Here is a 57,671-nt window from a genome sequence, read left to right on the forward strand (position 1 = left end):
TAAGTTAAGCAAACGGCCGCAAAAGTCCCCCTTAATAAAGAGGGAAAAAGGGGGGTTATTTTTAATAAAATAATTCTTAACACCTTAGTTATTTGAAAAATCCAAGGGGATGTAAAAAACAATGTAGCCCCTTTAGGGGTGGTCTGTTTGTAGCGTAATAAAATTCAACAGGTAAATAGCTCCGTAGGAGCTAATATCTGTTATGGTCTCCTATCTACAAACAGGTTGCTCCTACGGAGCTTATCGGTAATACGTTTTTTTAAAAAACCAAAGTGTTACAATAATTCTTAACTTAATGACATTGGGTTGCAAACCTGAACCCGCCGGGAGTCGTGTAATGTTTATGCTGAATAGATACAACAAATTACTGATAAGGCACTGATGATTACTGCATCAGTGCTTGTGTCCCTCACCTTCACCATGTTGATGCGGTTCCACAACGGTATATGAAGCAGGGTCTTTTTTAAATTTTTCTTTACAGTATTTTGAGCAAAAATAGTAAACCTCCCCTTTATACTCTTCTGAAGATGCCTTTTTTATATCGATGATATCCATACCGCATACAGGGTCTTTTCCCGCTACGACTTTTTCACCCTTTGTTTCTGCCTTAGTTTGAACCGCATATCCCCCTGCTTCATGGCTGCTATGTTCACTGCCTCCACATGCCCCGCCACATGCCCACAGGGCATTACTCACATAAATACTGCTTAAACTAACGACAAAGGTAAATACTAAAGCTTTAGACAAAATGCGACCCATGGTAAACTCCTTTCAAAAAATTTCTTAAGATTTTTCTTAAATTAGGTTGGGTTTTTAAAAGGCAAAAAACCCAACGGCATTCATTTTTACCCACCCCGAACCCCTCCCAAGAGGGAAATTTGATGTAAAGACGCATGGCCGTGAGTCTCTACAGAATAGGATTGAGGGGTGGGTTTGTTCATTGCTTACTGAAAATATTGAAATCCCTATACGTTAAAATATGATGGTTTCACATCTTTTTCCCTGCAAAGCGATGGTGTATAAACAACCTGCTTTTATGTTCCACGGAACAAATTCCTTCATGGTAAACACCATTGCATCATACTCTTCAATAAATGGTTTTATAAAATTCCAAATATCCATATTGGGACGAGATGTAGCCTTTTAACAACACAGTACAGGTCAATATTATTACAATTTTGTAACAGTTTAGACTTTTGATTATGAGACATTACCTAGTCTTTTTCCTGCCACTCATCCCAGCGTTCCACTCCATAATCTGTATCAGTTGAATGGCAGCCGGCACAGGAGTTTGTAATCACGGTACCGGAATCGTTTTGAATATCATTAGCCGTATTATTATCAGCCATCGCTTTGCTGGCATATGGTTTTATAATATCAAAGACATGAGAAGATATATCATTATTCACGGCGCTCTTTGCCGTTTTTGGCATATGACAACCAGTACAAAGGCTTCCACCAGGGTCGGAAGAACTGAATTCATGTTTTGCATGTCTGTTTTGTACTTCACCATCTTTCTCAATGGTCTCCGCAAAATCATCATGACATGTAATACAGATTTTATTATTGTCACTTGGCTTAAGTAGCTGGGGTGTTCCTGTATTGCCTTTACCGTGAGGTTCATGACACTGATAACATTTCTGTCCTGCATAGTTGTAATGATGGCTCTTAATGAAATCCTGATATTGTTGATGATGTTTTTTAGAGTGGTTATTCTCTGAGGCATTCTCACCCAAAGAACCTGCATCATTATCATCCCAATAGCCTGCCGTGGGGTTGTCATCGGCGTCTGTTTCTTCTATATAGTCCGCCAGAATCTTGCCTGGTATGAATGGTGTAATCTTATCGCCGTTGATGATAGAGGGATATTCTGTCACAAAATCGGCGCCATTTTCACCATCCTTGTTTTTTACACGGACGTGACATTGCCCGCAAACTTCATTGCCTCTGTCTGTGGCAAGGTATTTCGGATTTACGATATAGAGCGCCTTTCCACCTCCCTCAGATACGTGTAATCCGCCGGGACCGTGACAGCTTTCGCACGATATGCCAAGTTCCTTAGAATCAGAGACAAACTCTCCGTTGACATTCTGTGTGATATCCAGTCCCGTTACATGACAACCCTCACAGTTTTGTTCAAAAGATTTCGTTTTATCCGGAGGGGTATCTACGTCTGTTGTTATTAACGTGCCGTCGTCTTCATACCATGTACTCGCGTTGTATGAAACCCAGGCTGCATCGGGATTACTTTGATCAACATTTCGGTTATTATATTGGATGGGTAATATATAATGGCTATCTCCTATTTTAACGTGATACCTCTGTTTTCCTGCAATGGAAACGCCTCCATGGGTTCTGACTACAGAATATGTAACAAAAATATCCTCATTATTTAAATCGTAGAGGGTGACTTTATAATTGCTTCCATCGATAAATGCCTTAAAGGTGACTTTACCGTCATCAGTGGTTATAACGTCTCCGTTGAACGGGGCAACAATTGTATCCGATGCCGGCGTTTGTATTGTTTTTGCATGAGCCGTTTGCTGCCAATCCTTATTGTCAGGATGACAGCTCAGGCATACCGTACTCCCTACATATTCGGAATCGGGGTGAGACGAGGAAGAGAGTTTTATTTTAACACTCTTTTTCTTCCCTGATTTTACCTTTACACTAAATTTATCATTGGGTAAATAAAACTCATCAGACGAAGGGGTAGCCCTGACAATATATTTACCAGGCGCAATACCTGTAATCTTAAACTTTCCCTTTTTGTTTGTAGTAGCCACATCCTCAAAGGCTGACCCGTAAGTCGTTTCCTCAGTAAGTGATTGGATGCTAATAGTTATATCTGATAAGGGCGACCTGTCGGTATTAGTTACCTTGCCAACTATTTTTCCTGTTTCCTTAGACGTGCTTTTTTGTAGAAAAATGCTATTTGACCCTTTTGCCGGAGGGAGCACCGCCGGTATACGGGAACCGAAAGTGGACGCCCCCCATACCATTGGAAGAAATACAACGATTGCACTTAAAATACTTAATACTGAAAGATGTTTTCTTGTAAACATGATAACCCTCCTCTATTGTTTTTAGACAATGTAAAACCAATCTTTAAATAATATATTTAGTAATAGTTCACCGCAGATGGAGCGGAGAACGCAAAGATATAAAGAAAGAGGAAATTTTGCATAAATTTTTTATTCATCTTCTATCGCATCCTCTGCGATCGTTCGACTGAGCTCACGACGAAGTCCCGGCGTTCTCTGCGTTGGGCTGAACTGTCACTATATTTTTAAATAAATCAACGCGACAGTTGAACCCCCACTGCCCTTTCAAGATTCGCCAGGTTTGTTTCATAATCTACTACCGATTTATAATACTGAAGTTGTGAATTTAAAAGTACCCGCTGGCTATCAATCAATGAGAGAAAATCAATAGTATCGGTTTCATATCCGATATGCGCCGCTTTAAGGGATTGCTCCGCCTGGGGAATAACACCGGTTTTGAAAAGATTTACCGTGCTTTCGGACGATTGCAATTTGACATAATAATCTTTCACTTCAAACAGCGTCTTATTATTAATATACCTATACTCTGACCTGGAGGCAGATAGGTCCTCATTTGCTTCCTTAACCCTGGTGCGGTTTTTCGGCCACAACCATGGTATATTAATCGAAATGGCGGACGCCCACGTATCCGGGTTTCCGTCCTCCTGCATATATTCAACCATAGGTTCAAAGTCAGTAAAGTAATAGTCTTTTTTTGAAAGTTTTAGCTGCGCCTCATTCCTTTTGATTGCATGGTCATATCTTTTCAGCTCAGGCCTGTTTTTTGAAGCAAGGTTTTCCAACCCTTCTAACGTTACATCCAAATGTTGTATCTCAATAAGAGGAGGATCGCCTAATGGATGCTGCGGATGCCTGTCAAGTAAAACATTTATCATGGCAACAACCGACTCTTTCTCCTTGTTCAAAACAATAAGTTCATTCGTAAGCGTTGACAATTCTACCTGAGCGGAAAGCACATCCCTTTGTGGAGTCTTGCCAACGGCGTATTTTGTTTCCGCTATTTTTGCAAATTTACGAAGCAGCTCCCTGTTCTCTTCCGTAATTGCAATGGCGCGGTTTACGTAAAACAGATCATAAAAGGCGGTTTTTACCATGGCGGTAATTTCCTGCACCTTTGCCAACAGGTCTTCTTCTGTCATCTTAGATTCCTGAGTGGCTATTTTCCCTTTCATGTCAAGCTTGCCGGGAAAGGGAATTTTTTGAGACAGGGAATACCGCTGTTGCAGCATGCCGGTTTGGCCGTTGATGTTGAAGGGATGGTTTGACATATCAAAAGAACCTGCCCGGAACATGGGGTCGTCCAGTGATTTTGCCTGAGGAATTCTCAACCTTGAAGCGTTTAACCGCTGACGCATGGCAATAATCTCAGGATTATGTTCCATCGCCTCCTTAATTAACCACTGTATGTTTAACATACCGGCCGGCTTTTCTTCAGGTTTGTCAACGCCCACTTCTTCTTTTGTCTTTGCCGGGGAAGTATCGCAACTCCCGGTTCGTGAAATCAGGACAAATTGGGTGAAAAAAAGTAAAACAAGTATGAACACATTTTCGTATTTCATATTTAACATTTCGGATTTCACCATTAAATATTTTGATAAAAAATGTAATGAGATTACTGCTAAGATACTAAAATCACTCCTTACACATAACCATATGACAATTACCTTCTTTGCACTCAGCCTCGCTGGTTAACAGATGTGTATGAGAATAGACGGACAAAAAAAGTATCCCTGAGAAAAAAACCGATACGAGGCTTAGATAGCAGGGCATCGCAAATAATCCGCCTTTGCTGAATGATGATGCTTTTGGTTCTACCAAACGGCTTATACGCTCTTCAAATGCCTGCTGTTCATTCGAAAATGAAGATATTGCTATTTGAGTCATATGCTTTGTGTTGTATCCGGACATTTTGACAAGGGCGCTTGCCAATGCAAGCGGTTCATTCATTAGCCGCAAAGCAGCATCGTCAGCAGCCTTCTCAGAGTGCATTTTATAGAAACGCACAAGATAATTATTAACCGGCAGAAAAAAATTAAGTGCGCAGAAGATCTGCATTATCGCAAATCGTAAGGGGTCCCTGTGTTTTAGATGATGAAGTTCGTGAAGAACTACCGACTGCAGCTCTTTTGGGGTCAGATAAGAAAAAAGGCCGGCAGACAAACATATTTTGGGGCGAAATATGCCAAAGGTAAAGGCATTGAATATTTTCTGCCCGGATACAAATATCGGGGAGTTTTTACATGGTAGTGTATCAAATGTATCATCCCCAACCGGATACTCTTTTATATCTGTCAAACCAAGAGAACGAAACAGGCTGCGGTTTATAGTAAAGAGTAAAAACGCCTTATAAAGAACCTTGCCAACGCCAACGAAATAAATACCCATACAAAGAAAAGAAAACAACAGACACAGCGTATAAAAGCTGAAAAGGCAATTCAGACAAATACTTCCACAGCAAGTTACAGACTGGTACGTATTAAAAATCCCTTTTATATAACTGTTAACGCTCATCAGAATGCCGGCAACAAAAGCAGAGGCAATGATACTGTTTATCAACAAAAAAAGAGCAAAACATTTATCCGCATTCTTTTGCTGATTATTAGAAACGCCCTCTCCCCCTTTATTTTCCATTGAGTTGTTCTTTCTTAAGCAATTGTTTCCTGGATTCTATAAGTTGCGAAAAATATTCCATCTTGTCCGGATTTAACTGCGACATGCATTCAACAAAATGAACCATTGCAGCTTTAAGCGACAAATCTGAAATCCCCTCAACAACAGCCTTCGACACCACCTCATAAAACCCTTCCTTACTATATGAAGGTTTATACAGAAATGCCTTCTTTTCCTTTCTCCTGGTCAAAAGCCCCTTTTTCGTCATCCGGTTGGTAACAGTAATCACGGTCGAATAGGAGACACTCCTCTCCGGGGGAAATGATTCCATGATATCCTTCACGCTGCCCTCTCCCTTCATCCACAATGCATTCATAATATCTTCTTCCAGTTTCCCCAGCACCTGATTCAATCCTTTCCTGAAAGGATTAAAATTAAATTTCAACAGCTTCCCCCCTTTTGCATAAATAGTGTTATAGAATCTTAACTGCATTGACACAATAATACGCCCTTTTCGGCAAATCCTTGTCAACCAGAATTATTATATTCTACGCTATGTAAAAGATGCAATATTTTTTTTAGTTTTATGTAAAGATCGGAATAATAAGCGGCCGCGGCCTCAAAGATGTGCAGGATAAGGTGAAAACAGACTCCCTTGTCTATGCCGGAAGAGATGGTTTTGATATTGGAGAGTCTGAGGGATTGTACCTTACGGGTGGGAGCATTCCCGATTTTTTGTAACCCGTCATTTTAGTAGGATGAAAAGAGAATCAAGTTATTATAGAGTTTTCTTTACTCAAGCAAACAGTACAGTGTAAGTCCTGGTAGGTGTCTGTCCATGGGGTTGTGGTGGGTAGTTGATGATTATACCATTCTTCTCTTCGTTTTTTCCTTATCTTCGTACATCCGCTTATCTGCCTCTGCAATCACTTTATCAATGGAACACGGATTCTGTGAATCATGGCATGCAAAGCCTGCACTTACGGACAACGTATAGGGGTTGTTGCTCCGGCCATTATATAAATGTATATTATGTTTAAGCCGGTTGACCATTCCTTCTGCATTTTGATGATTGTTGTCTGTCGAAAGAGCCGCGTATTCATCTCCTCCCATTCGTGCAATGATATCAGATTCGCGGAATGTCTTTTTCAAGATATTTGCTGTTTCTTTTAATATGCGGTCGCCTTCGCTGTGCCCGCATTTATCATTTATCTTCTTAAAATTATCCAAATCAATAATAAACAGAAACACCTTTTCTTTATTTCTTTTTGCAATTCTGATTTGTTGTTCCAGAAGGATAAAAAAACCCCTTCTGTTATATAGATGAGTAAGCTCATCGGTAATTGACGTCATGTATAGTTCTTGTGTCTTTTTCGTCAATTTTTCTTTTATTTCTTCCAATTCCTCATTTACATTTCTTAATGCTCTGTTTTTTTGAATTGCGTTTTCATAGGTCGAAATCAAGAGGTCTATTATTTGAACACGTTCAGACGTAATAAAGTGTTTTTTCCCTGCAAAAAATATTTCAATCCCAAATTGAGCATTCCTGTTTTTCCGGATTGACTGATTGGCTAAAACATAGTTTATCCTGGACACAAGAAAACTCTCCTTGTACGGTTTCACTATAAAACTATCCGCCCCGCAAGAGAGCCCTTCTATTATATCCTTAGGATCTGAGAGCGAAGAACACAAAACAAACGGTATATCTTTTATATTTTCATGCTGCCTAACCCTTCGGCATAATTCATACCCGTTCATCTCAGACATGACGATATCACTGATAACCATCGATGGCTTTCGTGTTTCCATTAAGGCAACCGCCTCAAGACCATTCTTTGCAACCGATACGCCAAAACTGTTCTTTTCCATGAGATATTTCAGTTGTGCGGCTTGTGTAGGGCTGTCTTCAACAATTAATATTTCAATTTGCCGGTTGTCTCTCTGGTCCATTTTTCCCCCTTTTCTTTTCATACATTGCTTTATCCGCATTGTCCAGAAGTTCTTCGAGAGTGCTGTTTTCTTTAACTTCGCAGCATACCTTGCCAACGCTTGCCTGCAGTTTAAAGGAACAATCTGACTGGCTGTTAAAATTGTCAATAGTATCTTTTAACCGAAGTTCCAGGTCATTCGCATTTTTTTTGTCAGCCTCAATGGCAAACACAATAAATTCGTCCCCTCCCATACGTGCGATAATATCGGTTTCTCTAAACGTTTTTTTGAGAATAACCGCCAAAGCTTTCAGCATTTTATCGCCTTCTTTGTGGCCATAAGTATCATTAATATTTTTTAATTCGTCAACATCGATCATAATAAGCAATACTAATTGTCCCTTTCGTATCGCAATTTTCAACTGCTGCTCTGCCATTAAAAAAAATCCACGGCGATTGCGCAGTCCGGTAAGTTCGTCAAATAAAGAAATTTCATGGAGTTCTGCTATCTGTTTTGCAAGCAGTGCCTTAGCCTCTTCCAACTTCTTGTTTGCATCTTCAAGTTCAGCATTTTTCTGAACAACGCTTTCATAAACAGAAAAAAGTAAGTCAATTATCTGCAATTTTTCAGCAGTGAGAAAATACTTTTTCCCGGATAAAAACAATTCTATGCCAAATTGCGAAACAGATTGCCTTCGCAAAACATCGTTTGCAAGAATATACTCGACACGGCCAATGAGGAATTCTTCATGGAATGGTTTTTGTATAAAATGGCATGCGCCGGATTCCAGTCCCCTAAAGATATCCTCCGGACTGGAAAGAGAGGTAACGAGGATTACCGGGATATTTTTTGTTTTTAATTTTTTGCATAACTCATAACCGTCCATCCCTGGCATGACAACATCGCTAATAACCAGATTGGGCTGCACAGCATCTATCATATCTATCGCTTGCCTGCCGTCTTGTGCAAGAAAAACCTTGTAGTTTTGTTTTTCAAGAATATACCGTACCCGTTCAGCCTGCGTCGGACTGTCTTCTGCAACAAGTATTTTAACTTCCTTATAATTGTCGGTTTCCATATTAATTCCTAAGAAAAAGATTTATTATAATGCCGCTATGCACGTTTTTGAAACCAATTTCTCAAGGGCGGCAGCGATGCCGTTAAGTGGAAGTATATGCATTGCAGCCCCTAGTTTTTTTGCCTCCGCAGGCATGCCATAAACAATGGAAGTATCTCTATCCTGCGCAATTGTTATAGAGCCGCATTCTTTCATCAGCTTCAATTCCAGCGCCCCATCTTTCCCCATACCCGTCAAAAGAACTCCGATAGCCTTATCGCGGATATTTTCAGCGATAGAACGAAACAAAAATGATACCGATGGACGCAGGCCATTTTCCGGCGTACTGCTCCTGAGAAATATTTTAGAATTGCTGTCCACACCCATATGACAATCATCCGGAGCAAAATATACGTGTCCAGGCAAAGGCGTATCGCCATTTCCTGCTATATGCATTTTAAATGGCGTTGTCTTCGCAAGCCATTCCACCAACCCGTCAATGAATCCGGGGGCAATATGCTGAACAATTAAAAGAGGGACGGATATTTCCTTAGTAAGATTTTTCAGTATTCTCTGAATCGTCTGAGGGCCTCCTGTGGAGGCGCCAATTGCAATAAGTTTTACTTTTCCCTTCAACTCTCTGTTTTGTTCTATCGCTTCGATTTCACCATATTTTCCCTGTAATGTTTTACTTGTGCCAGGATGTACATATTCAGCCTTGGATAACGATTTCACCATGTTTACCAAATGCCGCGAAGTGTGCTCATACTTATGATGTCCTTGTCCTTGTGGTTTTTCAATAAATGCCACCGCTCCGGCATCCAGGGCAATAAATGTTTTCTCCTTCTCCTTTGGATCCCAAAATGCGCTCACCATAATAATAGGCAATGGGTTTGTTTCCATTATCGCTCGGGATGCCTCAATACCATCCATCTCCGGCATTTGTATGTCCATAATAACAATATCAGGCCTTTTGCCGCGCACAAATTCCACGGCTTCTTTTCCATTGTTTGCCGTGCCTGTTACATGAATAGCAGGGTCGCTCTGCAGAATATGCACGAGAAGATCCCTGACAACAGGCGAATCATCTACCACCAATACCTTTATCATCCATTACCCCTGTCATTAAATTATGACCTTATTTGTAATTTCTTTGCACTTTTTGGCGCAATATTTAATTTTGAAATACGAAATAAGAAGTACGAAATACGAAACAAATCCGAATAACAAAACTTAAAATTCAAAACAAATACAAAACATACCTATCTGCGTGCAAACACGCACAGGCAGGCAACAACGTGAAGCACGAAATGCAAGAGACGAAAGAGGCACTTGTTTAGAATTTCAAATCATTTTGTCATTAGAATTTGTTTCGTATTTCGTACTTCGAATTTCGTATTTTTTATCTCGTGCTTGTTTGGTTCTGGCTATGCCAGCTTAGGATAAAAAAATTCGCGATTATGCAACAACGTTAACACTTTAATCAACAACCGGACTGCTATATAAATCGTTTTACCGTTTCCAGGAGATTGCTCTGGTCGAAGTTACTCTTAACAATGTAAGCGCTTGCCCCCACATCTATTCCCCTTTCACGATCTTCACGGGAGCCCAGCGAGGTTACCAGTACCACCGGAATCTCTGATAATTTTTTATTCGCACGCATCTTCGCAGTAAGAGTGAAACCATTCATCCTCGGCATATCAACATCCGACACGACCAAGTCATAAACATCCGTTTTCAGTTTTGTAAGGCCGTCAATCCCGTCAACGGCAGTATCCACAAGGTAACCGCCCGATTCCAAAATATTCTTCAATAACATCCTGGAAGTAATCGAATCTTCTACTATAAGTATTTTTTTTCTTTCCTTCCCCGTTGCTTCCTTCTGAATATCCTTTTTGAGGGCAGGAGATGAATCTTTTATGGCAGATTGAATTAAGTCGTATACATTTATCACCGGTATAACTTCTCCCGAACCAAGGATTGTCGCCCCCGCAATATTTCGCACACGCACCAATTGTTTGCCAAGATTTTTTACCAATACCTCCTGTTCATCAAGTATCTCGTCCACGCAAAAGGCAATGCGCCTGCCTGAGGCGCCAATAACCACCGTATGACGATAATCGGCATTCCCTGTATTTCCCGGTACGTGTTTCTTTTCGTCCGATATGCCTAACGCCTCCTGGAGTTTTACGAAGGGGACAGATATCCCGTCAACGAATATGGCCTCCTTTTTCTCAATCTGTTTTATCTCATGCGTATTAACGCGCATTGCCTGCTCCACACTGATGGTTGGTATTGCAAATTTATGCTCTGCAACCCGCACTATTATCCCCCGGTATGTAGCAAGCGTCAAAGGGAGGACTATTCTGAACGTAGTGCCCACGTTTAATTTCGATTCCAGATATACCTTGCCGCCAAGTTTTTCAGCTTTTTCGCGGACGATGGCAAGCCCAAGCCCTCTTCCTGAAATATCGGTGACAATCGGGCTTGTAGAAATATCCGATTGAAATACCAGCGATAATGCCTCCCCTTCGTTCATGTTTTTAATATGCTCTTCTTTGGCAAAACCGGATTTTATTGCTGATTTTTTTACCTTTTCAACATCAATCCCTGCTCCATCGTCTGAAATGACCGCTTCAACCTGGTTACTATTCGTCTGATGTATTGACAAAGAAATTGTTCCCTGCGGCTTTTTATTTTTCCGCAGCCGTTCCTGAATCTTCTCAATCCCATGATCGATACAATTTCTTACCATATGCATTAGCGGATCTTTTATTTCTTCCAAAATACGTTTATCAACCTCAACCTCTCCGCCGCTAATGAGTAAATTTATATCCTTCGCCTGATTTCGTGAAATATCGCGCACGACTTTAGGAAAAGTTTCCAGTATCGAAGAAAACGGCATCATAAGGATCTTTTTAACGTCTTCAAGAAGTTCGTCCACCATTCCAGCAATCATTCTATGATCACGTTTTGTGCCGCCCGCTAAAACATTGATTTCCTCTTCCAGGGTTTTCATAAAATTATGATTCCATTCCAGGAATTCACTCAGAGAATCAATGTGTTCACTATTGCGTTTTCCCCCGTCTTTCTCAGATTCCATTTCGCCTTGTAATAAAACAGTCTTTCGCACCGATGAGTATACTTTCATCCATTTACGTTCCCAATCATCAAGGATTGTTGAAATCCGCAATAGCTCACTGGCGCGCAGCAATGAAACTTGTTTTAAAGAAAGCATTTCCTCTGCCTTAAAAAAAAGCGTGTCAAGTTTTGACGAGGCTACTCGCAACACTTTTGCATGGGATGTTTCCCGCCTGATAATACCTCCTTCTTTCATGGCGGCATGAACGGCCTTTTCCCCGGCGATACTCTCATCTTCGACCATGTTAATGGCGTCATCCTCAACAGATTTACCCTTCACATCTCTTTGCAGGCATGCTTCAACGAAGGATTGAGGTGGCGCTCCGGAAAGGGCTTCATCAGAGCTTTCGCCGGATACCAGTCCTTCTATTCGCCGTACGAGTGTGGAAATATCGCTACTTCCTTCCGGCGAGAAAAGTATTCTTCCAATGCTGTCCAAAGCATCATGAAGGAGGTCGTATTCTCTCTTCGACAATTGTAATCCGCCATGTTTCATATTGGAAAATACCGTCTCGAGAGATTGGCATATTTTCTCGATGCTGAGAAGATTTACCGCCCTTGCTGCACCTTTCAGATTATGCGCTTCACGAAATATCTTTTCAATAATCTGCATCTGCTCATAAACGGGGGGATTTTCCTCCATTTTCAGCAAATCAACAGACATTTCCTTTATGTGCTCTTCCGCCTCTATTTTAAAAGTTGCCAGCAGGCGTTTTTGAAATTCAATTTCTCTTTCATTCATTGTTGTATGTTTTGGATTTGTTTTGAATTTTATGCTTTGTCATTCGGATTTGTTTCGTATTTCGTACTTCGAATTTCGTATTTTTAATTTCATGCCTGCTTGCTTGCTTCCAGCTTGTCCACAAGGGGCGCATGACACTACCCGCCCCTGCTTCCAAGGAAAGCGACAAAGTTCCTGAAATACACATCATCAAAATGTCCCTTCATATGCTCTTTCATCATTTGTAACGCAGGGAATGGTTTTCTCGCATCCGAATACGGCCTTTTGGTTGTTAACGCATCATAAACATCTATTATCATTGCAATTTTTCCATAATCATGAATCTCACTACCCATCAAACCCATTGGATAACCCTGTCCATTAAGCTTTTCATGATGCTGCAAAACAGGAGAGAACGACTCTTCCCGAAGGCCACCCAAACCTTTTAATATTTCATGTCCAAATTCCACATGTTTCTTTATCTCGATGTACTCAACCTCGCTCAGTTTTCCATTTTTGTTCAGTATATCAAGGTTAATCTGTGTCTTTCCTATATCATGAAGCAACAATCCTGTGCCAAAATCATTCATTTCTTTCTCATTAAGCCTTAAATATTTTGCAAATAGAAGACCAAGTACAGAGACGTCAACGCAATGCGTATAGGTATAATAATCATACGATACCATGTTTAACATGGTTGAAGTAGCCTCTTTGTTGTTCAGCACATATTCTACCGTGCTTGATACCCAGTTTTTTGACCTTGCAACATTATCTCCGGCACGCGGGTCGTTAAATATGTCAAGCATAATGGATTTCGCCACATTATAAACCATTTCAGATTTAGTTTTCGTGTCAAGAGAAGGATCGTGAATTATCAGTTTTAAATGGGATTCCCTATGCCTCAAATATAACTGTTCATCACATTGTTTTATAAAAAGATAACTTATATGATTATACTGAAGTTCTTTTATCTTATGCTCATAAAGGGCGCTCTCACTGTTGCAATAAAGTACATAACGGATACCTTCGTCTGCGTGAGTTTTTATGTAAAGATTGCATCCGGCGCAGGTATTAGGCTGTATTGTGTTTAAGGCTACAGGGATATATTCATTTGACATAATAATCATTACCTCATGGTTGCTATACTTCGTCATTTACGACTATTGAATTGTCTGTCAACAACTGTTCCGCATCCAATAGAATTAAATGGTCACTCGTAATTCCTTTTATGTATTTTCGGACAAATTCTGTCATCGTCAGGGGCGCTGGTGTTATCTTGTGAGAAGGAATGGAGGTTATTCCCGCGATTGAATCGACAACAATGCCAAACTCCATAGTTTCATTATGAATAATTATTACTTTGTCTAAATTGGAGATACCCTTTCCCTTTGGAATGTTAAATAATGCCTTTATGTCAATAACAGAAAATATCTGTCCACGGACATTAATAATTCCCATAACATATTCAGGAACTCCTGGAATTGTTGTAATTTCTTTCAGCAAATACACCTCACGAACACAGTCTGCCGGGATGCCATATCTGTCCTGATCAATAAAAAATTCAACTATGGATACATAGTGTATTTCCCTATGCCTGGCTTCCGGCTCCCGCGCGAGTATTTTCGCCCTTTCTTTAAGAATTGTCTCTCGATCATTCATTAATGCTACGCACCCCCCTAAATCCCCCCAAAGAGGGGACTTTGTTATGCATCCGCCCCCCACTTGTATTTTTCCCCTTTAATCTGTGCAATCTGTTAATCTGTGAAATCCGTGAAATCTGTGGTTCCTCTTTTGTATTTCATGCTTATTCGGTTATGGCTATGCCAGTTCAGGTCTTGTATTTCTGGATCAGTTTTTTCAGTCTTAGTCCCAAATTATTCAGGTTGTGCGCTTCCTCTTCGAGTTGTTTAGAACTATCCACGTTTTGTGAAGTCGCTGTTTTTATATTTTCCATTGCGGTTACTACCTGTGTTACGCCGGACATTTGTTCGCTGCCCGATGCGGCGATCTGCGCCACCGCCTGCGACGCCGCCAAAATACTATTGCGTAGTTTATGAATAGATTTTCCCGCTTCACTGGTGAGTTTTACGCCATTATCAACAACCTTGCTGCCCTGCTCTGTTTTCAGTGCTGCCTCGTTTGTAGCTTTCTGGATATCATTTAATATTTTTCTGATCTGCATGGTCGCCTGCCTGGATTCTTCTGCAAGATTCCTGACCTCCTGCGCAACCACGGCAAAGCCTTTCCCGTGTTCCCCCGCCTTTGCAGCCTCAATTGCAGCGTTCACCGCCAGCAGATTTGACTGTTCCGCAATATCGTCAACCGTTGCAATAATAACGCCGATGGTGTGGCTTTGTTCGCTCAGTTTTATAATACTTTCCGCAATGAACGACATCTGTTCTTTAATGCTATTCATGCCGTCAACTGTTTCATTCACCGCTTTTTCCCCGCCTTCGGAAATTTCTGCAGCGCCCTGGGCGCTAAGGGAAACCTGTTTTGTTTTTTCGGTAGAAAACTGTGTGGTTTGACGGAACTCTTCAATGGTCGCCATGGTCTCGGTCACAGCAGCAGCAGTTTCCGTCGAAGACGTAGCAAGCTGAGTCGTAGCCGCAAGTATCTCACTTGCAGATGAAGCAAGAACATTAACGCCTTCAGCAATTTCCATAGTTTGTTCGCGCAGGTTTTTCACTATATTTTTCATTGCAGCAAAAAGATGTCCCACTTCGTCACTGCCGCTTGCCTCTATTTTTATCGTTGTGTCGCCTTGCGAGATTTGTTCCGCATAACAAACTGCCATGCTCAAAGGACGGGTAATTCCGATGGAAATTATGTATGCCAATAGTATCGAAGCAACCACGGCAACAATTGCCAGGATGATAAAGAAAACAAGGGCCGCTTTTGCTGCATGCCGTATTTTTTGGGCATTTAAAACAAGGTCCCCCGATAGTTTATCTTCAACCCCTTTCAAAAGGTTTATCTTCTCCGTCTGCATCTTAAACCATTCTGACGACTTAACCCCAAACACACCCTCATTATACCTTTCAACCGCTATATTTCTCATTTTTAGCGCCTCATCAGCATACTTATTGTTTAAACTCATATTACAATATTCGTTTTGTTCCGCGGTTGCCAAGCCTTTGAATATCTTTAAGTAAATTTCCTGTCCTACTATATTATCCCTGAATTTAGCATACATTCCATCCTCAAACCTGTCCGCAGCGAATGTGTTGCTTAGATACGCCCTTTCCAGACCTGCCAGTTCTTTTACTGTCAAAAAATATACGTATGCGGATATTTGCTGAAACAATTCCGGATTGCTGCTCAACGTTGATAGAGCGGCTATCACCTCTAAAAATCCGGCATTAAGGTTTGTATAATATTCGATTTCCTCTTCAATGGTAATTCCAAGGGCGTCTATCCTCTCCCGTTTCTCCTTTATCATTGCAGCAAAATAAAGCGCCCTCTCCAGTGGAATACCAATCTTTGCGCCATATTGCTTAAGGTTTATTCCATTCAGTACATTTTTTAATTCAAGTATTTTCTGATCGGTAACCTGCCGCTGATCTCTCAGCTCACCGGCAAATTCTTTTCCTTTGCTTCCTATATACAGCGCGGATGCGCCTCTCTCCTTTTGTGTTTCGTGAACCAGTTTACTCATATTAACAGCAAGCTCTGACAAGGATTCCAGTTTTGCCATCTCCTTTGATAACATGCGTTTTTCCAGGGCGCCCATAATAGAAAAGTATAGCATGACGCATACCGGCAATATCAATAATAGCGCAAGTTTATATTTCATTTTTACCTCATTAAGCATTTTCATAACCTTACCCCATAACCTTTTATTTTAAGCTGATTTCACCATTAATTGTCTGAATTATTTCCTTCAATCTTCCTGCCGTTATCCCGTCGGATTCAGGCAATACCTCTTCCGGTGTATGATTTTTCAGAAGCAAAAGAGTATTCTCATAAAACCTGTATGATTCATTCAGTTTTCGCTGCTCCTGCATAAATTTTCCCAGGGCATAATGTGCCAGTATAAAATTCGGATCAAGATATAAGACTTGCCTTAATGAGGCAATCGCGCCGTCAATGTTTTTCTGTTCATGAAGGATCGTCGCACGCAGATAATAATAATTAGGCTGCATTTTATCAATCTTTATTGCATTATTACACCATTCAAGGGCGTCCTCTATCTTACCCTGATTGGCGTAAGATTTTGCAAGAAGATACAGAACGGCGTCCCGTTTTAAATCCGAATCCCGCCCACTATCCTGCATAATTGAATGGAGTTGCAAAAGGGTATCCGTCGCCTCATTATATAAACCCTGTTCAAATGACTTTGACGCCTTTTCATATAATACTTCCTCTAGTACTCCGTCTGCTTCGTCGTTAGCTGTATCTTGCCGGCTTTCCGGGACAACTTCATTGCCGGGAAAAGTGCGCAATCGCAGGGTTTCGTTAAATATAACATCACAATCGCCGCTCTTTTTCAGTGGCGATACTATTTCTTTGACGTTTATTTTCACCGGGCTATCATGTTTTGCCGTAGTCTCTTTCTTATAAAAAGTTTCGCCCAGGTAATTAACCGGCCTAAAATTATGGTCGCGGCATTGCAGACCTTCAACCGGACTCACCACTAGCCACCCGTTTTCAACGAGGGAACGATAGAATTTACGCACTATTTCTCTTATGAACGCATCATTGAAATAAATAAATACATTCCGGCAAAAAACAATGTCCATCGCATTCGTATTATTCAGGATCGAGGGATAAGCATCTTCCTTCAGGTTCAAGAGGGAAAAAACGACCATTTCTTTTATATGAGGTGAAATAGCATAGTAATCCTTCTGTGCCGGCTTAAAATATCTCTTCATCACCCACTCAGGAGTGTCGCGGAATGACCATTTTCTATAAAATCCCTCAGCGGCTTTTTTAAGAAAATTCTGATTAATATCGGTGGCAAGAATTGTAATGTCCCAATCTTTAGTATTTTGAATCAAGGTATCGATCAAAATTGCAACAGAATAAGGTTCTTCACCGGTCGCGCAGCCCGCAACCCAGATCCTCAGTCTTTGCTCTTTCCCCTTTCTGGTGGCAATCAGGTCACGCAAAATATAGTTTTCCAGCGCCTCAAACATTTTTTTGTGCCGGAAAAAATATGTTTCTCCTATCGTTAAATGATTTGCAAGGATTGAAATATCCTCTTTCGTTAACGGCACTGACAGCAATCTCTGGATATACAATTCCACATCGTCATACCCAATATCAGTTGCGGCAAGCCTGATTTGGTGCATTAAATGATGCCAACGGTCTTTTTCATAACATAATCCCAGTTTTTCAGAGATTAATTCGCTCAACCGGCTTAATAACTGTTCTGGTATTTTCTGTTTCATCTTATTCGTTTGAATATTCCAGGATCCGGTTCGTATCATTTTATTGAATCTACTGCCCTTTCCAGAGCTTCTTCCTCTTCTATCGACAAAAATTTCTCAATGTCAAAAATAAAAGTCAAATCATCATTCACCTTCAAAATCCCCTGAATGGCGTCAATATTCTTTGCAATATCTCTTGCGGGAATGACGTCTTCTCCCCTTACAACACCCTCAATTGTATCCGCAATTATCATTATGGTACGTTTTTTAGTATTCAGGATAATCAATTTATCGCCAACATCAATTTTCTTTTCTGTTAAGCGTAATCTCTTTCTTATATTTATTACCGGCAGTATCTTTCCCTGCACATTAATCACCCCTGAAATAATCTCAGGGGCAGAAGGCAACGGGGTAATTTCAACAGCACGAATGATCCGCTCCACCGCTGTATGCCTTACCGCAAACCGCTGTTTTTCAATCGCAAAAACGACAAGATATTCACTATCCATTATTACCGTAACCTTATCCCTAAGCTGGCATAGCCAGAACCAAACAAGCTAGAAATAAAAAATCCGAAAACCCGAAGTACGAAATACGAAACAAACTCGAATAACAAAGCATAAAATTCAAAACAAATCCAAAAACATCATTGTCTGCGTGCAATCACACACAGGCAGGCAGGCAACAATATGAAGCACGAAAAAAGATGCACTTGTTTGGCATTTCAAATCATTTTGTCATTAGAATTTGTTTCGGATTTCGTGTTTCGGGTTTCGTATTTAGCATTTCGCAAAAGGGGTTGTGGAGAAAAAGTATAACAATATTGTTGCCATTTTAATAAGTAATTTTTTCAAATAACAAAAATGAGAAAACAATGTATATTTATACAGTTTATGTTTACAATAAAGACCAGACGAGATTTTTACTACAATTATTATGGGAGGTTAATAAATGAAATTTACCCGCATTATTATTAATCCAAACCAGATGGGTGGCATTCCTTGTATTCGGGGGCTTCGTATACCTGTTGCAACAATTGTTGGTATGGTTGCTGATGGTATGTCTGAAGAAGAAATATTACAGGCTTTTCCCGACCTGGAACATGAGGATATTAAGGAGTCATTAGTACCTTAACAATAATTTCTTTGCTTTTTTTGGCAAAATATTTAATAGTGAAATCCGAAATATGAAGTACGAAATCCGAAACAAATTCTAATGACAAAATGATTTGAAATGCTAAACAAGTGCATCTTTCGTGTCTCGCATTTCGTGTTTCATACTATTGTATGTTTTGTATTTTATGCTTTGTTATTCGAATTTGTTTCGGATTTCGTGCTTCGAATTTCGTTTTTTTTATTTCTTCCTTGTTTGGTTCTGGCTTGCCAGCTTAGGAAAGTATCGTTTTTTTAAACAAAACCGTATTCGTATTCGACAACTACCAATTACTGAAAATGAAAACAAATAAACCAAACCATCTTATAAATGAGAAAAGCCCTTACCTGCAACAACATGCTTACAATCCTGTGGATTGGTATCCATGGGGCAAAGAAGCCTTTGAAAAGGCGAAAGCGGAAAGTAAGGCAATTTTTCTTTCTATTGGTTATTCTACCTGCCACTGGTGTCATGTAATGGAGACCGAATCTTTTGAGGATGAAGAGGTTGCCAAAATATTAAACGAATATTACGTTGCAATAAAGGTGGATAGAGAAGAACGCCCCGATATTGATAACGTTTATATGACCGTTTGCCAGGCGATGACCGGCAGCGGCGGCTGGCCTCTCACGCTCTTTCTTACACCTGAGGGGAAACCTTTTTACGCTGGCACATATTTCCCAAAAACCGAACGTTTCGGCAATCCGGGTTTAATCGCTCTACTGACGCAAATTGCCAATTTATGGAATACAAACAAGGAAAGCATCATTGCCTCCAGCTTGCAGGTAACAAAGCTCATAGATACCGAAACATCTTCAAAAGGCGAAGAAACACCCGACGTCCGGACACTAAAAACGGCCTATGAACAATTGCGTGACCGTTTTGATTCTCTGTACGGCGGTTTCGGAACATCACCAAAATTCCCCACACCACATAATTTCACATTTCTCCTCAGATGGTGGAAACGCAGCAACAACGCATTCGCCCTGGAAATGGTCGAGAAATCTCTTGAATTAATGGCAAGAGGCGGCATCCATGATCATTTAGGCGGCGGATTTCACAGGTATTCCACCGATGAATACTGGTTAACGCCTCATTTCGAAAAAATGCTGTATGACCAGGCATTGCTTGCCATTGCGTATATCGAAACCCATCAGGCGACCAAAAAAGATCTTTATTCAGCAATAGCAAAAGATGTTTTTGATTATGTATTACGCGACATGACGTCGCCGGAAGGCGGTTTTTATTCCGCAGAAGATGCCGACAGCGAGGGCATTGAGGGGAAATTTTACGTATGGAAACCGGAAGAAATTAAAGAAGCCCTCGGGGAAAAAGAGGGAAACATCTTTTGTGATTTTTATGACGTGTCGGACATTGGCAATTTTGAAGACAAAAATATATTGCACGCAGACAAACCATTGCATATTGCGGCTAAACTGGAAAATATGCCGCCGGATGCCCTTGAAAAACTGCTTGCCAATAGCCGCAAAAAACTACTTTCAATACGGGAAAAACGCATTAAGCCCCAGAAAGACACGAAGATTATCACCTCATGGAACGGCCTTATGATTTCCGCCTTATCCAGGGGCGCACAGGCTATGGATGAACCAAAATACGCAAACGCCGCAATGCGCGCCGCCGATTTTATACTGAATACGCTATTACAAGAAAACAAGATATTACTACGGCGTTATTGCGAGGGAGAAGCCGCAATAGCGGGGTTTCTTGACGATTACGCATTTTTCGTGAACGGGTTAATCGATCTTTATGAAGCGACTTTTCAGGAAAAATATCTTCAGGCGGCTTTGCAGATGAATGAAGAAATGATCAAAAACTTTTTAGACGAAAATGAAGGCGGGTTTTTCTTAAACGGCAAGGCAAATGAAAAACTCTTCACACAAACTAAAGATATTTATGATGGCGCTACTCCCTCGGGAAATTCTATCGCATTGCTCAATTTATTGCGATTAGGAAGGATTACCGGAAACCCTTCTTATGAAGCGTTAGCGGATAATCTTATAAAGGCATTTTCCGGCGCCATCATCCAGAATCCTTCAGGATATACACAATTTATGTGCGCCCTTGACTTTGCCTTAGGCCCCGCAAAAGAAATTATCGTTGCGGGAGAACGTGAGGGGAATGATACAAAAGATATTTTCAGGGAAATAGGACGCCGTTTCTTGCCAAATAAAGTATTGCTTCTTCACCCCACGAACGGAATATTTATTGAGGAAATAGCGCCCTATACAAAAGAACTAACTCCCATAGAAGGCCGGGTAACCGTCTATGTGTGTGAGAATTACTCCTGTAAAAAACCCGTATCCGATAAAAACTCAGTCATACAACTTTTGGAATAACAACAGAATTGGGAGCATTCCCGATTTTTTGTAAATTTTCCCACATTGTATCACAAGCATCTTGCTTGACGTTCAGGAATTTCAAAGTTGTAGAACGAAGCGATTGCTTCGGTAGAGCGAAGTGGCACTTCGCTCTACATCAACGAAAAAGTCGCCAAAGACCTAACTTGTGATATTTGACTCGGCGCGGGTTCAGGTTTGTAACCTGAACCAAACGTTTTATACTTTCAATCCAGCCTTCTATGAACAGAACAAATGACAAATAAATTCCAGATTCCACACAGGGATTTTGTGATTCGGGCATTGGAATTTTACCGCAGTACATGGCCCCATTATACGCATAAACTCATAGGTTCAGGTTACAAACCTGAACCCGCCGTGATTAATTTTCAAAGCCGTGCAACACAAGTTACGCAGTAAGAAAAATGTTCAATATTCAATTCTCAATATTCAATGCTCAAATTGTTGCCTTTTACATTGAATATTGAATATTAATTTTCAAATTTGCCAATGAATGCAAAGAAATTACTGCTTTTCTCGGGTTCAGGTTTGTAACCTGAACCCGCCGGGATGTTCCAAAATCCTTGTTCCTTTAATGATTGGCTTTCCACCAAGTATCTTTGGATTTACTGTGATTCTTTCCATAGTTTCTCTTCTGACTACTTAAACAAGCGTTTTACCTATAAAAACCAGAACAAACAAGGCAACTGTCTCAATGACCCCGAGGGCCATAAGATAGTTGCCGAATCCCTGTCCTGTCTCTGCCAGCGCGTCGGACGCTCCTGCGCCCGCACGCCCCTGCATCCATGCAGAAAGCCCCATTGCAAAACCTCCCAGAAACCCGGCACCCAGCAAGGCGGGAAATGCCGCACCTGCTACAGCAGCCTTCATTATGTTTCCCATCAAAATCATGCCGTAAATAGTCTGGGATAACGGCGCCCCCACAAATGCAACCAGCATAAACGGAGCAGACTTGTTCTGGGAATAGCACTTTTTCCATCCACCGATAGCCGCTGCCCCTGCCGCTCCCGTCCCAAGGCATGACCCCATTGCCGCCATTACAAGCGCCGCCACCGCACCCAATTTACCAATAGAAATAACTGTATTCGAATCCATTGCCATACGCACTCCTTTCTTGTCTGTTTATAAAAACTCCATGATTTTATCTTCTTTGTTTTCTTGAAAACGGGGTATATGGAATGCCTTTCCATTGCACTCCCACGTGGCCGGAAAATTCTAACGTATTCAACCGCACGCCATGCACCAGGATGCCCAGCGCCATAAGCGCAACATTAAGCCCGTGTCCCAGGAAAAGAATCAATGCCGCAATGAATCCCGCAAAAACACTGTTGATTCCTTTTTCCAATGCCATTTCGTTAAAACTCATTGCTACGGCAAGCGAAGCGCTGCCAACGGCAAAAAGACGGATGTAAGAAACAACATCAACGAAGTTACTGATTACATTAAGGGGAAACATCATAAGGTCTGGCCATTCTTTTTTTATTTTTTTTGGAGAAGTGGTAAAGAGCACCACACAACCTAATGAGGCAAACAGCAAATAGTAACCCCATGCGGGAAACGCTGCGTCAAGGATCATGGTGCGTGCAGTGATATACATCATCCATGTCATACCTATCCATCCAATCTGGGCAATAGCCCTCGGACTATTCATCATTCTCATAGCATTCCATGCATGTGCAACCGTCAGGTGGATTGATCCAATCAGAAAACAGAGGTGCATTATATTCTTTTCATTATTAAGCCACTCCACGCGAAACATTTTTAATGGCGCGGGTATATTGCTTGCACCAAAGTAATTTCCCGTCAGAATCCCCCATATCATCGTGCATACGCTGAGAATACCAAGCAGGAAAAACGGGGCGGGTGGCGCTTTTGAAAATATCCTTCTTGCTACAATAGTTATTATCAGAAAAAATGCGCCATATCCGGCGTCGCCTATCAATAGAGCGGAAAATACACTGAAAAAAATCAGAAAGACGCCGCTTATGTCCTTTTCCATATAACCTGGCAGGATATTAATCATGTCGAATATTGTCCTGACAGGCTGCACCCACTTTGGATTCCGTATAAGGGTAGGCGCGTCATCTTCCGCTGACGGGTCGTCAATAACGGAACCACAGCCTTGCAGCGCAGGGGCTTTCAGGATTTCCTCCACCTTGTCTGCGGGACAAAACCCCTGAAGATAGACAATATCTTCAGCGTTCCCCATCCCTGCCTTTACTTCCAAAAGGTGTATCTTTTCTTTCGTCATCAGGAGCGCTTCGTTCAATACATGCCGTTCGCATCCCAACCGCTCAAATTCCCGGGAAATTGATTTCAACCCTTCTCCTGCATCAAGAAGAGCGGCCTCTACTTCCGCCAGAGATTTCCCGGTGATCTGAACTTCTTCATAATCGCACAGGAAGTCACCATCTCCGGCAATTACAAAATAAACAAAATTCTTATCTTTATTAATAGTGAATAAGGATGCACCCTCAGGCGCTATAACCGGCTGGTTAGCGGGGGAACGAAAGAGACGGATGTTTATCCCCTCTTTTGCCAGTGAAGCAACAAGCGCAGGGTCAAAATTTCCATAGGGTTGCACCTGTTGTTTTTCATAGTTCAATTTTTCACATACCTCTTCCAGCTCTTTACGGCGTTGAACAAGTTTCTCCACCTTTTCCAGTGTACTTTGAGCCGTTTCGCCAGACGGAGGATACTCTGTATTCAAAGGTATCATGCCGATCGCCCTCTGCAGCCTCTCGCAATATTCCTTTTTCTTTTCAAGTTCAATGCAAACAGGCTGTTTCATGTGGGTGACGTGCAATACACCCAATTCATATAATGCATTCAGCGCCATTTCCTGGTCATCTTTCAGGCATAAAAGGGTGATCATCTTCATTGGTGTTATCATGCACCCGTCCTTACATTCTGAAATTTGCGTTTTGCCATTTTTGCCCTAACAACGGCCGCTGTTTGTTCGTCCGCAAGATAAATTCTGATTTTTCTTATATTTTCAATACATTCAGGGATTTTCACCTTTTCAAACAGGTTCACACGCTGCGAGGTCACGCGAAGTTCATCCGACAGGAGTTCCTTTTGCCGTTCATAAATATTCATCTCTATACGAAGTTTTATAAAACGTTCCAGCACATCAATCCCATCGTCAACCCATGGAGGAGTGGCGTAAAAATCTACAGGGTTGCGCTCGTATTCCACTTTGTCAAATACAGGGATACTCACCCCGGCAATATTGCCAATGCTGCGCTTCACTTTCTTCACCCTGACATAAGAACCGATATCAATATCTTCTGAAAACAAACGTATCCATGCGTCAAGGTCATCCCATATACGTTTCTCCTCTTTTTTCCGGTCATCTATAAGATGATCTATCTTCCTGACTTCAATCTGAAGCTGCATTTTCTTCAGCTCCAGTGTAGGGAGATAACGTTTATAACGACGTAAGGCGTCACGCTGGGCTTTAAGTTCGTTTTTTGTAAATTTAATCTTAGGCATAATTATTTACTGTTCGCTTGAGTGTTTATATTTTCTAAAGTCCTCAATCCTCAATCGGCAGTCCTCAATCCTCAGTCCTCAGTCCTCAATCAGCAACCTGCAATTTTGCCGATTGCCGACTGCCGATTGTATAGTATTCTCCATTAATAAAGGAGACAAGGGGGTTGTTACCCTCAGCTTATTAAAAAGTTGCGATAATATTATGAAGCGCCAATGCGTGCGGCGTCTGGCCAGAATTTTTCAATCAACCTTGTTGTGATTCCCGTTTCAGCAGGCTGAAAGCAATCGGCAAGTATTTGCCACCCAAGATTAAGGGCTTGTTCCAAAGGGATATTGACGTTTAAATCCATCATTTCGCGTTCGAAACGTTCGCCATATTTTAACAACTTGTTGTCCCACGCGCTCATCCGGAATCCCATGGACTGTTTTTCGATACTTTCCTTATACCTGGCGTAGATCTGTATCATGGAGTCCATAATGGCGCGATGGTCTTCGCGTGTTTTGTTATTAACATGTTGTTTGAGGCGGCTCAGCGAACCAAAAGGCTCTATCCTTCCGTTCCTCAGATAAAATTGCCCTTCGGTAATGTAGCCGGTATTGTCCGGTATCGGATGCGTAACATCGTCGCCCGGCATTGTTGTCACTGCAAGGATGGTGATAGACCCCGCGCCCTCGAAATCGACCGCCTTCTCGTATCGCGATGCAAGTTGACTATACAGGTCGCCGGGGTAGCCCCGGTTTGAAGGAACCTGTTCCATCGTATTTGCGATTTCCTTAATAGAATCTGCAAAATTTGTCATGTCAGTCAGCAAGACCAGCACCCGTTTCCCCTGCAAGGCAAATTGTTCTGCAACCGCAAGGCACAAATCCGGCACAAGGATACATTCAACCGTGGGGTCAGCCGCCGTATGAATAAAGAGTATCGACCTTGTAATAGCTCCGCTTTTCTCCAGAATATCTCTGAAAAAAAGATAGTCATCATGTTTGAGCCCCATTCCTCCAAGTATAATGATATCCACCCTTGCCTGCAGCGCAATCCGCGCCAGGAGGGGATTGTATGGTTCCCCGGCAATGGAAAATATCGGGAGTTTTTGCGATTCCACAAGGGTATTAAAGACGTCAATCATCGGGATGCCTGTTTGTATCATATTTTCCGGAATTATACGTTTAACCGGGTTTACCGAAGGCCCGCCGATATCAATCAGATTTTCAGTAATTGCCGGCCCCTTATCGCGGGGTTCTCCGCTTCCGGTAAAGATACGTCCGAGCAGGGATTTAGAAAACGGCGTTTTCATCGAATGCCCCAGAAAACGAATCTCGGCGTTTGTGGACATTCCCTTCGTTCCTGCAAGGACTTGCAGCGATACCCTGTCGCCTTCAAGCCTGATAACCTGGGCAAGGGAACTGCCTTCCGCTGTTGTTATTTTTGCCAGTTCTCCATAGGAAACGTCTTCGGCAATAACGGTGATAACGTTCCCGACAATTTGTTCAATTTTATTGTATATCCTTCGCACTTTCCGCAACCCCCCTGATCATTTTTTCCAATTCCGTTTCAATCGCCTGAAATTCACCAGACTCCATGGCAGCATAATTCCAATCTCTTGTTTTTTGTGTCAGCGCCTGGAAAAAAGCCCTCGCTGCATCTTTGCCGTCAAACGACAACTTTGCTCCAAGTATTTTTACAATTCTGCCAAAAGTATATTTTTGCCTTTCTTCTGAAGACGTCCCGTCCACGGCATGAAACGCATTTTGCTGCATGTAGGCGGCGTCAAGGTATTCGCTTTTCAAATAAGTGATAAAGTCATCAATAGACGTTCCTTCTTCGCCAACCACTTTCATCATCTGCGCAATATCATTACCGTCCCGGAGAATTTTTTGCGCCAACATCAGGTATTCCGCCTGCACAATACCATTGTACTTGCTCCAGCTTTCAAGGGGATGAATGGAGGGATACCTTCTCGCGTCCGAACGTTCCCTTGACAACCCATGAAATGCGCCAACTACCTTAAGAGTTGCCTGAGTAACCGGCTCATCAAAATTTCCTCCGGCGGGGCTGACGGTACCGCCTATGGTAACAGACCCCACAGATCCGTCATGCAGTCTCACTATCGCCGCGCGTTCATAAAATGCGGCAATAACAGACTCAAGATAGGCGGGATATGCTTCATCGCCCGGTATTTCTTCCAGACGCCCCGATACTTCCCGGAGCGCCTGTGCCCACCGTGATGTGGAATCCGCCAGCAGCAATACGTGCAATCCCATCTGCCGGTAATATTCCGCCAGCGTCACCCCCGTATATACAGAAGCCTCGCGGGCCGCCACAGGCATTGAACTGGTGTTACAAATAATCACCGTTCGTTCCATAAGACTTTTTCCTGTCCGTGGGTCGGTAATCTGCGGAAACTCACGGAGCGTTTCCACCACTTCCCCAGCCCTTTCTCCGCATGCGGCGACAACAACAATATCCACATCCGCATTTCTGCTTATAAGCTGCTGCAACACTGTTTTGCCCGCGCCAAAAGGACCTGGAACACAAAACGTCCCCCCCTTTGCCACAGGAAAAAACGTGTCAAGAATTCTGATCTTCGTCATAAGGGTTTCCGTAGGCATCAGCCGTTCACTGTAACATTTCAGTGGTACTTTAACCGGCCATTTCTGAACCATGGTCACCTTTACAATCGCCCCCTTACTATCCTTTATCTCCGCTATTGTCTCATCCACCCGGTATGAGCCATGCTTCGCGACCCATTCAACGCAATATCTGCCGCGGAGCGAAAAAGGCGCCATGATGCGGTGAGAAAAAATCCCTTCAGGCACAGTGCCAATAGAGTCGCCTGCCCTTAGCATATCTCCTTTTTTTGCGACAGGCGTAAATTCCCATTCTTTATCTCTCGGAATGGCGTCCATGTATACCCCGCGTTTTAAAAAGAAACCACACTCTCTTGCAAGTTCCGGAAGGGGATTTTGAAGTCCGTCAAAAATTTGTGTAAGCAAACCGGGCCCCAGCTCTGCCGCCAGCAATTCTCCGGAAAAATCAACATGCCCCCCTACCTTCAGCCATCTCGGTTCTTCAAGTATCTGCACGTCGGCATAACGGCCCCTTATCCGTATAACCTCCGCCTTCAGACGTGCATCTTCCAGCATAATGTAAGCCAGTTCATTCTGCCTTACCATTCCATAAAATTCTACGGTTATCATATTGCCGTTTATGCCTACAATTCTTCCGCAGTGGCAATTTGCGCTTTCAATGCTTCCGCATTTACATCCCATAGCATATTTCCCCGGAGTTAGTCACAATGAGTTTTTCCAACACTTCACGCCCCTTTTCATCATTCAATGATTTCCACCTCATTATCAATTTCAGCTTAATCACATAAGAAAAAATGGATGACATGCCGAAAAAATCAGCCCTTGCCATCTCATCAAGGAGTTTCCATCGATATTTGTCCAAAGCACGTTCTTTCTCGAGGGGATTGTGTTTGCTGAGCGCCTCTGAAGCAACCTTCGCAGCATGTATGTCAATCTTCTTATCTCCCCGCAGGAATTGATGTGAATCGATATTTAATTTTGCAGATCGCGCCGCAGCAAGGGCATTTTTCAACTGATTTTCAGCGTAAAGCCATTTCCTGACAAATGCATGCCGTGCGGATTCTGGCCGTCCGTCTATAATGCATTCAAGGTCCATCCTGTCCTGAGAAGCAAGCATATTTTTGCATGACCCAAAGAATTCCCTGGGGGTGAATGAAACATCGCCCTCTAAAGTAAGCGGAACAAGGCTTGCGACCAGATAATAATAGGCCATTCAATCCTCCTTCACAATGTCATTTGCAACGCGGTGAATAATCCCGGCAAGGTGTGGTTTTAGAAAGTAACAAATAGCATCAGCAATCGCTTCCTGTGTAAAATCGTGAAATACGGCGTCAGATTTCATCGACATTTTAAATCCTTTGATTATTTTATCATCAACATGTATCTCTATTCCTTCCTGAAACTGTTCCCGGTATTTTTCCATAAACAATTTCACCACCGTTTTTTGATCTTCCGGACTAAGCAGCATATTGATCCTGCCTTCCGCAAACCCCTTTTCTGCATATGCAGACGCCAGCTTTATCATCATATGAATAAGGGTATCAGGAGAAAGCGCCTCGCCTACGGAATGAAAGGCTATTTCTCTTAACAGGGTATCAATGCCTTTGCCTACGGTTATGAGTACATCTCTTCCCGCATGTGCTATAGTTTTGGCGCCATGCTCGGCAAACGACCTGGCGTCAAGCTCCGCCTTTTCTAGCATTTCTTTTGCCTTCATTTCCGCTTCTTTTACTATCCCGGCAGCTTTTTCCCGGGCGTCTGAGATGATCCTCATTGCCTCTTTATCCGCCTTATCAATACCTTCTTTTTGTATTCGGTTCAGCAGGTTCTGTAAATTTTGTTCCATACGATAGATTCCTTAATGATGGAGAATACTATTCCTTTAAAGGTGTGTGTTATTGTAATACTTTGGTTTTTTGAAAAATTCCAATAATAACAATGTTTGCCGCACAGTGTAGGGGCGAAGCATTTGCATGTTTGGGCATGAACGCATGTATGCCAGTTATTGCAAATGCTTCGCCCCTACGGTTTCAAAAAACCAAATTGCTACGTGTTATTACTTTTTTTCCGCCGGCGAAACAGTCACGAATCTTGTAACAATTTATGTTTTGACAAAGCAGGGACGAAGGATTTGAATCCTTGAGCAGCATTTGACTTCTTTTAACTATTTCAAATGCTTCACCCTTCACGGTATCACATACATCGTTCTTATTGGGATTTTCAAAAACAGACTTGTAGCCAAATTTTTATGTGGGGGTATTATTATTAAAGCGTTTTACGCAAGGTAAATCCACAAAAATATTCCCGCTGCTTCACATGATTTTCCGACAAAGGATTCTTATTACAATTACTTTTTTTGTATCAGTTTAAGTATGGGTCTTCTCCCTACTGAGTGGGTAAATCGGTGTGGGTCTAAGGGTAAGACCATGAAAGGCGCTAATACCATCATTGCGTCTGATAGCAAAAGCAATGCAGTTTTATATACAAGAGCTGATATACTACGGCGCGAAGAGTCGCAGGAAGTTAAAAAATTTGTTAGCTACTGGAAAAATATAAAAGGCAATGTTAGCGAAACACTTGTTTTTAATTGCAAGTTTACGGCTTACAATATCCTTGACGATCTTAAAAATGACAAGGTAAAGTTCATAACGCTTCGTAAACGTTATGCCGGCCTTGTGACGGAAACATTGGCGCTTCCAAAGAAGGTATGGAAAAAAGTTTATATTCCGGTTCCAAAGCGAAAGTATAAAAACGTCTCCGTTTATAAAAGCGAAGTCGGGCTTAAAGATTGTAAAAATATTTTCAGGCAAATAGTGGTGAAAGATCACGGACGGGAGAACCCTACATTTATTTTAACCAATAACAAAGAGCTGTCATTGCAAAGGGTATTGGAAGTTTACGCTAAACGATGGCGGATAGAAAATAAAATAGCTGAACTGGTAATGTTTTTCAATCTGAAATTGAGGTGGTAAGTTTTTTGTGAAAATAAGAAAAAGAGCACATACTCCGGTTTTGATGGAAGTAAAAAAATTACAAACTCCATTCGCTGTTCCATGGCTTGGAGGAAAATCTATTGAAATTGTCTGGACGGCATGATTAGGATGTTTTTATGATGGTTTTCATGCCTGTGAAAATCGGTGTTAAATGTAGACGCCATAAATATTTTGCATGAAAGGCAAATTGCAGATTGCAGATTGCAGATTGTGGACTGTGGATTGTGGATTGTGGGAAGCTAATGGTATTCCTTTGGGATATACTACCAGGCAAATAATTATTTGTAGAGCAAAGCGCCACTTCGCTCGTAACGAAGCAATCGCTTCGTGCCATTAAGACGCTGAAATATTACAAATATTTTTGTATGAAGGAAACCCTTTCTTTCAAAGTGTTTAGTTCTTTGTAGTGTTGCTCAACGATTTTCAGACGTGGCAATAATCCTGCGCAATTGGCGATTTGGATGTTGAGACCCGGACGCGCATTCAATTCCAGCAGCATTGGCCCCTTGTGTTTGTCAATAACAATATCTACTCCCTGATAACCTAAACCGGTGAGTTGATAACATCGTGCGGCTAAGTACAATAAATTTTCCCAGTTTGGGATCTTTATGCCGGTTATTTCTATGCCCGTATCAGGATGTTCCGTAATAATATCATTAAACCATACCCCTGTAGTGGTGATACCTGTTGCTATATCAATACCAACTCCTATTGCACCCTGATGCAAATTCGCCTTGCCATTCGATAAATGTGTTGGCAGCCGCATCATTGACATAACCGGCACTCCAAGAAAAACAATAATGCGAATATCAGGCAGTCCCTGATAGGTAAGATCTCTGAAAAAGGGGTCAAGTTGCACCGTATATTCAACGAGCGCACTATCGGCATGCCCTCCTATACTGAATACGCCACTTAGAATCTCTAAAATATGATTTTCAAGAGACTCTTCACTCATGATCGTCCTGCCTAAGGTTCGATATCCTTTTTTAGAATGGCCGGCGACAACGATTATTCCATTTCCACCGCTGCCATGGGCAGGTTTAACAACGAATGTGGAATATTTTTTGAGAATAGCGTGAATATCCCGGGCTTGATGGTTTACCGTTACAACGGCATACAATTCGGGGACGTTAATGCCCGCCTGTATTGCAAGCTTCTTGGTAAGTAATTTGTCATCCACAAGCGGGTACAAGCACCGCTTATTATACTTTGAGATATAATCGATATTACGGCGATTAATTCCAACAATTCCTAATTTATGCAATTGTTTTATGAGTTTTGGAATCATTGTTTTATCTTATTAAACTCCTTAAAACGGAATAACTCAACAAACCTGTACCCTTTATACCTGCCCAAAAGCATGGTGATTGCCAGTATCTGCAAAAGCAGCTCGGGATATACGAATATTAAGTGTCTGCTATATTTATTAAACATAAAAAAGTATACAATGGAAGCAGCTATTAAACTTCCCACACATTGTTGCAAGGCGGTTCTGGATCCCCGTTCTTCCCATGTAATGGTCATTCGTTCTATCGTCATAGTGAGTATGACTATTGGAAATATTGAGATGGAGAGTCCTATCTCAATATTAAGTTTATAGAATAAAATATCGAATATCCCTATGAATATAATGATGATAATAAGTAAGGATGCGAGACGGGATACCATCAGGAGCCTGAAATTCTCAAGATACAAACGTGCAACCATTCCAAGCGCAACCAGTATGCTGAATAATATAATACCTGAAATTAAATGTGTTTCCCTGAAAGACAGGGCGATAAGAACGGGCATAAAAGTACCAAATGTTTCAATACCGATGATGTTTCGCAGGATAACCAAAAATAAAACGCCAATAGGAATGAGTAGCAACAGATGATAAACTGCCTGAAAATGGAGCGGCAGGCTGAATAAAGAAAAATTTAATAAATGCGGGTTTATTGTTTCTGCCCTTTTTATAGCGGCATTTATAGCATCCTCTTCCTGAAGGCCTACCGAAATATTTGTTTTCAGATTTTTCCCGCCGGTTAACTGTACCAATGGTTTTGTTCCTCTCCACCAGGCCAGGTAATTCCCGGAAATTAATGACGTTCCTGAAACCGGATCGTAACTCGTCCACTTCCCGCCACTATACACTTCTATGCACCTTTCTATTTTTGCATCGTTTGTTCTGGTTGCTACTTTAATGCCATTTACTACCCTGGCAGGAATGCCTGCAAGAGCAAGCAATTGAACCGCTAATTCTGCCTTTTTGTCCACAGAAGCTTCTTTGTCCAAAAGAATCGCAACGTTCTCATCTGGCGGTTGGGCATTCAGAAGCTTGAATAATTTCATCACAAAAGAATCAGTATCTGCTGATTTTCTCAGAATTTCAGCAAGAAGGGCGTTGGCAGCGGACCGATTGGGTTCCAAAAATTCAGGGACTTCCCATTCAAAAAAAGGGGTGCTATCCGGAGGATTTCTTACTTTTACTTTATTCACCTGGATGCGGTAGAGAAGCACCTGGCGCTTATTTGCCTCATGAATAGCCCATGTGGCGCTCCGGTTAATGTTGTCGGTAGAAGTGGTTATACCATAAGACCTGGAAACAAAATTTTCAGATGAAATAATAAAGTTTCTTGAATAACCAGGCAAAAATAATACAACCTTTACCGGTTCATTCTGTGCATCAAAGGAAATATGGACTTCAATATTCCAAACATTAGACTTTTCCTCCGGGGCTATCGGAAAACCAAATACAAAATATTTATAGGCAAATAAACCACAGCTTATGAGGAAGAGGCTGAAGATAAAAAAGTAAAAATGTGTTCTATTCATCGCCGGAAACACTCTTGCACTTTGGTTCTTTGGAATAGGAGGAGGATACATCTATGAAAAAATCGTTTAGCAGAAAATTTCTCCCTATAAGTATCTGATACATAAACCGCGTCCTGTTTGAAAGACTTACTTCAACCTCCTTGTAAATATCCCCTATGCAAATGCCAAGTTTAATAACGGGGCGTTTTTCGGACGGCATTCCTATACGCTTTACCGTTGCGGTGCGTATGACCTTTTCCTCAATATTCAACTTTTCTCCTTTTTCATTTATCAATTCAAATTTCACCCATTTTTCACCATCCCTTTCAAATAAGGCATAAACAGGGGCATTTATGGAACAGGTTTTGGCGCCGGTATCTACTTTTGCTTTTAAAACAATGTTCCCGGGGAAAATAAGAACCTTCTCTACCCGGCCCAAAATTTCTTTACTTTTTGCATCTGACAACGAATGGAATGCAAAAACCAAAAATAAACTGGCGATAATAAAGATGCTTTTAGTTTTATACAATAATAAATGGGAAACAAATCTTTGTATAAATCCGGCAGTAGCTATTTCACAACCCTGGAAAGGGGGAAACATAGATTTTACCATAGAAATAATGCCTCCTGAGCAATTGAATCTGAAAAAGAAATATGAATTATCCATAATAGTTCCTTAAATTACACTAAAAATCATTTGTAATCCGAATACTGTACTTCATTGTTTGCCCTTTTTTCTGTTTTTCTTCACTGACAGGCATTAAATAGTCATTACAGTTGGGTGAAAATGGTAAATACAAGGTATCACAGTATTTACAAAACATAAAAAACATATGCTATTGTAAAAAGAACGTGCCGTTAATGTCAAATGCTTATTTATTACGGAGATGACAGAGAAGTATCAGGCAATATAAGTATCACAAATCCGATCTGACCCTTTAATTTAGAGACGTTGCAGATAAAGTTGCCGGGATTATAGGGCGGTCACGAGAAAAAAACTTTCTTTTAGGCTTAAAAGCCAATAAATATAAGGCTTTTACGACATTTTTTTGAATAGGTGTGAACATCCATTCGATAGTATGCTTAGTAGGGGCAAACATCGCCATTATTGGAATTTTTGTAACAGTTCACGTAAGTTATAGATAGAGGCCTAAACAACCCCCTGTTTCCCCCTTTATTAAGAGGAACTATCAAAATCCCCTGATGCACGCACTGTCTGATAGCAACGTATAATTTATTGATTGGAATTTGCGATTTGTAATTTACTCCACCGGCTAAAAAGATGAATTTCGTTACTTGTTTTTTAGGAATTGTAGGATGGGTGAAACCTATCTGCCTACAGGCAGGCGGAACAGACCCATCAAATAACTAAACGAATTTGGTTAGATTTTTACGTATTTTAGCGCAAACAATTTTACAGGAAAATACTAAAATGGAATTCAATGCAAGTGGTCATGTAGCGCGGAGCCATGTGTGCCCTTTAATAAAAAACCCGCCAACCGCTAATTGCCATTGCATTAAAATGGACAGTATGAGTGTGGAATCAGCGGTTAATTATTGCGCGAAAAACTATCAAAATTGCGATATTTTTAGAGAAAATAATAATAAATTCACTTAATATTTTTGAATGAAAAATATTTTACGGGAAACATGATAGGGTATATTTTAACTAAGCTATTATTGGAATTTTTCAAAAGACTAAAGTGTTACAACAAATCAGGTTTTTAAAATTTGCACACCAATAATTTGAAAATTTTAAAATACAAAAACCCAACGGCATTCATTTTTACCCACCTGTCAATCCCCTCCTGTATAGACGCACGGCCGTGCGTCTATACAAAAACATTGAAATTCTTATACATCATATATATTTTACCAATTCTTTCAGCGATTTACGATGCGTAGGGTCAGGCATAATTTCAGGATAACCGAGCGGCGTCAACGCAACAGGTTCAATGCCGGGCGGAAGATGAAGGACTGACTTTACGACAGATACCTTAAAAGCGGCAACCCAGCAAGTAGCCAGTCCTTCTTCAGTGGCGGCAAGGATGAGATGGTCCATCGCTATTGCGGCGTCTATATCCGCATAATTTTTTCCGTCACCTCGTTTCCACGCTACTTCCGGAATACTGCATACGCCAATGATCACAGGGGCGGTGGAAAACCATTCTTCGTTATACGCTTCTTTCAGTTGTTTTTTCACATTCTCATCCCTAATCACAAAGAAACATACCGGTTGGCGGTTGGCGGCGCTTGGCGCATTTCTTGCCGCCTCCAGTATTAGTCCCAGTTTTTCTTCAGGAACAGACTCTTTCTTATAAGAACGCACACTCCGTCTATCTTTCATAATATTGTATATATTCATTTGCTATCCCCTTAAAAAGTAACCATTTTCCACTTATTTGCACTGGCATACAACCAAAGCATAGGGCTTGCGTTTACCGCTACCGGGTATCCCACCATCCGCAAAAATTTTACATCCACATATGCATTGCCAAAACCATAGGAAGACGAAAGATCCAAACTATATTCTGAAACAAGGCGTTCAATAATCTTAACCTTCCCGCCGCAGTAAGAATGTATGCCGTCAATCTCACCGGTAATCCTGCCTTCATTATCAACGGCAAGTTTAGTACCTATCCCAATATCGGCATTGCAAACTTTTGTAAAGCATTCTACCATTGGACTCAGCGTGCCCGATAATAAAATGATCAGATATCCTTCATTTTTCAGTCTCTTTATTTCCTGTAACGCATATTCCGAGATATAAGGCAATATTCGCTTATGAAAACATTCTTCTATATTGCCAATAATGTCTTCATAATCATTATCCCTTAGATAGTATTTATTCTTTCTGACAGACAGCCCTTTTAAACTGAGACCTTTCCGGAGAAAAGCTGCGGCAAAACGCAACAGACTCCTGAAATTTATTACCTTCTTTTCCAGAAGATAATAAAATAAAACCCTTTCGGAGGAAATACCCTTAATTATTGTTCCGTCGATATCAAAAATAGCTGCTTTTCTCACGCGCAGGATTTTACTTATTGAATATGCTTCTTTCAATAAAAAAACTATAAGGGCGCTTTCTAGCGAAGCAACATCAGCCCCCCTAAAATTAACAACATACCCATAACTTTGGAAAAGGTAACTTCCTCTCCCAAAAAAATACAACCAAAAAGAAAGGTAAACAATGGGGCGCTGCTGGTAATAGGAACAACTTTTGAAATTTCCCCAGTTTTAATTGCCTTAAAAAATATCACCTGTGCTATAAAACCCGCCAAAAGACCTGCAAGCACAAGGCAGCAAATGGACTTGATTCCCATCCTCCCGACGGCTGACAGATTTGAAGTAAACAACACAATAATAATAACGCCAATGAATACGCCCGAACTTCGCACTATATAAGCCGTCATAGGTTCAACCGAAGAAAGCCCTACCTTTTCCAAAAAAGCAACGGTACCCCAGAGAATAGCGGTAATAATTGCAAAATAATATGGCTCCATATTGCCTTACCTCGAATAGTTGTTCTGAATTCTGAATAGTGTAGGGGCGAAGCATTTGCTATAGCTTGTCATAAATGCATTCATACCCAAACGGGCAAATGCTTCGCCCCTACGTGCATTGTTTGCAGATTAAAACTTTATATGATTCTTGTGAAACGGACAATGAAATTCTCCAGATACAGTCGGCAGTTGGCAATCTACAGTCGGCAATCGGCAATCGGCAAATTGCAGATTGGGGATTGGGGATTGGGGATTGGAGCATTCGGCAATCTACAGTTATTTCCCGGCAAAATGAAGCTTTTATCCGCACCGCCAGGCACTTTTAACCCCGCATGATGCATGGTGTTGCGTCCTATTACGTTTCAGCCTGATAGCTTTATATGCCTTGATTTGCCGCAATACTTTTGTTACCATTTACCATTTCATAAAATTATTTATAAAATGATTTTTTTTAAATCGTAAGCAGGGGTTTACCAATAAAGGTGCTGGATTTGTGCAAATATATCATCGGCGTGGACTTGGGCGGCACTAATTTAAAAGCCGGCATTGTTGGGCGGGATGGCAACATTTTGCATCAGTTTTCAATAAAAACGAACGCCCATGCTGAATCACAGATAATTTCTCACCAAATATGTGAACTTATCGCCGGAATAATAAAAAGTGCCCGCATTGAGAAACCCGATATTCTTGGTATAGGGCTTGGTTCTCCGGGACTGATTGATAAAAAAGGCGAGACTATTTTGTTTTCACCTAATTTATCCAAATGGCGTGATATTCCCATTAAAAGAATTATATCCGATACATTTGGCTTGCCCTGTATCCTGGAAAATGATGCAAATGCAGCCGCCTGGGGAGAAAAATGGGTAGGGGCCGGGAAAGACGTCAGTTCATTGGTAATGTTAACGCTGGGTACGGGAATCGGTGGCGGTATTATACTGGATAATAAGTTGTGGCGGGGAATAAATAATACGGCCGGAGAAATAGGCCATATGTCGATACAAGCAGACGGCCCTCTGTGTAATTGCGGCAATTATGGATGTATTGAGGTGTATGCATCCGCGCCTGGCATGGTAAGACGATTCAGGGAGTTATTGGAAAGCGGCAAGGCTTCATTATTAAAAAAGGATGAGGAAATTACCGCTAAGAGGATCAATGAAGCTGCCGTACAGGGAGATGGTGCATCGTTGAGTATTATTGAAGAAACGGGGCGCTATCTCGGCATTGCTATCGTTAATATCATACACATATTGAATCCCGGGGCTGTTGTATTGTCAGGGGGCCTGATTGGTTCCGGAGAATTGTTAATGCGTCCGGTTAAACGGACAATAGAAGAAAGGGTTTTAAAGGCATCATATAAGGATACGAAAATACTATTTTCACAACTTGGTACTGATGCGGGAATAATAGGAGCTGCCGGATGTCTACTGAAAGAATTAGAAATTTCTGCATAATTGCACATATCGATCACGGAAAGTCAACCCTGGCAGACCGCCTTCTGGAAAGGACGCAGGCTATATCGACGAGAGAATTCCGGAATCAGATGCTTGATGATATGGATTTAGAACGCGAACGCGGCATTACCATAAAGGCAAGTGCGGTGGCATTGACGCTCAGGCGCGGGGAAACAGAGTATAATTTAAACCTCATCGATACCCCGGGCCATGTTGATTTTAGCTATGAAGTATCGAGGAGTCTGGGTTCCTGTGAAGGGGCTTTGCTGCTGGTGGACGCCTCGCAAGGTGTGGAGGCGCAGACTGTCGCCAATGCCTACCTTGCAATGGAGCATGATCTGGTAATTATCCCCGTGGTAAGTAAAATTGATTTGCCGTCGTCACGCCCTTATGAGGTATTAGCCGAAATGGAAAAGACCCTGGGCATTAGCGCTGAAGAGGCGTTAATGGTGAGCGCAAAGAGCGGAGAAGGCGTTGATCAGATTTTTGACGCTATTATTAAATATATCCCACCGCCAAAAGGCGATCCCAATGGGCCGCTGCGGGCGTTAATTTTCGATTCGGAGTATGATGCGTACAGGGGCGTCATTATTTACCTGCGTGTCTTTGACGGATCGTTAAAAGTGGGCGATGAAATATTCATGATAAAAACACGGCGTTCGTTTAAGGTGGAAGAGGTCGGCGTCTTTAAACCAAAAATGACGCCCAAAAACGGACTTTTTACCGGTGAAGTAGGATATTGCATCGCCAATATCAAGTCCATTCGCGATGTTAAAGTAGGCGATACTGTCACCTTAAACAAGGAAAAAGCGGAAAAACCATTAACCGGCTACCGGCAGCCAATACCAATGGTCTATTGCGGCATCTATCCTGTGGACAATGCCGATTTTAAAGTGCTTCGTGAGGCGCTGGAACGTTTAAGCCTGAACGATTCTTCTTTCAGTTTTATCCCTGAAACTTCCCAGGCGTTGGGATTCGGCTTCCGGTGCGGATTTCTCGGGCTTTTACATATGGATATAGTGCAGGAACGTCTGGAACGGGAAAGCCATATCAATATAGTACAGACGGCGCCTAACGTAACATATGAAATTTTAAAAACAAACAAAGAAGTAATCAGAGTCGATAATCCCGAAAGTGTTCCACCTGTAAATGAAATAGAAGAATTTCGGGAACCAATGGTGCGTGCCAGTTTTGTCTTGCCTACAGAATATTTAGGAGCTATCATGCAACTTGCTGAAGCAAGAAGGGGCAGATACAAAAGCACTGAATATTTAAGCGAAAAACGTGCGATTCTTGTATACGAATTGCCCTTAGCGGAAATCATTTTTGATTTCTTTGATAAAATGAAATCGGCATCAAGAGGCTATGGAACATTGGATTACGATTTAATAGGATACGAACCTACCGACCTTGTAAAATTAGATATCCTCGTTGGCGGGAAAAGGGTAGACGCCCTTTCAACCATAGTACACAAAAAGGATGCAGAGGTCAGAGGAAGAAAACAGGTGAAGAAGTTAAAAAAAGAGATTTCCAGACACCTGTTTGAAGTGGTTTTGCAGGCGGCTATCGGGAGCAGGGTAATTGCCAGGGAGACCATTAAACCTATTGCTAAAAATGTTACGGCCAAATGTTACGGCGGAGATATTACGAGAAAAAGGAAACTTCTGGAAAAACAGAAAGAAGGGAAAAAACGTATGAAATCGGTGGGAAACGTGGAAATACCCCAGAAAGCATTCTTGTCCGTACTGTCGATTGATGATGATGAATAAAAAAGGGTGGTTTGTGTTCAAAAATAAGGAAAACACTAAAAAGACAGATTTACCGGAAAAAAAGAAAAAGCGCAAACATAAGTTACGCGAAAATATAGAATCAATAGCTATAGCGGTGGCATTAGCATTCGCTATCCGTTATTTTGTAGTAGAAGCATTTAAAATTCCGACAGGATCGATGGCGCCTACTCTGTTGGGCGTGCATAAGGACGTCAGTTGCCCTAACTGCAACTGGAGTTTCTATGCCGACCGCCAAAGCGAGACCGCTACCTGCCCCAATTGCCAATTTGAAATAAATACCTCTCTTTACTGCACTGCATGCAATGGCAAGATCCGATATAACTGGCCCCCCTGGCTATGGAGAAAAGGCACATGCTCCGCTTGCCAAACAAAAATAGCATGGAAGGACTTGTCAAACCGGGTTACGCATGGCGGCAACAGAATACTGGTAAATAAATTCTGGTATACATTTACCAAACCGAAACGCTGGGACGTCATGGTCTTTGTCTATCCGTTCTATGATATAAAATGTAAAAGCTGTTCGGTTCTGATACCTGATGTAAAATGGCGTGACAGTTTATCCTGTCCGCGGTGCGGTTCTACAAAATTTTCAAAAAAGAAGAAGAATTATATTAAACGGCTGATTGGATTGCCGGGTGAAAAGCTGCAGATCGTAAATGGTGATATTTATATAAACGACAAAATACAAAGAAAACCTGAAAAAGCACAGAATGCGTTATGGATGCCTGTTTATAACGGTAATTACACCATACATGAGGAAGTGGTCCCTACCTGGATAATAGACAATGAATTTTGGAATGTCAGTGAGAAATCACTGTCATTGAATAATCTGAATAAAGATAATTCCGGGACTTCACTGGTTACTTTTGGACAACAAATATCCGACCAAAACGGTTACAATAACCGTTCCGGAGAGAATGAAATGGGAGACGTCAAAATAAGCCTTGACGTTACTCCGGCAAAAGGCTCGCATCGATTGGAATTTGTTCTTGAAAAAAATGAAGAGGTCTTTTCCGCCAGTATTCCCATCGAAGATATCACAAACAAGTGTACTCTTTCGAGGTCAAATAATGTTGTAGTGGAAAAAGATTTTCATTTAACCGCCGACCAGACACATAAGATAGAATTTTCCAATGTAGATCATATCGTATCACTTAAGGTAAATGACGTTAATGTATTTTCATTCGACTATGATAACGGGAGTATCCCCGCGTTCCGCCCATTTGACTCAAGCAGGGTGCGTTTTGGCGGAACGAACGCAAAGGTGAAGTATGATAATATTCAAATATATCACGACATTTACTATACAAGCCTTTCGGGAGATACCTATGGCACTTTCCAGCCAATTCAACTGAAGGAAAAAGATTATTTTGTATTAGGGGACAATAGCAGGAACAGTAACGATAGCCGCGTGTGGAAGTTTGTTCCAGAAAAGAATGTTGTAGGGAAGGCATTTTTTGTATTCTGGCCATTAGAAAACATCAACTTTATTAAATAAATATGAACTTACTCCGAACAGAAGGGTTAACAAAATCTTTCGGTAAACGCACTGTTGTAAACAATGTCAGTTTCGAAATAAACAGAGGCGAAATAGTCGGATTGCTTGGTCAAAACGGGGCAGGGAAAAGCACCTCTTTCAATATGGTTATTGGAATTATTCGACCGGATAGCGGAAGGGTAATTTTTCAAGATGAAGACGTTACCCATATGCCGATATATTTACGGGCGCGTAAAGGCATGGGATACTTATGCCAGGAACCGTCTGTTTTCCAGCGTTTAACGGTGGAAGAAAACATTCTGGCTATCCTGGAAACCCATAGATACAATTCTCATGAAAAATACAAATTACTTGTCGATCTGCTTGCCGAATTCAATTTGAAATCGCTTTCAAAACATAAGGCATTTACCCTTTCCGGCGGAGAAAGAAGGCGTCTTGAAATTGCGCGGGCGCTTGCAAGCTCTCCTTCCATGATTTTGCTGGACGAACCCTTCACCGGTGTGGATCCTATTGCGGTAAATGAGGTGCAGGAAATCGTTTTAAAACTCAGAGATAAGGGAATCGGCATCCTTATTACCGACCACAATGTCCGGGAGGCGCTGAGCATTACCTCTCATTCATATATCATCAGCGAAGGCGAGGTTGTTGCAAAAGGCACAACACAGGAAATATTAAATAATCCGGTCGCGCGCCAGTCTTATCTCGGTGATAATTTCCCAAACAGTGAACACCGGTTAGCCGATTTTGATTATCAGCACAGGAAAATATCAACAGATAAAAAGAAAAAACCCATTGTTCGAAAAGATGCCATTACAAAATAGTGCCTTAAGCAGTAGGCAATCCTACAGTCTACAATCTTCGGCAATCGGCAGTTAACGAAGGACTAAGGACTCCTGGCGGGTTCGGGTTTGCAAACCAATGTCATTAAGTTAAGCGACCGGCCGCAAAAGTCCCCCTTAGAAAAGGGGGATAAAGGGGGTTGTTTTTGATCAAATATCCTTAACTTAATGACATTGGTTTGCAACCTGGACCCATGAGTTTATATGGATAATGGAGCCATGTACTGCGATAAAATTCCAATGCCCAAATCACAAAATCCCTGTTTGGCATCTGGAATTTATTTGTCAATCGTTATGCCAATAGAAGGCGGGATTGAAAGTATAAAACGTTTGGTTCAGGTTACAAACCTGAACCCGCGAAGTTAACCAATGACTAATGACCAGTATGTTGCCTTAATATGAATAGCATAAAAAGTTATTTACGTAACATTTATATCATCTTTCTCTCAGCCGTGTATGCATTGTTTTTTCTGGGTGGGTGCGCCACTCAACAAGAGAAAACGGAAATTCCCTTGCTTAAAGAAAAGCCGGTGGCTTCTGAAGAACCACAAAAGGCGATGACTACCTATACGATTATGAAAGGGGACACGTTGTGGCGTATTTCAAAAAATTACGGCGTGTCGGTCGAGTCAATTGTGGCGGCAAATCAAATAAAAGATATACGGGATTTAAAGATAGGACAGAAAATTACTATTCCCTCGAACAATCTTTCCTATAAGTCATATAGCAACCCAACAGTAAGCGCCATGCCGTCTCAAAACCGCGTTTCTTCAAAAGGTTTTATCTGGCCCGTAAAAGGGGATATCGTATCGCATTTTAACCAAACAAGAAACGGCAGAAAGTTTATGGGTATAAGTATACAAACCCATCCAGGACAAGAAATCGTTGCGGCAAAAAAAGGAACGGTAGAAGCGGTTTCCGGTTCGGACAATAATTTTTATGTGGTCGTAATCAAACATGATGGGGAAGTAAGAACTTTATATGGCGCCCATTGTATACCAGTTGTCGGGGAAGGAAACTATGTTGGACAAGGGCAGACAATTGCCACTTTTGACCCCCTCACGAAGGAAAGCAGCACAAAAGAAATTCACTTTAAAATATATGTAAAAGATACACCTGTTAACCCTGTTTCTTATTTACCTTAATGATGGAGAAAGCTATATGCCCGTATATGAATTTAAATGCAACAAATGCAACATAACATTTGAGGAATATTTTAAAAGCGCCTCTGAACAAAAAACGCTGTTTTGCCCTTCCTGCCGAAGCGAACAAGTTGAAAAAATATTTTCCGTTTTCGGCGCCTCAGGGACAGGCAATGGCAATCCTGCCCCCGCAGGAAACAAGGCGGGCGGAGGTTGTGGTTGTTGTGCAATGGGCTAATGAGCCTTTTCCGGCGCTTCGCCACTGCATCTGTTTGATAATGTTAATGTAGAGACGCATTGCATGCGTCTCTTTGTTTTGTAAACATTTTCATTACGCATAGCAGTTTCCAGACGCATGCAATGCGTCTCTACAAAATATCGAAAATTCCTAAGCTGGCATAGCCGGAACCAAACAAGCACGAGATAAGAAATACGAAATACGAAAAAGGAACCACAGATTACACAGATTGCACAGATTAAAAAATTAATCACAAACTTAACAATGACTAATTCAGAACATATTTCAGATTTTACAATTAAATATTTTGCCAAAAAACGGCAAAGAAATTACTGATAAGGTAAACGTTAAAATAAAGGGTTTTTGAATGATGAAAAATATATGGGCGCCATGGCGTGTGACGTATATTAAGAACGCGTCTGAAAAAGAGGCATGTTTTTTATGCGAAGCGTACAACGGCAGTTCGGAAGAGGAAAAACATATCGTATGCCGCGGCGAGCAATGTTTTTGCATTTTGAATAAATATCCCTATAACAACGGACACCTCATGGTTGTCCCAAACAGGCATGTGGCAGATATCACCGAACTTGCCGATAGTGAATTACTGGAGATAATGAAGATGACGGGTAAGATGCAAAAACACCTTTCATCGCTTATGAAACCAGATGGTTTTAATATAGGCATTAACCTGGGAAAATCAGCAGGCGCGGGGTTGCCAGGCCATATACATTTGCATATAGTGCCAAGATGGAACGGCGATACGAATTTTATGCCGGTCTTATCAGACGTAAAGATCATATCTCAGTCATTGGAAGATATTGCTGCGGAACTTAAAAAAAATATTTCGGGTGGGTAAAGTGAAAGTATCTGGCATCCTGGTTGGCGCCGGACTTGGGTTACGTATGGGAGGTGATGTGAAAAAACCTTTCATTCAGATCAACGATAAACCGGTATTCCTTCATACAATAGACCGGTTTTCCCAATGCAGCCTGATTAGCGAAATTATTCTGATTGTCGGAGAACCGGAGATAAATGTTGTTCTGGATACGTGGCGGGATTCGCTGGATGCATACAATATAAAAAAAATCGTTCCGGGAGGAAAAAGGAGACAGGACAGCGTGTTTAACGGTTTGTGCAATGTCGAAGCGGATGCGGAAATAGTGCTTATCCATGATCTGGTACGGCCGCTTGTAAAAAAAGAACATATAGAAGCGGTGATTTACAAGACAAGGGAACATAAAGCTGCAATCCTTGCCGCGCCAATGAAAGCAACAGTAAAAGAAGTAAATGACGATTTATCAATAAAGAGGACTATTCCCAGGAACAAGCTATGGATGGCACAGACCCCCCAGGGGTTTGAAAAAACGTTGATTATGAACGTCTTTCGCCAATTTCAACATACCGGTAGAGAATTCACCGATGACGCCCAAATGGTGGAGGAGGCAGGCCACCCCGTCTATATTGTTCCCGGCTCTGATGAAAATATAAAAATCACTACGCCTGATGATATACGTATTGCAAGGGCATTGTTAAAATAGGCTGTGTTTATCCAACGGCATTCATTTTTACCCACCCCTAACCCCTCCCAAGAGGGGAATTTGATAAGTCCCCTCTTGGGAGGGGTTAGGGGTGGGTTTGTTCATTGCATAACTGAAAATACTGCAATTCCTAAATATGAACGTTAAATCAGGCCGCATTTGGCAGCGACTTTGTTCTTTTGCAATGCGTCTCTACAAAATTTTGAATTTCTTATACATTAAAATAGAAACACATACATGAAAAAATATTGTATCCTCTTTACCATTATTCTTTGCCTGCCAGTTTTTTCCTGTGCCAACAAGGAACGCAGAACCTCTGATAGTTTTAAAAACTATGAAGGGTCTCATGCGTTTGCCACGGAATTGCTGAGAACTGATTTTGCGCTGCAGAAAAGGGTATTAATAACACTTGAGAAGGCAATAATGCTCATGGAAGACGACGTTGATTCCGTCAGCAAAGAAACATTTGAAAAGAGTATAGAGGTTATGAGTTATTTTTTTGATATTTGCCATATTGAAAAAGAAAACGAAATACTTTTTCCCTTTGTCAAAAATATACAAGGAGGTATGGAAAAGAAAGATTTTCTGGGACGGCTATTAATGGAGCATATATCGGCAAGAGACCGGAAAAGGGCTTTATCAGATGCAGTGAAAGGAATATCTTTAGGCAAAAAGGCGAGAAAGACTATCAAAAAAGCTGGTTACGGATATATCAAATATGTAAAAAAACACCTCCAAACGGAGGAAAAGGCTCTTTTCCCGTGGATAGATACGCTACTATCTCACGATGACCAGTTAGCTCTGATAGGACGGTTAAATGCGGTTGAGGAGAAATATATCAGTAACGGACTGCATGAAAAGTATTTCATAATGGTGGAGACCCTTGAAAAACAATTAGGGATATTCCACTGAATATGATTTACGAATTACGATTTACGAGGTACGATTTAAAACCCCAAATCGCAAATCGTACTTCGTAAATCTAAAAAGTTTATTTTTTATTTTTTTTATTTTTTTAACATATGGAGTTTGTTATGAAAAAATATGCGCTAATTATTTTTGTTTGTATGAATTTTTTAATAACCAGCGGCGCTTTTGCACAGCAGGGTCAAAAGGTGACTGTCGCCGAAATATTGGGAGAAAGGAAAGAGTATTATTTTGACAACGACGAGTTATCCAACACGCCTAAGGGATTTTTTGAAGCCCATACCGGCAGCGGTAAAAAGGGACAATGGAGGGTACTGAAAGTGCAGCACTCACCTTCTTCAGACAATGTCGTTGTACAGACAAAAACGGATAAAACTGCTAAGCGTTTCCCTTTGCTGATGGTTGAGTATATCGACTACAAAGACGCCATGGTATATGTAAAATTTCGCGCTGAAGGCGGAGAGATAGACCAGGCTGCAGGACTGGTCTTCAGGTATAAGGATAATCAAAACTATTATGTGTTAAGCGCCAATGCATTGAAAAACAATGTGCATTTATATAAAGTGTCAAATGGACAGCAAAAACTGCTTGGCGAAAAAAATATGCCCGTATCTTCAAACGAGTGGCATTTGTTAAAAGTTGTTTATGACGGGAAAAAGATACGCTGCTTTTTCGAAAATGCAATGGTAATTGAAGTTTTAGACGATACGTTTTCTTCCGGCGGCATAGGGCTTTGGACAAAATCCGATTCGTATGTATTGTTTGACGACCTCGTACTACAGGAAAATTCCTGACCCAACTACACAGAAAGATTAACGCAGTGCAGCGCTCTTAAATTGAGTTGATTGATGAAGATATTTCAATATGAATATTTGTTGCCAAAGGATGTAAATAGTAATGGAAAAATATGAACAGGAACGTTTTACAAAGCTGCAAAAATTGAGGGATAAAGGCGTCGATCCGTTTGGAGGACGATACGACAATGTACAATCAATACAAGCGATCCTTCAGGATTTCGCGCCTGACCGTGATGATATTAAGGCTAAGGCTGCCGGCCGCATCATGACGATGCGTCCGCACGGGAAAACAGTATTTTTAGACATACGTGACCGGACGGGTAAAATACAGGTGTATATAAAGCGCGATAAAGTAGGAGAAGATGCATTCGAAATCTCCCATTTACTCGACCTTGGCGATATTTTAGGCGTAGAAGGCACACTTTTCAAAACGAGAACGGGAGAAATAACGATCTTTGCGGACAATATTACCCTGTTGTCGAAATCGCTGCTTAACCCCCCTGAAAAATGGCACGGGCTGAAAGATATTGAACTCAGGCACAGACAGCGGTATGTTGATTTGTTTACAAACCAGGATGTTATGCAAACATTTTTAAATCGCATACAGATTATCAATTACATACGCGCATTTTTGAATGAGAGGGATTTTGTGGAAGTGGAAACACCCATGATGCAGCCAATACCAGGCGGAGCGGTGGCAAGGCCCTTTATCACCCATCATAATACCCTGGATATTGATTTGTATTTAAGAATCGCACCTGAACTATATTTGAAAAGACTGCTGGTGGGCGGCATGGAAAGGGTATATGAAATTAACCGCAATTTCAGAAATGAAGGCATTTCCACACGCCACAACCCTGAATTCACAATGATGGAATTATACCAGGCATACAGTGATTACAACGGCATGATGGAATTGACGGAAGGGCTGATCACCTCGCTGGCAATGAAAATACAGGGGAAATATGAACTCCCATTCGGGGAAATAACGGTCAATATGACGCCCCCGTGGCGACGCGCAACTTTCTGTGAACTTCTGGAAGAACACAGCGGCATATCATACGACGATGAAGAAGGGTTAATAAGGAAATCGAAGGAATTGGGTTTAGAGACAAACGGTATCAGCAGAGACAACATCGCCAATACCCTTTTTGAGGAACTGGTTGAAAAAACACTGGTAAACCCCACCTTTGTGCTGGATTATCCCACTTCAATCTGCCCTCTGACAAAAACGTGTGCGCACGACCCTCGTTTTGCCCAAAGGTTTGAATTGTACATCGCATCTATGGAAGTGGCAAATTCCTATTCGGAACTTAATGATTCGATAGAACAGGACAGAAGATTTCATGAACAAATTGGCACAGAAACAGATATTACCGGAAAGATTGATGAAGATTTTTTAACCGCCCTTAAATACGGAATGCCACCGGCAGGCGGTCTTGGGATAGGCATCGACAGGCTTATTATGCTGCTCACCAATAACGTTTCCATCAGAGAAGTTATCTTGTTTCCGCTGTTAAAGCCGAAACTATAGAATCTACAGTCGGCAATCGGCAGATTGCAGATTGCCGATTGTAGACTGTAGACTGTTAAGTGGTATTTTTCTCCGCAATTTGGAAAATGCTTAAATCATCCTGTTTTTCGTATATTTCCTCAAAACCCGGAGCGATATCAATAAATGTCTTCAATATCTTTGGGTCAAAGTGTTCGGGCATCGTTCTGCCGTCCCCCTTTGTGATAATCTCAACGGACTTCTGATGACTGAAAGCCGGTTTATACGGACGCTTACTTCTTAATGCATCATACTGATCGCAAAGCATTACTATCCTGCCTTCAATTGGTATATCTTCCCCCTTCAACCCGCGCGGGTAGCCCGTGCCGTCCCATCTCTCATGATGACACAAGGCAATTGACGCGGACATATGTATGTCCTCATGGGATGAACCGGAGAGTATCTTTTCTCCTATAGTCGTATGTGTTTTCATAAGGTTAAATTCTTCGGGCGAATGAATGCCTTCCTTTAACAGAATACTGTCAGGTATGCCTATCTTGCCAATATCATGCATGGGGCTTGCAAAGATTATTGTTTCAACAAAATTTGCAGGCATATTCAGAGCGTGGGAAATCTTCTGGGAATAAAGCCCTATTCTTAAAATGTGGGCGCCGGTCTCCGTATCCCTGTATTCAGCCGCCGCCGACAGACGTTGTATTATTTCCTTGCTCATGTGCTTCACCTGCATTAAGGCTTCTCTCAGCTCGCGCGTCTTTTTTGCCACCTCGCCCTCAAGCGTCCTTTTGTAGGTCTTTTCCATCTGTATGAGACGGTTGTGCCTCACCGCTTTTTCAATCACAGAGAGAAGATGTTCCGGCTTGTACGGTTTTATGACAAATTCGAAAACCCCTCTCTTTATCGCATCAATTGCCGTATTCAGCTCTGCGTATGCAGTCATCAGGATCGTTGGTATTTCCTCATTTATCGCATGGATTTTTTCAATCAGCTCAATCCCGGAAATCTGAGGCATCCTGAAATCCGTCAATACCACATTAAAATTATCCGCCTGAAATTTTTCCAGGGCGTCTCTCGCATTTTCACAGGCAGTGACGTCATAATTATATCTGGCAAGGATCAGGGAAACAGATTCACGAACGTAATAGTCATCATCAACTACAAGTATTTTAGATTTTTGCATTTCAGATACCACAGTTATTATTTTAAATCGCCAGTCGCCAGTCGGCAATCGGCAATCGGCAATCGGCAAATTGTGGACTGCCGACTGTAGACTGCCGATTGAGGATTGAGGACTGAGGATTGCCGACTGAACAGTTAGCATACTATTTGTACTTATCAGGGTTTTCAATCATATGATTAAGCAGTCGGCCAATTTCTTCCGACCTGGAAATAAAGTCAACATAAACATTTTTTGAAATATACTCGCATGCAAGAGCGAAATCAAGCCACACCTGCGTCTCGGTATTTTCCATATCTGCGTCAGTCATCTTGCTTACAAAATGTGCCGGATATTTTCGCTTGCGATAACCTTCCCCAATGCAAGCGCAAACAGAGCGTGAACAATTTCTTATTTGACTTATCAGCCCATATTTTTCTTCCATATGAAATGTTTTACTTGATTTAAAAATATCCATTGCAAGATCAAATGATTTTTTATATGCGGTTAAGTTTCTGAAACCTGTTGCCATATTTTATGCCCTTATTCATTATTAAATGATTGTTCAGTCCACTGTCTCCAGTCGGCAGTCTACAATCTACAATCTACAATCGGCAGTCAGCAGTCAGCAGTCAGCAGTCAGCAGTCAGCAGTCAGCAGTCTACAATTTGCCGACTGTCGATTGAGGATTGCCGATTGCCGATTGAGGACTGAGTACTGCCGACTGTCGTTAATTATCCAGCACCTCTCTCACCTTCCTCAAAAGCTCTGCGAGCGAAACGGGTTTTGTAATAAAATGCAATCGTTCATTAATAATCATCTTCTGGTTAACTACGTCTTCAGGATATCCGCTCGTAAAGAGCGCTTTTATCCCGGGCGCTACCTCCCTTATCTCGTCATATGCCTCCTTGCCGTTCTTTCCCGGCATGATTACGTCAAAAAGGAGCATATGTATTTTGTCGCGGTTTTCCATGAATTTCTTTATTGCGTCGTTTCCGTTTTCCGCTGTTATTACCCTATATCCCGCCCCCTCAAGCGCTGTTTTTACAAGATGTCTGACCTCAATCTGGTCCTCTGCCACCAGTATTGTTTCCGTGCCAAACACGGGCAGAACATGCTTCTCCGGTTTTGCCTTGTCTGCCGCCTGTACAATCATGGGCAGGTATATCCTGAATATTGTGCCTTTGCCCGGTTCGCTGTATACGTTTATAAAGCCATTGTGCTGTTTTACTATCCCGTAAACGATAGAAAGGCCCAGTCCTGTACCTTTCCCCACTTCTTTGGTGGTAAAGAACGGCTCGAATATCTTTTTGCTCGTTCCTTCATCCATCCCCTTCCCCGTGTCTGAAAAGGTTATTACGGCATACCTTCCCGGTTCGCCGTAACCATGCGTCTGCACAAAGTCGCTATCCAGTTCTACAATATCCGTGCTTATTTTTACAGACCCACCCTCTGGCATTGCGTCTCTCGCATTGGTGCTGAGGTTCATCAATATTTGTTCTATCTGACCACTGTCCGCCATTACAATACAATCCTTGTCCGAAGTTGAAGTCTTTAATTCAACGTCTTCACCGATAAGCCGCTTTAAGAAACCTTCGGTGGCTCTTATCAATTCATTCAGGTTGAGGGGTCTTGGATTACTTATCTGTTTTCTGCTGAATGCAAGGATACCCCTGGTTAAATAACTTGCCTTTTCCGCAGAAATAAGTATCTTTTTTGCATAGTCATTCAGCGGGTCGTCTTCTTTCATACTCATTTGCAGCAAATTGCCGTACCCGATTATAGCGGTAAGGATATTGTTAAAGTCGTGAGCAATGCCGCCCGCAAGCTGTCCGATAGACTCCAGTTTTTGTGCGTGATAAAGCTGCTCCCTCAGTTCCTCCTTTTCCTCCTCCTCTTGCCTGGCCAAGGTAATATCCTCCGCCACACCAACATAATTAGTAATAACGCCTTCTGCATTTTTTATTGGAGAGATGCATGCTATCTCCCAATAGAGATCTCCGTTCTTTTTCCTGTTGACAAATTCTCCCCTCCATACGTTGCCGGTGGTAATAGTCTCCCACAACTGCTTGTATTGTTCATGTGGCGTCATATCCGATTTTAGAATTTTAGGGGTTTCCCCAATGACTTCTTCCGGCGTGTAACCGGTTAATTGTGTGAATTTAGGATTGACATACTGGATAATGCCGTTTGTATCAGTAATAATCACTATCGCTGGACTTTGTTCAATAGCGCGTGATAATTTCCGAAGCTGGTCTTCCATCTGCTTACGTTCGTTGATATCCGTTGAGACGCCACAAACGGCGTAAATAGCGCCGTTTGCATCGAAGAGAGGAAATTTTATTGAAATGTAAGTGTGTTCTCCATCATCGTGCGGCACAATCTCATCAAATTCCAAAGGCCTTCCGGCTTCAATTGCCTTCCGGTCGTTTTTCCTGAATACATCAGCCATCTGCGCAGGCCACAGGTCATAATCAGTCCTGCCCTTTATTTCATCCTTCCTTATATTAAATAAATCCTCAAACCGCTTGTTGATAAAGGCGTAATGCCCCCGGAGGTCTTTTACATACACAACCGCTGTGGTATTATCCAAAATGGAATGGAGCAGTTCTTCGCTTTTTTGCAGCGCATCCTCCGCCTGTTTACGCTGGATGACCTGTCCAAGCTGAACCGTAGCGGATGAAACGAGTCCAATGAGCCATTCGTCCCTTTCCCGCGGTTCGGACATATAAAACACAATAACCGCTACCACATCTTTATCCGTCATTATAGGGAAGGCAACTCCTGCCTTTAGTCCAGCCTCCTTTGCAAGCGGCGCACGCGGATAATTTGGGTCAACGGTGACGTCACGTATCCAGACCGGTTGCTTCTCTATCCATGTGCGACCGGGAAGCCCAACCCCGGGAGAAAAGCGATACTCTCCGCTTAATTTGCTGAATCTTTCCAGACTATCTATCTTGCTGTAATATGTATGATCCCGCTCCAGATATTTGTCGCCAGGATGAGGCACCCATGCCTCGCCGTAAATCCATCCTGTGGCGTTGCATACCTTTTCCAGCGTAATAACGAGCGCATCGTGCAGATTTTCTGCTTCGCCTACTGCCAGTATCAGCGCTTGCAGCAGATTTATTTCTTCCTCCCTGCGCCGCCATTCGGTGATGTCCTGAACCGTTCCTGCCATACGGACGGCTTTTCCCGTATCATCAAACAGAACGGTTGCCTTCTCATGAACGACACGCACGGTATTGTCTTTCAGGAGTATCCGGTGGTCAATCTCGTATGGTTTCTTTCCGTGAATGGCGTTCTCAACTGATTTTTTCACATACTCAAGGTCATCCTGATGTACGCATTCCAAAAACGCCTCATAGGATGCGGCAAATTCTCCCTTAACCATGCCAAATATGCAATATACTTCATCTGACCAGTAGAGATCATTGTTTGTTATATCCCATTCCCAGTTTCCCAGCCGTGCGATGCTCTGCGCCTCGGCAAGCCTTCCATTGCTCTTTATAAGTTCGGAAGTCCTTGTTTTAATGTCATGGGACATGGCGTTAAACGATTCGCAAAGGACGCCTATTTCATCGTTCGTTTTCACCGGGATGGCCGTGTCAAGATTGCCACGGGCAATCTCTGTTGCGGCATGTGAGATGGTACGGAGCGGTTTTACTACCTTTTTCAGGAAAAGGATCAGGATGAGCATGATCATTCCAATAACAACAGCGCCGGTAACTCCGGCGCTCAAAAGGATTATTCTGACAGGGGCTAGCACCTCATTCTTGTCAATTTCAACCAGCAGCACCCATTGCAGGGAGGGGATAAACATCGAGGCACCTACTACCTCTACGCCACGGTAATCCTTGTAGAATCCGGACATCTCCCTGCCTGAATCCATAGCTAACCTGACGGGCGGTGTATTGACTGCCTGTTTCAGAGTCGCATCTTTTATAAACAGGGATTTTGTAATCATGAGTTTGTTGCGGTTGACCAGATAAATCTCCATTGTTTTCCAGGAACCCTTCCCCTTTCCCCATGAAATTGCTCCCATCTCGCGGTGATATTCTCCGGATAAAAGGTGATCAAGCTCTGAAATCTGTACAAAGTTTGCAATTACCCCGATTACCTTGTGTGTATCTTTCGTATAGACAGGGGCAGAGATGACAATCTCTGGGAGGTCCGTATGCAGGACGTATGTTTCTCCTACGATAATGGCGTCTTTTCCATTCACAAAAAAAGGTTCGCCGGAATAATCCATTCCTATTTCAGTGCTGTTTGTGGAAGCGACAACCTTTCCTTCTATGGAGAGGACATGTATGGTATTAATGGTCTTATCGAGGACGATCTTGTTTTTGATCAGGTGTTTACTCAGGACGTCTTTTGATGAAGTCTCTCCGCGAATTTTCCTGAGAAGCTGTGTCCTTATAAACCCATCGCTGGCAAAGTCCTGGGCACGGCGTTTAGACTGCTCCAGAAACTGATAGACATGCCCCTCATATGCCTCTGCAATAATGGTTAGGGTATCGAGAACACGGTTTTTTAAATATACCCTGTTATGATTGTAAACCAGGATGAATGTGACGATTACCGGAAGGAGTACAGCGAGGATACCCAGAAACGCTTTTTGCGAAAGCGGCAAGGAATTTTTATTTTTGGGGGACTGTTTGTCATGCGATATATATACTAAATAGTGCGGCGTAGCCGCAACTAAAAAGATTTTTACTACAGTAGGGACACGCCATGGCGTGTCCCTACAAATATTCGCGGGTTCAGGTTTGTAACCTGAACCCGCCGTGATTAATCTTCAAAACCGTGCAACACAAGTTACGCAGTAAGAAAAATGTTGAATATTGAACATTTTGTAACACTTCCCCCTAGTTCCCACGCAAGCGTAGGAACTAGAAGAAACCTTCTAAACCCCTGAAACCAATCTTAAAAATCGCTAAAATCCCCGTCCTCCATAGGAATTATATCCCTTGGCGCTGTCTTTGCCTGCGCCATTTTACTGCCATCTCCTCTCAACGCGGGTTTTTTCTTTCCCGCTGCCGCTGTCCTCTCTGCAGGTATTGCTTGCCTTTTTCCTGACGGCTGTCCGGAAACGGCCCTTCTTTCCTCTCCGGTTTCACCGCCACCTGTATTCACTTCTCTCGCCACCTTATCCACCAAATCATTCAATGCCTGCGCCTGCGCCGTTAACTCCTCGCTAGCCGCAGCGGTCTGCTCCGCATTCGCCGCATTCTGCTGCGTCACCTGATCCATCTGCTGCACCGTCTTCCCTATCTGGTCTATCCCGTTTGCCTGCTCCTCCGATGCAACCGATATCTCGTTCACCAACTGCACCACCCTCTGCACCTGTTCCACTACCCCGGAAAATACATCCTTCACCTGCTGCACTGCACTCGACAATACCCCCTTCGTCTTGTCCACCAGCTCCTTGCCCGTCTCCGCCTTCTTCACACTGTCCGTTATCAATGTCGTTATATCCTTCGCCGCAGTAGAACTTTTTTGAGCCAGATTCCTCACCTCTTCGGCTACCACCGCAAACCCTCTTCCATGTTCCCCTGCCCTTGCCGCCTCTACCGCCGCATTTAACGCCAGCAGGTTCGTCTGGAACGCTATACCCTCTATGATCTTTATAATGTCCGCTATCTTTCCGCTGCTGTCAGATATCTCATTCATCGCCCCTGCCATCTGTATTACGGCGCTGTTTCCGTTCTCTACCGTGCCTACTACCGCACGATTCCCTTTCTCTACAGAATCATTGCACTGCTTCGCAAGGGCTGCCGCCTCCTTTGCATTGTCCGCATTCTGCTTCGTCATTGACGACATCTCTTCCATCGTCGATGACGTCTCCTCTATGGACGCCGCCTGCTCTGAAGTAGCTTCGGAAAGGCTCTGGCTGGATGCGGATATCTGCTCGGACGCAGACGCCAACTGGTTCGCATTTCCCGTCAAATCCGTAAGAAGGTTTTTGAAGAGGTTCGATATCCTGTTCGTTAATTTGACTACAAGGTATCCAAGGCCAGCCACAAACCCACCCGACAATGCGCCGATGATGATCATCCACATGCCTAACCTGTTTACCGCTGCAAACGCCTCCGCCTTGTCTATCTCCGCAAGAAGCGCCCAGTTGACGTCTCCCACCTTTAACGGCGTGTATGAAGAAAGTACAGGGTTCCCGTTGTAGTCGATTATGATTTTAGAACCGGTGTTCCCCGACAGTGCGTCCCTGCTCGCCTCGGTATCCACCTTTCCCTTTGAAGGATTTGCAAAAGACGCCTTTACCGAATGGTTTGCAGGGTCAAGGTAAGAATCCGATCTCATAAGCTTATCAGCGCCCACAAGGTACGTCTCTCCCGTTTCACCCATGCCTTCCCTCTGTTTCATGACCGCATTTATCGAGTCAAGCGATAACTGGAGCGCAACGATTGTCTCCACATTTCCGTTGTTTACTACTGGCTGGGCAATGAAGGCGGCAGGCTCACCGTTGCTCGGTGCGTACGGCTCAAAGTCGGCAAGGCAAAACTGCTTTGTCTCCAGCGTTTTGCGTGTAATTTTCCCCAGATTGGAACTGCTGTATTTCCCGTTAACCATGTTGGTCTGGTAGTCAGGTTCTTTGCATACCGTATAATAAACATATCCGTCCGGGTTCATAAGGAAGAGGTCATAATACCCGTATTTTTCTATATATTTGGCAAAAAAGTATTTGCCGTCATTATCCACCGGACAAAACGCCTCCGCCACGTCTATCTCCGCAATCAGCGCCCACGTTAAATCTCCCACCTTTACAGGTGTATAGGCGGAAAGAACGGGATTGCAGTTATAATCTTTTATTACCTCGGCTCCTGTCTTGCCGGAAAGGGCAGCATTTGCCGCTACAGTATCCACACCGTTTTTTTCTATCGTACCTGCAAAAGACGCCTTTACCGAATGGCCCTCAGGGTCAAGGAACGAATCGGAACGCATACGCTTTCCAGGCCCTACCAGATAGGTTTCTCCTGTTTTGCCTAATCCATTGCGTTCCTGCATGATTTTATTAACATCTTTCAGGGATATCTGAAATGCCGCGCATCCAACATAGTTTCCGTTTGCGTCTTTGAGCGGCGCGGCAATAAAGGCGGCGGGCTCTTTTGACGGTTCATACCATGAGAAATCTTCTATAGCTTTTTGGTTTTTTGACTTCTGAAATACCCTTGCCAGCCCTGAGTTGCTCAGCGGACCGTTTATTAAATTCGCCCCAAGGTCGGATTCCTTGCAAACGGTATATACCACGTTTCCTTCGGGGTCAATGAGAAATACGTCGTAGAAACCAAAGTTTTCCATAAATATGGAAAACCCTTTTTCCCTGGTTTTGCTCAGTTCCTGATACTGTGGGCTTTCAATACCCACCTTGAACGCCTCTGCAAAGAGTCCGATGCCCCCTGTAAAGCGAAGGTTCATCTGCACATCATCCATAAGGGTAAGCCGGTCTCTGAAGTATGTCTCGATTTGCGTCTTCTTTATTTCCCGCACTGCAATCAATTTATTTATTGCTTCTTCACGGAGGGTATTAACCGTGTCTACAAGCACTCCCATATCGTTTTCCCGATCCAGGAAGACTTGCTGTATCTGCGCCTTCTTGATTTCGCGGACTCCCTCTAACTGGTTAAACGCCTGTACCCGCAATGCCTTGCTCGATGTAATATAACTTAGTACGCCAATAGCAATTAAGGGTATTACACCCGCCAATACAAACAACACGATTATTTTTGCCGTCACGGACATCTTCATTAATATTCTCCTCACCTTTCTGCATTAAGATATAAAAAACAATGGAAATTGGTAACAGTAGAGACGCACGGCCGTGCGTCTCTACAATGTGGTTGAAACGATTCAAAGAATCATCCATTCAACTATTTAACTATTTGACGATTCGACTATGTGACTACTTTACAAGGTAATAAGAGATATGGCAATACGTATAGATTACGTATCTAATACGTATCAATAATAC

The 57,671-nt window shown here is 42.2% G+C and carries 47 protein-coding genes; 14 read left to right on the forward strand and 33 right to left on the reverse strand.

Features of this window, described 5'->3' with window-relative positions:
- Positions 1-393 precede the first annotated feature (393 nt).
- The 15 genes from ABJL82_RS03325 to ABJL82_RS03395 all read right to left on the reverse strand — a co-directional run bounded on the left by ABJL82_RS03325 (position 394) and on the right by ABJL82_RS03395 (position 18,404).
- On the reverse strand, positions 394-759 hold the full coding sequence (locus ABJL82_RS03325; protein WP_347273294.1) for a YHS domain-containing protein: 366 nt from the start codon (positions 757-759) through the stop codon (positions 394-396).
- 213 nt (positions 760-972) lie between these two features.
- Positions 973-1,122, reverse strand: a complete 150-nt coding sequence (locus ABJL82_RS03330) for a hypothetical protein (RefSeq protein WP_347273295.1) — start codon at positions 1,120-1,122, stop codon at positions 973-975.
- A gap of 92 nt (positions 1,123-1,214) precedes the next feature.
- Positions 1,215-3,065 carry a cytochrome c3 family protein gene (locus tag ABJL82_RS03335; RefSeq protein WP_347273296.1) on the reverse strand — a complete coding sequence of 617 codons (1,851 nt, stop codon included), beginning with the start codon at positions 3,063-3,065 and terminating at the stop codon, positions 1,215-1,217.
- 233 nt (positions 3,066-3,298) lie between these two features.
- Positions 3,299-4,633: a TolC family protein gene (locus tag ABJL82_RS03340; RefSeq protein ID WP_347273297.1), complete on the reverse strand. Its 1,335-nt coding sequence runs from the start codon at positions 4,631-4,633 to the stop codon at positions 3,299-3,301.
- Between the two features lie 64 nt (positions 4,634-4,697).
- Positions 4,698-5,696, reverse strand: a complete 999-nt coding sequence (locus tag ABJL82_RS03345; RefSeq protein WP_347273298.1) for a M56 family metallopeptidase — start codon at positions 5,694-5,696, stop codon at positions 4,698-4,700.
- Complete coding sequence (locus tag ABJL82_RS03350; RefSeq protein WP_347273299.1) at positions 5,686-6,120, reverse strand: BlaI/MecI/CopY family transcriptional regulator; 435 nt, start codon at positions 6,118-6,120, stop codon at positions 5,686-5,688. Before ABJL82_RS03350 ends, ABJL82_RS03345 begins: the two co-directional genes overlap by 11 nt.
- A gap of 419 nt (positions 6,121-6,539) precedes the next feature.
- Positions 6,540-7,646, reverse strand: a complete 1,107-nt coding sequence (locus tag ABJL82_RS03355) for a diguanylate cyclase (protein WP_347273300.1) — start codon at positions 7,644-7,646, stop codon at positions 6,540-6,542.
- Positions 7,597-8,682 (reverse strand): diguanylate cyclase, encoded by a 1,086-nt coding sequence (locus ABJL82_RS03360; protein WP_347273301.1) that lies wholly within the window; start codon positions 8,680-8,682, stop codon positions 7,597-7,599. The genes ABJL82_RS03355 and ABJL82_RS03360 overlap by 50 nt, the downstream gene beginning before the upstream one ends.
- Before the next feature lie 24 nt (positions 8,683-8,706).
- Positions 8,707-9,771 carry a chemotaxis-specific protein-glutamate methyltransferase CheB gene (cheB, locus tag ABJL82_RS03365; protein WP_347273302.1) on the reverse strand — a complete coding sequence of 355 codons (1,065 nt, stop codon included), beginning with the start codon at positions 9,769-9,771 and terminating at the stop codon, positions 8,707-8,709.
- Between the two features lie 388 nt (positions 9,772-10,159).
- Positions 10,160-12,544, reverse strand: a complete 2,385-nt coding sequence (locus ABJL82_RS03370; RefSeq protein ID WP_347273303.1) for a hybrid sensor histidine kinase/response regulator — start codon at positions 12,542-12,544, stop codon at positions 10,160-10,162.
- Between the two features lie 137 nt (positions 12,545-12,681).
- The gene (locus ABJL82_RS03375; protein ID WP_347273304.1) at positions 12,682-13,641 is read right to left on the reverse strand and encodes an HD domain-containing phosphohydrolase; all 960 of its coding nucleotides are present in this window, start codon (positions 13,639-13,641) and stop codon (positions 12,682-12,684) included.
- A gap of 22 nt (positions 13,642-13,663) precedes the next feature.
- A complete protein-coding gene (locus ABJL82_RS03380) occupies positions 13,664-14,182 on the reverse strand; it encodes a chemotaxis protein CheW (protein WP_347273305.1) in 519 nt (172 codons plus the stop codon).
- A 169-nt stretch (positions 14,183-14,351) separates the two neighbouring features.
- On the reverse strand, positions 14,352-16,343 hold the full coding sequence (locus ABJL82_RS03385; protein ID WP_347273306.1) for a methyl-accepting chemotaxis protein: 1,992 nt from the start codon (positions 16,341-16,343) through the stop codon (positions 14,352-14,354).
- A gap of 19 nt (positions 16,344-16,362) precedes the next feature.
- On the reverse strand, positions 16,363-17,955 hold the full coding sequence (locus ABJL82_RS03390; RefSeq protein WP_347273307.1) for a CheR family methyltransferase: 1,593 nt from the start codon (positions 17,953-17,955) through the stop codon (positions 16,363-16,365).
- Positions 17,952-18,404 carry a chemotaxis protein CheW gene (locus ABJL82_RS03395; RefSeq protein WP_347273308.1) on the reverse strand — a complete coding sequence of 151 codons (453 nt, stop codon included), beginning with the start codon at positions 18,402-18,404 and terminating at the stop codon, positions 17,952-17,954. Before ABJL82_RS03395 ends, ABJL82_RS03390 begins: the two co-directional genes overlap by 4 nt.
- Before the next feature lie 442 nt (positions 18,405-18,846).
- Here ABJL82_RS03395 and ABJL82_RS03400 point away from each other — a divergent pair, with 442 nt between their 5' ends.
- Positions 18,847-19,029, forward strand: a complete 183-nt coding sequence (locus ABJL82_RS03400; RefSeq protein WP_347273309.1) for a DUF433 domain-containing protein — start codon at positions 18,847-18,849, stop codon at positions 19,027-19,029.
- 317 nt (positions 19,030-19,346) lie between these two features.
- Positions 19,347-21,404, forward strand: a complete 2,058-nt coding sequence (locus ABJL82_RS03405) for a thioredoxin domain-containing protein (RefSeq protein WP_347273310.1) — start codon at positions 19,347-19,349, stop codon at positions 21,402-21,404.
- 543 nt (positions 21,405-21,947) lie between these two features.
- Here ABJL82_RS03405 and ABJL82_RS03410 read toward each other — a convergent pair.
- The 8 genes from ABJL82_RS03410 to ABJL82_RS03445 all read right to left on the reverse strand — a co-directional run bounded on the left by ABJL82_RS03410 (position 21,948) and on the right by ABJL82_RS03445 (position 29,355).
- Positions 21,948-22,049: a DUF433 domain-containing protein gene (locus tag ABJL82_RS03410; protein ID WP_347273311.1), complete on the reverse strand. Its 102-nt coding sequence runs from the start codon at positions 22,047-22,049 to the stop codon at positions 21,948-21,950.
- Positions 22,050-22,067: 18 nt separating this feature from the next.
- Positions 22,068-22,520 carry a V-type ATP synthase subunit K gene (locus ABJL82_RS03415; protein ID WP_347273313.1) on the reverse strand — a complete coding sequence of 151 codons (453 nt, stop codon included), beginning with the start codon at positions 22,518-22,520 and terminating at the stop codon, positions 22,068-22,070.
- Between the two features lie 46 nt (positions 22,521-22,566).
- The gene (locus tag ABJL82_RS03420; RefSeq protein ID WP_347273314.1) at positions 22,567-24,318 is read right to left on the reverse strand and encodes a hypothetical protein; all 1,752 of its coding nucleotides are present in this window, start codon (positions 24,316-24,318) and stop codon (positions 22,567-22,569) included.
- A complete protein-coding gene (locus ABJL82_RS03425; RefSeq protein ID WP_347273315.1) occupies positions 24,315-24,920 on the reverse strand; it encodes a V-type ATP synthase subunit D in 606 nt (201 codons plus the stop codon). Before ABJL82_RS03425 ends, ABJL82_RS03420 begins: the two co-directional genes overlap by 4 nt.
- 200 nt (positions 24,921-25,120) lie before the next feature.
- The gene (locus tag ABJL82_RS03430; protein WP_347273316.1) at positions 25,121-26,434 is read right to left on the reverse strand and encodes a V-type ATP synthase subunit B; all 1,314 of its coding nucleotides are present in this window, start codon (positions 26,432-26,434) and stop codon (positions 25,121-25,123) included.
- Positions 26,415-28,190, reverse strand: a complete 1,776-nt coding sequence (locus ABJL82_RS03435) for a V-type ATP synthase subunit A (protein ID WP_347273317.1) — start codon at positions 28,188-28,190, stop codon at positions 26,415-26,417. The genes ABJL82_RS03430 and ABJL82_RS03435 overlap by 20 nt, the downstream gene beginning before the upstream one ends.
- Complete coding sequence (locus tag ABJL82_RS03440; RefSeq protein ID WP_347273318.1) at positions 28,180-28,722, reverse strand: DUF2764 family protein; 543 nt, start codon at positions 28,720-28,722, stop codon at positions 28,180-28,182. Before ABJL82_RS03440 ends, ABJL82_RS03435 begins: the two co-directional genes overlap by 11 nt.
- A complete protein-coding gene (locus tag ABJL82_RS03445) occupies positions 28,723-29,355 on the reverse strand; it encodes a hypothetical protein (protein WP_347273319.1) in 633 nt (210 codons plus the stop codon).
- 580 nt (positions 29,356-29,935) lie between these two features.
- Between ABJL82_RS03445 and ABJL82_RS03450 the strand changes: the two genes are divergently transcribed.
- Positions 29,936-30,481, forward strand: coding sequence for a transposase (locus tag ABJL82_RS03450; RefSeq protein WP_347273320.1), 546 nt, complete (start codon positions 29,936-29,938; stop codon positions 30,479-30,481).
- A gap of 370 nt (positions 30,482-30,851) precedes the next feature.
- Here the strand turns inward: ABJL82_RS03450 and ABJL82_RS03455 are convergent, their stop codons facing one another.
- The 6 genes from ABJL82_RS03455 to ABJL82_RS03480 form a co-directional block, all read right to left on the reverse strand.
- On the reverse strand, positions 30,852-31,790 hold the full coding sequence (locus ABJL82_RS03455; RefSeq protein ID WP_347273321.1) for an alpha-L-glutamate ligase-like protein: 939 nt from the start codon (positions 31,788-31,790) through the stop codon (positions 30,852-30,854).
- Positions 31,787-33,316: a UUP1 family membrane protein gene (locus ABJL82_RS03460; RefSeq protein WP_347273322.1), complete on the reverse strand. Its 1,530-nt coding sequence runs from the start codon at positions 33,314-33,316 to the stop codon at positions 31,787-31,789. The genes ABJL82_RS03455 and ABJL82_RS03460 overlap by 4 nt, the downstream gene beginning before the upstream one ends.
- On the reverse strand, positions 33,309-33,908 hold the full coding sequence (locus tag ABJL82_RS03465; protein WP_347273323.1) for a RimK/LysX family protein: 600 nt from the start codon (positions 33,906-33,908) through the stop codon (positions 33,309-33,311). The genes ABJL82_RS03460 and ABJL82_RS03465 overlap by 8 nt, the downstream gene beginning before the upstream one ends.
- 1,248 nt (positions 33,909-35,156) lie before the next feature.
- Complete coding sequence (locus tag ABJL82_RS03470; protein ID WP_347273324.1) at positions 35,157-35,660, reverse strand: nitroreductase family protein; 504 nt, start codon at positions 35,658-35,660, stop codon at positions 35,157-35,159.
- A gap of 11 nt (positions 35,661-35,671) precedes the next feature.
- Positions 35,672-36,358 (reverse strand): HAD-IB family hydrolase, encoded by a 687-nt coding sequence (locus tag ABJL82_RS03475; RefSeq protein WP_347273325.1) that lies wholly within the window; start codon positions 36,356-36,358, stop codon positions 35,672-35,674.
- A 23-nt stretch (positions 36,359-36,381) separates the two neighbouring features.
- Entirely contained in the window at positions 36,382-36,798 is a 417-nt protein-coding gene (locus ABJL82_RS03480) for an EamA family transporter (RefSeq protein ID WP_347273326.1), read from the reverse strand.
- Between the two features lie 482 nt (positions 36,799-37,280).
- On the opposite strand from ABJL82_RS03480, the gene ABJL82_RS03485 reads away from it, so the two are divergent.
- The 11 genes from ABJL82_RS03485 to lysS all read left to right on the forward strand — a co-directional run bounded on the left by ABJL82_RS03485 (position 37,281) and on the right by lysS (position 48,552).
- A complete protein-coding gene (locus tag ABJL82_RS03485; protein WP_347273327.1) occupies positions 37,281-38,249 on the forward strand; it encodes an ROK family glucokinase in 969 nt (322 codons plus the stop codon).
- Entirely contained in the window at positions 38,216-40,018 is a 1,803-nt protein-coding gene (gene lepA / locus ABJL82_RS03490; RefSeq protein WP_347273328.1) for a translation elongation factor 4, read from the forward strand. The genes ABJL82_RS03485 and lepA overlap by 34 nt, the downstream gene beginning before the upstream one ends.
- Positions 40,019-40,031: 13 nt before the next feature.
- A complete protein-coding gene (locus tag ABJL82_RS03495; RefSeq protein WP_347273329.1) occupies positions 40,032-41,537 on the forward strand; it encodes a S26 family signal peptidase in 1,506 nt (501 codons plus the stop codon).
- Positions 41,538-41,539: 2 nt separating this feature from the next.
- Positions 41,540-42,358 (forward strand): LPS export ABC transporter ATP-binding protein, encoded by an 819-nt coding sequence (gene lptB, locus ABJL82_RS03500; RefSeq protein ID WP_347273330.1) that lies wholly within the window; start codon positions 41,540-41,542, stop codon positions 42,356-42,358.
- 416 nt (positions 42,359-42,774) lie between these two features.
- Positions 42,775-43,521: a M23 family metallopeptidase gene (locus ABJL82_RS03505; RefSeq protein ID WP_347273331.1), complete on the forward strand. Its 747-nt coding sequence runs from the start codon at positions 42,775-42,777 to the stop codon at positions 43,519-43,521.
- Between the two features lie 16 nt (positions 43,522-43,537).
- Complete coding sequence (locus tag ABJL82_RS03510; protein ID WP_347273332.1) at positions 43,538-43,756, forward strand: zinc ribbon domain-containing protein; 219 nt, start codon at positions 43,538-43,540, stop codon at positions 43,754-43,756.
- A gap of 367 nt (positions 43,757-44,123) precedes the next feature.
- Complete coding sequence (locus ABJL82_RS03515) at positions 44,124-44,612, forward strand: HIT domain-containing protein (RefSeq protein WP_347273333.1); 489 nt, start codon at positions 44,124-44,126, stop codon at positions 44,610-44,612.
- 1 nt (position 44,613) lies between these two features.
- Complete coding sequence (gene ispD, locus ABJL82_RS03520; protein ID WP_347273334.1) at positions 44,614-45,294, forward strand: 2-C-methyl-D-erythritol 4-phosphate cytidylyltransferase; 681 nt, start codon at positions 44,614-44,616, stop codon at positions 45,292-45,294.
- Between the two features lie 237 nt (positions 45,295-45,531).
- Positions 45,532-46,206, forward strand: coding sequence for a hemerythrin domain-containing protein (locus tag ABJL82_RS03525; RefSeq protein WP_347273335.1), 675 nt, complete (start codon positions 45,532-45,534; stop codon positions 46,204-46,206).
- Positions 46,207-46,328: 122 nt separating this feature from the next.
- Positions 46,329-47,015 carry a family 16 glycoside hydrolase gene (locus ABJL82_RS03530; protein WP_347273336.1) on the forward strand — a complete coding sequence of 229 codons (687 nt, stop codon included), beginning with the start codon at positions 46,329-46,331 and terminating at the stop codon, positions 47,013-47,015.
- Between the two features lie 103 nt (positions 47,016-47,118).
- Positions 47,119-48,552 (forward strand): lysine--tRNA ligase, encoded by a 1,434-nt coding sequence (gene lysS / locus ABJL82_RS03535; RefSeq protein ID WP_347273337.1) that lies wholly within the window; start codon positions 47,119-47,121, stop codon positions 48,550-48,552.
- A 55-nt stretch (positions 48,553-48,607) separates the two neighbouring features.
- Here the strand turns inward: lysS and ABJL82_RS03540 are convergent, their stop codons facing one another.
- The 4 genes from ABJL82_RS03540 to ABJL82_RS03555 form a co-directional block, all read right to left on the reverse strand.
- A complete protein-coding gene (locus ABJL82_RS03540) occupies positions 48,608-49,777 on the reverse strand; it encodes an HD domain-containing phosphohydrolase (protein WP_347273338.1) in 1,170 nt (389 codons plus the stop codon).
- 73 nt (positions 49,778-49,850) lie between these two features.
- Positions 49,851-50,216: a four helix bundle protein gene (locus ABJL82_RS03545; protein ID WP_347273339.1), complete on the reverse strand. Its 366-nt coding sequence runs from the start codon at positions 50,214-50,216 to the stop codon at positions 49,851-49,853.
- A gap of 198 nt (positions 50,217-50,414) precedes the next feature.
- The gene (locus ABJL82_RS03550; RefSeq protein WP_347273340.1) at positions 50,415-54,317 is read right to left on the reverse strand and encodes a PAS domain S-box protein; all 3,903 of its coding nucleotides are present in this window, start codon (positions 54,315-54,317) and stop codon (positions 50,415-50,417) included.
- 293 nt (positions 54,318-54,610) lie between these two features.
- Entirely contained in the window at positions 54,611-57,448 is a 2,838-nt protein-coding gene (locus ABJL82_RS03555) for a methyl-accepting chemotaxis protein (RefSeq protein WP_347273341.1), read from the reverse strand.
- Between the last annotated feature and the right edge of the window lie 223 nt (positions 57,449-57,671).

Source organism: Candidatus Kuenenia sp. (genome assembly GCF_039794105.1).
GTDB lineage: Bacteria > Planctomycetota > Brocadiia > Brocadiales > Brocadiaceae > Kuenenia.

Excerpts from the sequence above, each read along its gene's own strand:
- ABJL82_RS03325 (WP_347273294.1), bottom strand. The coding sequence starts at position 759 with ATGGGTCGCATTTTGTCTAAAGCTTTAGTATTTACCTTTGTCGTTAGT.
- ABJL82_RS03330 (WP_347273295.1), bottom strand. The coding sequence starts at position 1,122 with ATGGATATTTGGAATTTTATAAAACCATTTATTGAAGAGTATGATGCA.
- ABJL82_RS03335 (WP_347273296.1), bottom strand. The coding sequence starts at position 3,065 with ATGTTTACAAGAAAACATCTTTCAGTATTAAGTATTTTAAGTGCAATC.
- ABJL82_RS03340 (WP_347273297.1), bottom strand. The coding sequence starts at position 4,633 with ATGTTAAATATGAAATACGAAAATGTGTTCATACTTGTTTTACTTTTT.
- ABJL82_RS03345 (WP_347273298.1), bottom strand. The coding sequence starts at position 5,696 with ATGGAAAATAAAGGGGGAGAGGGCGTTTCTAATAATCAGCAAAAGAAT.
- ABJL82_RS03355 (WP_347273300.1), bottom strand. The coding sequence starts at position 7,646 with ATGAAAAGAAAAGGGGGAAAAATGGACCAGAGAGACAACCGGCAAATT.
- ABJL82_RS03360 (WP_347273301.1), bottom strand. The coding sequence starts at position 8,682 with ATGGAAACCGACAATTATAAGGAAGTTAAAATACTTGTTGCAGAAGAC.
- cheB (WP_347273302.1), bottom strand. The coding sequence starts at position 9,771 with ATGATAAAGGTATTGGTGGTAGATGATTCGCCTGTTGTCAGGGATCTT.
- ABJL82_RS03370 (WP_347273303.1), bottom strand. The coding sequence starts at position 12,544 with ATGAATGAAAGAGAAATTGAATTTCAAAAACGCCTGCTGGCAACTTTT.
- ABJL82_RS03375 (WP_347273304.1), bottom strand. The coding sequence starts at position 13,641 with ATGTCAAATGAATATATCCCTGTAGCCTTAAACACAATACAGCCTAAT.
- ABJL82_RS03380 (WP_347273305.1), bottom strand. The coding sequence starts at position 14,182 with ATGAATGATCGAGAGACAATTCTTAAAGAAAGGGCGAAAATACTCGCG.
- ABJL82_RS03385 (WP_347273306.1), bottom strand. The coding sequence starts at position 16,343 with ATGAAAATGCTTAATGAGGTAAAAATGAAATATAAACTTGCGCTATTA.
- ABJL82_RS03390 (WP_347273307.1), bottom strand. The coding sequence starts at position 17,955 with ATGATACGAACCGGATCCTGGAATATTCAAACGAATAAGATGAAACAG.
- ABJL82_RS03395 (WP_347273308.1), bottom strand. The coding sequence starts at position 18,404 with ATGGATAGTGAATATCTTGTCGTTTTTGCGATTGAAAAACAGCGGTTT.
- ABJL82_RS03400 (WP_347273309.1), top strand. The coding sequence starts at position 18,847 with ATGAAATTTACCCGCATTATTATTAATCCAAACCAGATGGGTGGCATT.
- ABJL82_RS03405 (WP_347273310.1), top strand. The coding sequence starts at position 19,347 with ATGAAAACAAATAAACCAAACCATCTTATAAATGAGAAAAGCCCTTAC.
- ABJL82_RS03410 (WP_347273311.1), bottom strand. The coding sequence starts at position 22,049 with ATGGAAAGAATCACAGTAAATCCAAAGATACTTGGTGGAAAGCCAATC.
- ABJL82_RS03415 (WP_347273313.1), bottom strand. The coding sequence starts at position 22,520 with ATGGATTCGAATACAGTTATTTCTATTGGTAAATTGGGTGCGGTGGCG.
- ABJL82_RS03420 (WP_347273314.1), bottom strand. The coding sequence starts at position 24,318 with ATGATAACACCAATGAAGATGATCACCCTTTTATGCCTGAAAGATGAC.
- ABJL82_RS03425 (WP_347273315.1), bottom strand. The coding sequence starts at position 24,920 with ATGCCTAAGATTAAATTTACAAAAAACGAACTTAAAGCCCAGCGTGAC.
- ABJL82_RS03435 (WP_347273317.1), bottom strand. The coding sequence starts at position 28,190 with ATGGGATGTAAATGCGGAAGCATTGAAAGCGCAAATTGCCACTGCGGA.
- ABJL82_RS03440 (WP_347273318.1), bottom strand. The coding sequence starts at position 28,722 with ATGGCCTATTATTATCTGGTCGCAAGCCTTGTTCCGCTTACTTTAGAG.
- ABJL82_RS03445 (WP_347273319.1), bottom strand. The coding sequence starts at position 29,355 with ATGGAACAAAATTTACAGAACCTGCTGAACCGAATACAAAAAGAAGGT.
- ABJL82_RS03450 (WP_347273320.1), top strand. The coding sequence starts at position 29,936 with ATGAAAGGCGCTAATACCATCATTGCGTCTGATAGCAAAAGCAATGCA.
- ABJL82_RS03455 (WP_347273321.1), bottom strand. The coding sequence starts at position 31,790 with ATGATTCCAAAACTCATAAAACAATTGCATAAATTAGGAATTGTTGGA.
- ABJL82_RS03460 (WP_347273322.1), bottom strand. The coding sequence starts at position 33,316 with ATGAATAGAACACATTTTTACTTTTTTATCTTCAGCCTCTTCCTCATA.
- ABJL82_RS03465 (WP_347273323.1), bottom strand. The coding sequence starts at position 33,908 with ATGGTAAAATCTATGTTTCCCCCTTTCCAGGGTTGTGAAATAGCTACT.
- ABJL82_RS03470 (WP_347273324.1), bottom strand. The coding sequence starts at position 35,660 with ATGAATATATACAATATTATGAAAGATAGACGGAGTGTGCGTTCTTAT.
- ABJL82_RS03480 (WP_347273326.1), bottom strand. The coding sequence starts at position 36,798 with ATGGAGCCATATTATTTTGCAATTATTACCGCTATTCTCTGGGGTACC.
- lepA (WP_347273328.1), top strand. The coding sequence starts at position 38,216 with ATGTCTACTGAAAGAATTAGAAATTTCTGCATAATTGCACATATCGAT.
- lptB (WP_347273330.1), top strand. The coding sequence starts at position 41,540 with ATGAACTTACTCCGAACAGAAGGGTTAACAAAATCTTTCGGTAAACGC.
- ABJL82_RS03505 (WP_347273331.1), top strand. The coding sequence starts at position 42,775 with ATGAATAGCATAAAAAGTTATTTACGTAACATTTATATCATCTTTCTC.
- ABJL82_RS03510 (WP_347273332.1), top strand. The coding sequence starts at position 43,538 with ATGCCCGTATATGAATTTAAATGCAACAAATGCAACATAACATTTGAG.
- ABJL82_RS03515 (WP_347273333.1), top strand. The coding sequence starts at position 44,124 with ATGATGAAAAATATATGGGCGCCATGGCGTGTGACGTATATTAAGAAC.
- ABJL82_RS03525 (WP_347273335.1), top strand. The coding sequence starts at position 45,532 with ATGAAAAAATATTGTATCCTCTTTACCATTATTCTTTGCCTGCCAGTT.
- ABJL82_RS03530 (WP_347273336.1), top strand. The coding sequence starts at position 46,329 with ATGAAAAAATATGCGCTAATTATTTTTGTTTGTATGAATTTTTTAATA.
- lysS (WP_347273337.1), top strand. The coding sequence starts at position 47,119 with ATGGAAAAATATGAACAGGAACGTTTTACAAAGCTGCAAAAATTGAGG.
- ABJL82_RS03545 (WP_347273339.1), bottom strand. The coding sequence starts at position 50,216 with ATGGCAACAGGTTTCAGAAACTTAACCGCATATAAAAAATCATTTGAT.
- ABJL82_RS03555 (WP_347273341.1), bottom strand. The coding sequence starts at position 57,448 with ATGAAGATGTCCGTGACGGCAAAAATAATCGTGTTGTTTGTATTGGCG.